Source organism: Prevotella sp. LCP21S3_D2 (genome assembly GCF_052118345.1).
Taxonomy (GTDB): Bacteria; Bacteroidota; Bacteroidia; order Bacteroidales; family Bacteroidaceae; genus Prevotella.
In genome coordinates this window covers 114,159-171,829 of the sequence record NZ_JBQKHJ010000005.1, presented here as the reverse complement: position 1 = coordinate 171,829, position 57,671 = coordinate 114,159, and the positions used below count along the sequence as shown (strand labels likewise).

Below are 57,671 nucleotides of genomic sequence, written 5' to 3'. Positions count from 1 at the left end.
TTTGCATATATCGAATAAAACTACTAATTTTGCACACAGATATTTTTATGTGCAATCATTTTAATTAGGAGGGACTTCAATATGTCAATTTCCAAAACAAGACAAAAGTTAGTAGATGTCGCCCGACAACTGTTTGCAAAGAACGGTATAGCAAATACCACTATGAATGATATTGCTGTAGCTTCTGGTAAGGGTCGCCGTACGCTCTATACGTATTTTAGCAGAAAAGAAGATGTCTATTATGCTGTGATAGAATCAGAGTTGGATCGTTTGTCTGAGAGACTCGATGAAGTTGCCTCTTGCAAAATGCGTCCTCAAGATAAAATCATAGAGCTTATTTATACACATCTCAGTATGATTAAGGAAACTGTAGTTCGTAATGGTAATTTGCGAGCTGAGTTTTTCCGTAATATCTGGATGGTAGAGAAGGCTCGCAAGAATTTTGATGAGGATGAAATTGAGATTCTGAGAAAGATTTATTCAGAAGGAAAGGAAGACGGTGAGTTTGACATTGATAATGTTGATCTCGTTGCAGATATTACTCATTATTGTATCAAGGGCTTGGAAGTACCATTCATCTATGGCCGATTGGGACATGGACTGAATGTAGAATCCAGCAGACCTCTTGTTGCCAAGGTAGTATATGGTGCCTTGGGTAAATCTGGATTGAAATTGTAATTTATTGATAATTAATTAAATATAAAAGAAATGGGATTATTAACAGGTAAGACAGCCCTTGTTACAGGTGCTGCACGCGGCATCGGTAAGGCTGTCGCAATGAAGTTTGCATCTGAGGGTGCTAATATTGCATTCACTGACCTCGTACTCAACGATGATATGGCTGCTGGTTTGGAAGCTACTCGTAAGGAGATTGAGGCTCTTGGCGTGACATGTCGTGCTTACGCAGGTAATGCTGCTGATTTCGAGGAGACAGAGAAGACTGTTAAGCAGATTCATGCAGATTTCGGTTCTATTGACATTCTCGTTAACAACGCTGGTATCACAAAGGACGGTTTGATGCTTCGTATGACAGAGGCTCAGTGGGATGCTGTTTTGAACGTAAACTTGAAGTCTGCTTTCAACTTTATCCACGCTTGCTCTCCAATCATGCTCCGTCAGCGCAGTGGTTCTATCATCAATATGGCTTCTGTAGTGGGTGTTCATGGTAACGCAGGTCAGTGTAACTATGCTGCTTCTAAGGCTGGCATGATTGCTTTGGCTAAGTCTATTGCTCAGGAGTTGGGTCCTAAGGGTGTACGTGCTAATGCTGTTGCTCCTGGTTTCATCGAGACAGCTATGACTGCACAGTTGCCAGAGGAAATCCGTAAGGACTGGATGAAGAAGATTCCTTTGCGCCGTGGTGGTCAGACAGAGGATATCGCTAACGTTTGTCTCTTCCTCGCTTCTGATATGTCTAGCTACGTAAGTGGTCAGGTTATCCAGATCGATGGTGGTATGAACATGTAATCTATTGGCATCCGTTTTTTAGCTAAAACATGCAGGTAGTTTACGAAGACAACCATATAATTATCGTCTCTAAGAGAAGTGGTGAAATCGTGCAGGGCGACAAGACCGGCGATGAACCTCTCTCAGAGACGGTAAAACAATATATCAAGGAGAAATACCAGAAGCCGGGAAATGTATTCCTAGGCGTGGTGCATCGACTTGATCGTCCTGTCTCAGGACTCGTAGTGTTTGCCAAGACCTCAAAAGCATTAAGCCGTCTGAACACGATGTTCCGTGATGGCGATGTTCACAAAACCTATTGGGCAATTGTAAAGAACATGCCAAAAGAGACTGAGGCAACCTTGACTCATTGGATTGTAAGAAATGAAAAGCAGAATAAAAGCTATGCTTACGATCATGAGGTAAAGAATTCGAAGAAAGCGATTTTGAAGTATAGGGTGATAGGACATACTGATCATTACACTCTGTTGGAAGTGAACCTGATGACAGGACGTCATCACCAGATCAGATGTCAGTTGGCTAAGATGGGATGTCCAATCAAGGGCGACTTGAAATATGGTTCCCCCCGCAGCAACGCTGACGGCAGTATCTCGCTTCTTTCGCACAAGGTAGAGTTTGTGCATCCGGTATCTAAGGAAACGATTATAGTGGAAGCTCCTCTGCCTGATGATAATCTATGGAGAGCGATAGCTCCATAACTATTAAATATCCATGCTTATGAAGAAGTATGCGAAATGGGTAAGTGTCCTAATCCTTACTCCTTTCTTGCTTATATTGTTGCTAACCGTTTTGCTTTACTTGCCACCTGTACAGAATTGGGCGGTAAAGCAAGTAGCTTCTTATGCTTCAGAATCGACGGGCATGGATATTTCTGTTGAGCATGTACAACTCGTTTTCCCTCTCAAATTGGGAGTGGAAGGCGTGAAGGTACTGCAACCTGTCGATTCGCTGAAGAACAGCAGAAATCTTACTCTGAGAAATAAAAAGGATACTGTTGCCGACATCCAGAAGATGGTGGTAGATGTGCAGTTGCTTCCACTCTTCAGCAATCAGGTGATGGTGGATGAACTGAATTTCACCAGGATGAAAGTGAATACTACCAATTTCATTCATGAAGCCCGCATCAAGGGAGATGTGGGCAAGTTGCAATTGGTGGCACATGGCATCGATTTGGGAAAAGAGCGTGTGAATGTAAATGATGCGCTTATAAAGGATGCCAGGTTGTCCGTGGAATTGAGTGATACTGTTCCACCTGATACGACTCCAAGTACTAATTTCTGGAAAATCAATATCCAGAAGCTAAAACTAAAGAATACCGATTTTACCCTACACATGCCTGGAGATACACTTCAGGTGAATGCTTATTTGGGTGATGCGTTGGCTCGCACCACCTATCTCGACCTGTATAAAGGTTTGTATCAGATACAGCATCTGGATTGGAAGAACGGAAGGGTGAACTACGATCAGAATTTCGAGCGCCCGGTTCCGGGTATGGATTTCAATCATCTTGCCTTTTCTGACATGGCTGTTAAGGCTGATTCTTTCTATTTCTGCGATTCCAGGATTGATGTGAAGATTCAGGAAGCGAAGTTGAAGGAGAAAAGTGGACTGAAAATCAACCAGCTCTATGGCAGATTCGTAATGGATTCTGTGAAGATGCAGTTGCCGGATCTCTATCTTCGTACCCCTGTTTCTAATTTGCAGGCTTCGGTAGATTTCGATATGAATGCCTTCGCTGAGAAGAATCCGGGCAAGATCATGGCTCGTGTCAACGGAGCCTTGGGACGTTCAGATCTTTTCCTCTTGATCGGTGATGCTTTGCCTAAGCAGATGAAGAACAGATGGCCTTACTATCCGATGAAGTTAGAAGGCTCATTCAAGGGAAATATGCAGCGTGCTTCCTTCTCGGGAGTCAAGTTGACTCTGCCTACGGTTTTCCAGTTGAGTACTGATGGAACCATTGCCAATCTGATGGATATGGACCATCTGAAGGCGAATGTCGATTTGCAGGCCCGTACCTATAACCTCGGTATGGTGACGGCGATGCTTGATCCTTCCTTGACTCAGGAAATCCGTATTCCTAGCGGTATCAGCATCAATGGTAATGTAAAGGTTGATGGTACGAAATATGCAACCAGGCTGGCTCTTACCGAGGGTAAGGGAAGCATGAAGGTGGATGCTACTGTTGATGCCAGGACCCGCAAGGACGGTAGCCTGGACATGAACAGTCTGGCTTATCAGGCTAAGTTGCAGGCTTCAAACATCCAAGCCAGACATTTCTTGCCTCATCAGGATCTCTACACTTTTACCGGAGCTGTAGAGGCAAAGGGTGTGGGCACGGATTTCCTGTCACCACGTACCCGACTGATGGCGAAAGTCAAAGTGAATCAGGTGCATTATGACAAGTATCATCTTCATGATGTCTTGGCTGATGCGCAGGTTGCTAATGGTAAGATACATGCCACGCTGGATAGTAAGAACGATTTGCTGAACGGTGTCATTGCCGTGAGTGCCTTGGCAAGTACCAAGAAGTTGCAGGCTACTTTGGTGGCTGATGTGCGCCATGCAGACATGTATCAGTTACAGGTAACCCAAAAGCCTGTGGGTGTTTCACTTTGTGGACAGATAGATATTCATTCTGATTTAAAGGATAACCATAAGGTATGGGCCTCTATGGACGATATTACCGTAAGAGCAGGAGATAATGTCTATCGTCCGGTAGGAGTGAATCTGGATGTGCTGACCACCAGGGATACTACCCATGCCATTGCTTCCTGTGGTGATTTCCGCCTGAACATGGATGCGCATGGTGGATATCAGATGCTCTTCGATAGAGTGGTGGGATTGCAGAAGGCATTGTGGAAGCAGTTTAAGAACCGTCGCATCGATCAGGTGCAGATACGTAACAGCTTCCCGCTCGGACATATTTATCTTTCTACCGGCAGGGATAATTTCATCTCGCGCTTCATCAAATACATGGGATATGACTTCAAGTCGGTAGAAATGGATTTGAATGCTTCGCCTTTGGCTGGACTTGAAGGTTATATGAATATCGATTCCCTGGTAGCAAGTGGCATACAGCTGGATACCATCCGTGCCTTGGTCCATACGCAGGGAGATACTATCCGTTATTCGGCACGTGTTCAGAACAATAAGCACAATCCGCAGTATGTGTTCCGTGCTTTGGTAGATGGCGAGGTTCAGGAGCATGGTTCCAATGTCAAGGCACGTATCTATGATGCAGCCAATAAGTTGGGCGTAGATGTCGGACTGGCTGCCATGTTGCAGCCTAATGGTGTGAAACTTTCCTTGATTGATACGCATCCGATATTGGGTTATAAGAAATTTGTAGCCAATGATTCCAACTATGTGATGTTGAGTGATGACGGACGTGTATCTGCCGATCTGGTGCTGAAGGCAGCAGCGGGCAATATGGGTATGCGTGTCTATTCCAACGATGAGAACGAGGATGCCCTGCAGGATATCACCGTCAGCATGAGCAGGTTCAATCTGGACAAGGTGCTGAGTGTGATTCCATATATGCCGGATATTACGGGTATCATGGACGGTGACTTCCACGTAATCCAGACTAAGGAGGAACTCTCCGTATCTTCTAATCTGAAGATTGATAATATGACCTACGAGAAATGTCCGATGGGCAATGTGGGTTCAGAGTTTACCTATATGCCAAAGAGTGACGGTTCTCACTATGTAGATGCTATCCTTACCTATGAGGGTGATGAGGTGGCAACTGTTACGGGTACATACAAGTCGGAAGGTGCCGGCGATCTGGATGCAGAGGTAGGACTGGAGAAACTCCCGCTTCACTTCATCAATGGTTTCGTACCCGACCAGCTTCTTGGTTTGAAGGGATATGGCGAAGGTGCCTTGAAGATGAAGGGTGCCTTGAGCAATCTTGATATCGATGGTGAGGTATATCTCGATTCTGCTTATCTGGTAAGTGTGCCATACGGTATTTCCATGCGATTTGCCAACGATCCGGTGCGCATTACAGACAGTAAGCTGCTCTTCGAGAACTTCATGATGTATGCCAATAATGAGAGTCCGCTCAATATCCAGGGTGCTCTCGACTTTACTGATGTTGAGAATATGAAGCTCAATATCCGTATGAGGGCGCAGGACTTCCTGCTGATAGATGCTCAGGAGAATGCACGTTCTGAAGCTTTCGGTAAGGCTTATGTCAATTTCCTCGGAAGTATGCAGGGCTCCTTGTCTAATCTGAAGATGATGGGTAAGCTGGATGTATTGGGTAAGACCGATATGACCTATATTCTGCGTGAGTCGGAGTTGACCACCGATAATCAGCTGGATGAGCTCGTGAAGTTTACCAACTTTAAGAGCGGTAAGGAAGTTGTGGTCCAGAAACCGGCACTGGATGGTTTTGATATGTTGCTGAGCATGTCTATCGACGAGTCAGCACGTATCTTGTGTGCCTTGAATGCAGATAAGACCAACTATGTGGATTTGATGGGAGGAGGCAATTTGCAGATGCGGTACAATACGGCTGACGGTATCAGATTGACGGGTCGATATACCTTGAATGATGGTGAGATGAAGTACTCTCTGCCTATCATTCCATTGAAGACCTTCAATATCCAGGACGGAAGTTATATCCAGTTCACGGGTGATCCGTTTAATCCAACCTTGAGTATCACGGCAACTGAGAATATCAAGACTACCGTCAACGAGGGTGAGGGTAGTGGACGTTCGGTAGATTTCGTGTGCGGAGTAAAACTGAGCCAGACCTTGGAGAAACCGGGCATCCAGTTCATCATCTCTGCTTCGAACGACCAGACCGTTCAGGACGAGTTGAGTTCGATGAGTGTTGAGGAGCGAGGCAAGATAGCCATCACGATGCTGGCTTCGGGAATGTATCTGGCAAATGGTTCTACCAGTTCGTTCTCTATGAATAGTGCCTTGACTTCCTTCCTTAATTCGGAAATCAATAACATTGCCGGTACAGCCATGAGAAGTATCGGACTTGATGTCGGTATGTCTGTTGATAACCAGACCAATGCAGCAGGAGCAACCCATACAGATTATAACTTTAAGTTTGCCAAGCGATTCTTTAACAATCGCTTGAGTTTCTCGGTGGGCGGACAGGTATCAACAGGTGCCGAATTGGAGAATGCCAATAATAATGAGACATTCTTTAATAATGTGGAAGTACAGTATCGACTCAACGAAGGAGCCAGTATGTATGTAAGAGCCTTTTACAATGCCAATACCTACGATTGGCTGGACGGTCAGATTGGTGAATATGGCGGTGGTTTCACCTGGCGCAGAAAGCTTTCCAAGTTTACGGATATCTTCCGCTTGAAGACTGATAAGCAGCAGCCCCAAGGTCCTTCGCCTGCATCGGTAATCAGGAAAGACTCTCTGGCATCTCCTGGAACCGGGAAAGATAAGATAAACAAGGCAAAGACATCGCAGATGTTCGACCCTTTGAAGACCAAGTAAAATAAGTTAGTGATATGAGAAAGAAGAATCGACTTCACCTTATTATATATATAGCAGTATCGGTGATGCTGACCAGCTTTTTGTTTACAGGGTGCTCCTCAACGAGTGCCCTGAAGGAAGGCGAGCAGCTTTTTGCAGGATTGAAGCCTATAGAATACACCAATTATGAGGCGAATCCGTATGCTGATTCGGTGAAGGAGGAGATGGAGTATGCACTGGCTTCAGCGCCTACGGGTGCTTTCATGGGAAGCAGCTATTATCGTACACCATTTCCTCTCCGCTTATGGGTATGGAATGCCTTTTCCCAATCGGATGATGCACTCTCGCGATGGATTACCAAGGTATTTGGCTCGAAGCCTAAATTGATGGCTAATGTGAATCCGCAGTTGAGAGCACAGGTGGCAGAACATCAGCTCGATAAGTTGGGCTATTTTAATGGCAAGGTAGATTATGAGGTGCTTACCCAGAGTAATCCGAAAGAAGCCAAGGTGGCTTATAAGGTGGATATGGGGCATCTGTGGAGATTGGATTCCATCGCTTATCTCAATTTCCCTGAGCATGGCAGGCAACTTATCGACTCCACCATGTCGGAGGCTATCATCAAGAAGGGACGACCTTTCAAGGTTTCGTCCTTGGAACAGGAGCGCCAGCGACTCACCCGACTTTTCCGTAACCATGGCTATTACTTCTATCAGAACGGTTATGCATCTTATCTTGCTGATACGGTAAATACGCCAGGAAAGGTGAATCTCCGTCTGGCGATGGTCGACAGTATCGAGCCTGAGGCAACACGCCAATGGTATATCGGCAATATCAACATCAACTTCAAGAAGCAGTTTATGGAGGAGATGACCGATTCTTTCGTGCGCCGCTACCTGAAGTTCCGCTATGCAGGTAAGAAGATGCCGATTCGTGCCGGCGTGGTGCTCAGAGAATTGAAACTCCGTCCTCGCAAACTCTATATGGTGGATGATGAGACGAGGGCAAAGGCGGGATTGCAGTCAATGGGACTCTTCAGTTATACCAATGTGCAGTATGTTCCCCGTACTACCCAGGTGATAGACAGTTTGGGAAATATTCAGTACCGTGACACCCTGGATGCCAACATCGACCTGGTGTTTGACAAACCGTACGACTTCTATATAGAGGCGAATGCCAAGGGTAAGACGACGGGAAGAGTAGGTCCGGAACTTGTTGTGGGTTTAACCAAGCGCAATGCTTTCCGTGGAGGCGAGAAACTTGATATCAACTTCCATGGTTCGCATGAATGGCAAACCATCAACGGGCAGGGAGGTAGTTCCAGCAAGATTAATTCGTATGAATTCGGTTCGGATGTCTCACTTTCCTTCCCAAGTATCATAACCCCTTGGAATGCTTTCCGTACGATGGCGCAGAACGAGCGCAGATTCAGAAATGGTCATATGCCCCGTCGTTACTATGGTACGCCAACCACCACGGTGAAGGCGTCTATGAACATATTGAACCGTGCCGGTTATTTCCGTCGCCATGTGGCAGGAGGAGAGCTGACTTACGATTGGGCTACCTCTTATCAGCATCGCCATTCGTTCAGTCCGCTGATTCTTTCGTATGAGTATATGAATTATACTTCACCGAAGTTTGACAGTATCATGAATAATAATGTATATGTGGCAACTTCGATGGCTGACCGCTTCATTCCGAAGATGAGTTATACCTATACCTATCGCAGTGCCCAGAAGTATCGCAGTCCTATAGTCTGGTCTACTACCGTGAGCGAAGCAGGTAATGTCCTGTCGCTGGGCTATCTCCTGGCGGGTAAGAAATGGAGCGAGGATGGCAAGACGATGTTCAAGAATGAGTACTCTCAGTTTTTTAAGATGGAGACGGATTTCGTGAAGTATTGGACGTTGAATCCTACTTCTACCCTTGTTGCTCATCTCAATGCAGGTGTCATCTGGAGTTACGGCAACTCAAGTCAGGCTCCATATACCGAGATGTTCTATGTGGGAGGAGCCAACAGCATCAGAGCCTTCAATGTGCGAGGTATCGGTCCGGGAAAGCAGGATTATAGTGACCTGAGTAATAAATATGCCAATATCCTGCGTACGGGTGATATCAAGTTCCAGGCAAATCTGGAGTATCGTCCCCGCATTTGGGGCGACCTTTACGGTGCTCTGTTCCTGGATGCCGGAAATGTATGGATGAAGGATGCTGATCTCTCAGAGAATGAAGCCTTCAAGTTCGGAGAGTTCTATAAGCAGATGGCTGTAGGCACCGGTGTGGGTATCCGTTACGACATGGGCATGTTCGTGGTTCGTGTAGATTGGGGAATCGGCTTGCATCTGCCATACGATACCGGCAAGAGCGGCTTCTATAACATCCCTAGCTTCAAGAAAAATCAGAGCCTGCATTTGGCAGTGGGTTATCCTTTTTAGTGAATTGAGAGAACAAATTGCCCGGAGTTATGGGTAGAAAATGAGAAATGTTGATGTAAATCAAAAAAAGTGATAGAAAAATTCCGCTACGTGCATATTTTTTTGTACTTTTGCATCGGATTCTTTTAGTATCAACTATTTAAAATATATACAATATGAAACCTACATTATTGCTTTTGGCTGCTGGTATGGGTAGCCGTTACGGTGGTTTGAAACAGCTCGATGGTCTGGGTCCTAATGGTGAGACTATTATGGACTACAGTATCTACGATGCTATTCAGGCTGGTTTTGGAAAGATCGTTTTCGTTATCCGTAAGGATTTCGAAGATCAGTTCCGTGAGAAAATCCTCTCTAAGTATGAGGGCCACATTCCTGCAGAGCTCTGCTTCCAGGCATTGGATGACCTCCCAGAGGGATTCAGCGTACCAGAAGGTCGCGAGAAGCCATGGGGTACTAACCATGCTGTATTGATGGCTAAGGATATCATCAAGGAACCTTTCTGTGTAATTAACTGCGATGACTTCTACAATCGCGATTGCTTCATGGTAATGGGCAAGTTCCTCTCTGAACTTCCAGAGGGTAGCCAGAACCGTTATGCTATGGTTGGTTTCCGTGTAGGAAACACCTTGAGCGACAATGGTACTGTAGCTCGTGGTATCTGCTCTAAGGATGATAAGGAAAACCTGACCACTTGCGTTGAGCGCACTGAAATTATGCGCATCGATGGTAAGGTATCTTACAAGGACGAGGAAGGCAAGTGGGTTGCTGTCGAGGACAACACACCTGTTTCCATGAATGTCTGGGGCTTCACACCTGATTACTTCGAGCACAGTGAGGCTTACTTCAAGGAGTTCTTGAGCGATCCTAAGAATATGGAGAACAAGAAGGCTGAATTCTTCATCCCATTGATGGTCAACAAGCTCATCAACGAGGGTACTTCTACAGTAAAGGTTCTCGATACTACAAGTAAGTGGTTTGGTGTAACTTATGCAGCAGACCGTCAGAGTGTTGTAGATAAGATTCAGAGTCTTATCGATGAAGGTGTATATCCAAACAAACTCTTCTAATTCAGTTAGATGGATATTAATTTAAACATATTATCAGATCAGGAAGCCGCTATTCTCCGAGAGACTATAGCGGCTTCTCGTCGTATTGTTATCTGTGCCCATAAGTCACCTGATGGCGATGCGATTGGCTCATCCTTGGGATGGGCTTATTATTTGCGCTCTCTAGGCAAGGAGCCAATGGTTTGTGTACCGGATATGATACCTGATGCCATTTCCTGGTTGCCTGGTTGTATTGACATAGTAAGATATGATAAGCATCCCGAGAAGGTGCAGCAGGCATTTGATGAGGCTGATCTCGTCTTCTGTGTTGACTTTGGCAGCACAGGACGTCTTGATGAAATGGATCATGTACTTGCTGACTGCAAGGCGCAGCGCATTGTGATAGACCATCATCTGGCTCCTAATCTGGAGGCTAAACAGATGATTTCCCAGCCACATGCCAGCAGTGCCAGCGAACTGGTGTTCCGATTGGTATGGCAGTTGGGTGGTTTCCCTGAGCTGGATAAGACCTGGGCAACCTGCGTTTACTGCGGTATGATGACGGATACGGGTGGATTTACATATAATTCCTCTAATCCGGACATCTATTACATCATCTGCCAGCTCCTGACCAAGGGCATCGACAAGGATAAGATCTATCGCAATGTATTCAATAACGCCCGTGTGTCTGCAGTCCGCTTCCGTGGTCATCTGATGAACGAGAAATTGCAGGTCATTGAGTCTCTTCATGCCAGTTATTATACCGTTACCCGTAAGGAATTGAAGGACTATGATTTCATCAAGGGCGATCTGGAAGGATTGGTGAATGTGCCTCTTACCATCAAGGGACATAAACTTTCTATCTCTCTCCGTGAGGATACCGACATCGACAACCGCATTCTGGTAAGTCTCCGTTCGGTAGATGATTTCCCATGCAATAAGATGGCAGAGCAGTTCTTCAATGGTGGCGGTCATCTCAATGCATCGGGAGGAAAACTGCTTTGCAGTATCGAGGAAGCTGAGCTTGTAGCCCAGAAAGCCATTATGGCATATGCCGATTTATTGAAGTAAAACTTCGGGTATAAATCCGGCAAATAGTGAAAAAATAAGAAGAAACAACCCCGAAAGAGGCATTTGGATGATAATAAGTGATAAATTATAATAAAATCCTCCTATTCCTCTCGGTGTTGTCTTTTCTTTTTTGTAACTTTGCGCAATAATTTAGATTTTAATACAAAGTAATTCAGACATTAAGTAATAGTAATGAAGAAATTATTGTTTGCAATAATAGCTTTTGCGGCCGTTTTCTCGTTTGCCGCATGTAGTGATAATGAGACTTACGCAGATTTGCGTAACCGTGAGCTTGATTCTATCGCTGCCTTCCTGAAGAATGAGAATATCACCGTTATTTCAGAGGATGAGTTTACCAAGCGATTTAAAGAGGGTAAGACTCTTACCGAGCATACCAATGGCAAGAACGAGTATGTCTTGTTCAACAGTAATGGTGTGTATATGCAGGTATTGGAGCAGGGCTGTGGCGATTTTATCAAATCTGGTGAAACTGCAGATGTATTGGTGCGTTTCGATGAATATAACGTCAATACCCGTGCCAAGATCTGTAAAGATTCATGGACACTCTCTAATAAGGTAGCTGCTTATTCTTATTATATAGATAAGATGACGGTAACCAATACCACCGGAACCTTCCAGGCCACTTTTGATACCAAGACCAGTTTGATGGCTACAGCTCATGCCAGTCAGTCTTATGGTGTCAGTGGTGTCGTACCTAGTGGATGGCTCGTTCCTTTTACATGGATCAAGGTTGGTCGTCCTCAGACCGATGCAGAGCGTGTTGCCCATGTTCGCTTATTGATTCCTCATTCATACGGTACTACAACCGCTTCGGGTAGTGTGAATGCATATTTCTATGATTTGCTCATCCAGCGCGGAAGATAATCCGGTTTGTTGAAGAATTTTCCTTAATAATTCATTTTAAAGATATAATTATGACATTAATTAAGTCTATTTCTGGTATCCGCGGTACAATTGGCGGTCCAGCGGGCGATACTTTGAATCCGCTCGATATCGTAAAGTTCACTTCTGCATACGCAACATTCATTCGTCGTAGCGGTGCTTCGAAGAGTAATACCATCGTTGTTGGTCGTGATGCTCGAATCTCGGGCGAGATGGTTAAGAATGTAGTTTGTGGTACCTTAATGGGTATGGGCTACGATGTTTTGAACATTGGTCTGGCTACTACTCCTACTACTGAGCTTGCCGTAACCATGAGTGGTGCTGCGGGTGGTATCATCATTACTGCTTCCCACAATCCACGTCAGTGGAATGCCCTCAAGCTCCTGAATGAGAAGGGTGAGTTCCTGACTGCTGCCAATGGTAGCGAGGTATTGAGCATTGCAGAGAAGGAGGACTTCGAGTATGCTGATGTTGATTCTCTCGGTAAATATACAGAAGATAATACATTCAATAAGCGCCATATCGACTCGGTGCTTGCATTGAAGCTCGTTGATGTTGAGGCTATCAAGAATGCTCACTTCAAGGTTTGTGTAGATGCTATCAACTCTGTGGGTGGTGTTATTCTCCCTGAGTTGCTCGATGCCCTCGGCGTAGAATATACATTCCTGAATGCTGAGCCTACCGGTGATTTCGCTCACAACCCAGAGCCATTGGAGAAGAACCTCGGTGGCATCATGGATGAGTTGAAGAAGGGTGGCTATGATATGGGTATCGTTGTTGACCCGGATGTTGACCGTCTGGCTTTCATCTGCGAGGATGGTAAGATGTTTGGCGAGGAATATACCCTGGTAAGTGTAGCTGATTATGTATTGAGCAAGACTCCAGGTAACACCGTCAGCAACCTTTCATCTACTCGTGCGCTCCGTGATGTAACCGAGAAGCATGGCGGTTCATATTGTGCTTCTGCCGTAGGTGAGGTGAATGTAACCACCAAGATGAAGGATGTTCACGCTGTGATTGGTGGCGAAGGCAATGGTGGAGTTATTTATCCTGAGAGCCACTATGGTCGTGATGCCCTCGTAGGTATCGCTCTCTTCCTGAGCAGTCTGGCTCATAAGGGCTGCAAGGTGAGCGAGCTTCGTGCCAGCTTCCCTAACTACTTCATCGCCAAGAACCGCATCGACCTGACCGCTTCTACAGATGTAGATGCTATCCTCGTCAAGGTGAAGGAGCTGTATGGCAAGGAGAAGGATGTAACTGTTACTGATATCGACGGTGTGAAGCTTGACTTCCCTGACAAGTGGGTTCACCTCCGCAAGAGTAACACTGAACCAATCATCCGCGTATATAGTGAGGCTTCAACCATGGAGCAGGCTGATGAACTTGGTAAGAAGCTCATGCAGGTAGTTTATGATATGCAGTAAGATACTGTATTATATATGAGAACGACTTCTCACAATTATAGGCAGCAATGCTTATAAGTGTGAGAAGTCGTTCTCGTTTATAGTAAAAGTTGTCCGGATATTACTTATTTATTTTCGGAACAGTCAGCTTCTAAAGCCGCACAACAGCTGTTGTGCGCTTGCATATCAGCTGTTGTGCGCTTGCATATCACGTGTTGTGCGCTCGTTGCCCAGCTGAAGTGCAGTTATTTTAGTTCCGGTATAATTTGATGGAAAACTTATTCCTCTGCCAGCTCTTTCATCGCATCGTTTAATGTGTTGAAAAGAACGTTGATGTTTTCTTCTTCATTCTTGCATGCCTCCTTGAAGAGGGCAACAGGATCTTCAGGATCGCCCTTCAGCGGAGCCTCGTTCAAGAGGATGTTCACATTGTTCAGCAGCATACCGTGCAGGGTAGGCATGTGGAGCTGATGCTGAGTGCCTTCCTTGCTGCCACACTTCAGTCCGGCTGCGTATGCCTTCACGATGATGCGCACCAGCAGATGGATAGCCATCGGTTCGTCGGCAAGACTGATGAGAATACCATGCGTATAATCGCGTACGTGCTCCTCTATGCTTGTAAACTTACCTTGCAGGAGCCAGGTGAAGTTACGCTTGTATTCTGACTCCATCGCCTTGTAAAGCTGGTTGGATTTGGGGGCTTTAGAGGCCCTGAATGTTACTTACTTTCTTGAGAGGTTGCGAAGACAGGAGAAGTGGGCAGGATGAGCAGATGCCCTTATATGGCTGGTTGCTGGAATGATGTTGCCATGTGTAGAGGATGGCGAGGTCGGCAATCTTCACTGCGATGCCCTGGAGCACCAACTCTCGGATGCACGCTACCATGTCGGTAATCATACCCTTAATCGCTCCTCGCGAAAATGGGGTGTTGTGACTTGCCATGTGATCTACGAGCTGGTCGATGTCGTAGGTCTGAGTGATGACCGGATAGGCGAAGAACTTGCCATAGGCATTCGGCATCTTCTCATTGATGTTCTTTTTTAACACGTACTGAATCATAAAGTGGTTAATTTAGTGATAGTATCCTTCTACCCCGATGGGGCAGGAGCATCATCCTCTTTGAATGACAATGCAAAGATACGAAATCTGAAAACGCCACTTCATACTTTCTCATACTTTCTCACACTTTCTCATACTTTCTCATACTTGGAAGCCTATGGTTCGCCGAGAAAATAGCCAATATAGGAAATTTGCATAGGTGTGAATTCCTTGCTGTTCTTGTCGTATCCGCTTTCATGAAGCTTCTTCAGAAGGTCGGAATTGCGACAAATCCAACGCATCAGATGAGCACTTGCCACCACGGGTGACGAATCGGGGAAATAGAGCAGAGCCAGTTCCTGCTTCGTATAGCTTCTTATATCCATATAGCTTTTGATGTTTAAGTACTATACTTACGGGTTGAAAGTAACATACTTACGGGTTGAAAGTAAGATACTTAGTCCTCGAAAGTATCCGTAGGATCGACGGCAGCGTCGCTGTTCAGCTCGATAGGTTCCTTCTCTATGACCATATCTTCCTTCTTCACATGGTCGAAGTCGAGCTGGAACATGTAGGTAGGTTTGAGGAAATCGGCGAGTGGATGGCTCTCCGAAGATTTGATGCAAGGGAAGTACGATGGCATCGTAGCACCCTCATTCATGCAGTTGTTTGGTTCTTTTTCCATTTTTTAAAATTATCAGTTGTTAATATTCTATTTTGTTGTTTGCAACGTACTCTACGAAAGAGTGTGGGTGAACACTTGGCGATGAAGTCGGTGAAGGGTGAACCCCGATGCCAACCTTTAGCGTTAATAATGTGTTAAAAACACTATATAACCCATTATAATAGAGACTCTTATATTTCTAGCATGCGCTGTATATACAAAGTTCTTTTTACTAGGGTTCACCCCTGAGCCGAAAAGGTGAATGCTTGGGGCAAGTGTTCACCCCGCTGTTCACCATTCGGTAACTGTCAGCAAAGATACGACAAAAGGGCGATATAGGAAATCGAAAATTACCACATTGTGGTAAAAATAAATAATTTAAGTATTAATTTTGTTTAAAAAGGAACGATGGAAAAAAGAAATTCCTACTTTCTGCCGCTGAGAAGTTGAAGCTCGCGGCTGAGATTTCGTCGAAGACTGCCGAGCAGCGTTTCGACAAGTTGTCAAACCAGTTAGTGAAGTCTGCCAAGCACATTTATTCAGAGAAGGCGACTTATCATGAGTTGACCGAAGGCATGCGTGCCTGGGTGTTGAAGAAGAGTGATATCAAGAAAAAGTTTCACCTGACCCGCAGTTTCTTCACCCATTTGAACAAGGGCGAGCATATGTTGCTCTCCGAGTTTGTCCGTTTTACCAATTGGATATTCACCCATTATCCTAGCGAGGAGGTTCGTCTGGAGGCATTGTTGGAAGTTTGCACGGTGTTGTTCTGTCACACGAAGGAGAACGCCGATTACGGTTGGCATCCATTCTCCCGTCCTCTCAACCAGATTATTGAGGACAAGATAGAGAAGGAAGTGAAGAAGCGAGTAGAGAAGGAGTTAAGAATCCGCGCCTTGTATTTAGAGACTCCTAAACTACCATGAACAACAAAAACTAACTAAATATAAACTATTGAAATACAGGCATATTTAGATTTTAACACTTCGAACTTGCTATTTGGTGGTTCCCGATTTTCCGCTTATTTTTGCAACGTATTTCTACCGCGGAGAATTTAGGGAGCTTTTATTTTGCTATCTCGTGGACAGAGTTGACAAAGGTTTACAAACGTTTACTTTGGTTGACTCGAATACTAAAGGGAAAGAAGAAAGGAAATGGTCTCGTTTGAAAAAAGAAATATCGTGGAAAGAGTTGACAAGGGTTGTCATCGGTTTACATGAGTTTACTGCGCGGTGGTTTATACGAAAAGAATGTAAAACCACATAATTTGGAATCGAATGAGAAAGACAAGAAAATGTGCTTTCTGCGGCAAGGAGTTCACTTGCAACAGCGGTTCGCAGAAGTATTGCTCAGAACATTGTGCCGAGTCGGCAAAGGCTCAGCTCAAGAAGAAACAGCAGGACTTTATCAAAGCAGTAGAGCCTGTCATAGACATCGCAAGCCAGGAGTATCTCATTTTTTCAAAGGCTGCCATCCTCATGGGATGTACGCGCCAGTACGTTTACAAATTGGTTAACGAAGGAAAACTCGCAGCATCTCGCATCAGCAGTAGAATGGTATTCATCCGCAAGGCAGACATCGAACAGATGCTGGCTGGCAATCCCTACCATAGAGTGTTACCTGGGTCTTCTCAAAACAAAGTAGGCAAAAGGTCATCCACTCCATCATCTTCCCTTTCATCAAAGAAAGACAACAAGCACATACCCAAAATAGGTATGAGGTTTTCCGAACCGCTCGAATACATCTCTGGTGAGGATGTCATGGCTACCTACAAGGTAAGGGAGTCATGGCTATACACATCAGCCAAGAGAAACGACATACCCATGTGCAAGAGCGCGGGGAAGAACTATTATAGCCGTAAACACATGGATGAACTTTTCGGAGTTACTGCCGAGATAGAAGCCCTAACAGAGTGGATCACGACCGAGGAGGCGGAAACTCTCTACTCCACAACCAAGGAATCATTGCGCACCCAAGCATACCGTCGCCATATTCCCACCAAACGAGAATATGGCAAGACCTATTATTCAAAGAAACATCTTGATGACATCTTCCGTCCTGACTTGAAAGCAAGCGATGCCTATTGCACCACAGCAGATGCAGCCGAGAAATACGGTATGACCAAGAGCAATATCTGCGTTATCATCAAGAAAGAGAAAATAACCAAGATAAAAGTCGGTGTCCAAAACCTCATCGTCAAAGAGGAACTTGAAAAGGTAATGGCCGAGAGGCTGGCTCAATTTGGTTCCTATCGGGTTCAATGACGATGGAAAACAGAAGTTACATCCACGATTTTGAGCAAAATCCAGTTATTCCTCAATTATTCACAAGTTACGATAAGTTTTCATCATCACGGGTGCACCATTCGGTTACTTTGTACCCGAATTGCCGGCAACAGCCATCAGCATTCAGTAAAAAGTAAAAATCCTAAAAGTATTATTATGAGTAACATCTGCAAGACCGTGACACTCCGCACACGCAAAATCAAAGGCGGTGAACAGCTATCCTTCTATCTCGACTACTATCCCGGCTATAGGGATGAGAGTACGATGAAGGTCATGCGTCATGAATCGCTCGGCATCTACATCTATGCCAAGCCGAAGAACCAACGAGAAAAGGACTACAACGAACGTATGCGTGAGAAAGCGGAAGCCCTTCGCTGTCGTCGCTATGAATCTATAGTAAATGAAAGATATGATTTCTTTGACAAGGAGAAGATGAAGGGTGATTTTCTTGCCTACTTCAAGCAGAAAGCAGACAAGAAGAACTGCAAGTGGCAGCACGTCTATAAGCACTTTGCCCGATTCTGCAACAACAAGTGCCGTTTCGATGAAATCACCGTTGACTTGTGCAACAAGTTCCGCGAGTATCTTTTGAATGCCCCACAAACTATCCACAAAGAGCACAAACTGCACATAAATAGTGTGGCCGGTTATTGGTCAACCTTCCGCGCTGTACTCCATACCGCCTATAGGGAACACAAGATTATGGAGAATCCCAATGGCTTTCTGGAACGCATTGATACTATTCCAACAGAGAAAGAACATTTATCCAAGGATGAACTTATAAGGCTGGCAAACACACCTTGCGAATATCGTGTGTTGAAGACTGCCTTCCTCTTTGCCTGTCTGACGGGACTGAGAAAGAGTGACATCAAGCAGCTAATATGGGAGAACATACAACCATACGGTGACGGAGGCATGTACGTGACACTCCGTATGCAGAAGACAAAGGAACTGGTGAACAACCCCATCAGTGACGAGGCGCTGGAACTGATTGGTGAGCGTGGAACTGGCATTGTCTTCACAGGTTTCACTGACAAACTTACCCAGACACCCTTGAAGAACTGGCTGAAAGCCGCTGGCATCACCAAGAAGATTTCGTTCCATTGTAGCCGCCATACATTCGGTTCTCTACAAGTGGATGCTGGTACGAGCGTCTATACTGTCCAGCACATGTTGGGTCATAAGAACGTCTCAACCACGCAAATCTATGCGAATATGGCGGACGAGAGCAAACGCGAGTCGGTAAACCGTATCACTCTTAGACTAGCGAAGACAGCGCAACTAAAGGTCGTTGGGCAATAACTACCTATATCTGTTCAATATATGTATCATCATTGGGGAGAGGCTTTGCTTCTCCTTTTTTTTGTTTCGTACCTTTTCGTTTATTCTTGACTTACAATCCTTATAGTATGAAAAACGCCGTAAAATCATACTCGATAGCCAACTAAAATTAAAAAGAAGCAGATTATTTTGACAATCATCAGCTGTCAGAAACAACCAAAGTAACTTTGCACACCGAAAGAGCCAATCGCAGGCTACAAACAAGAGTAATTACGATAGTAAAAGGTAAAAACAATGAAAGAGACATCAGTTATAAATGGTGAACCGGTATTCCCTACAATAAACTTCAAGGCCATGCTATATTTGCTGGTAAGCATAGCGGTGTTGTTCATCGCTATCATACCGGCACGAATAATCAGCGGTATATTCTCACAAGATGTGAGCATCTTCTACATTTCCTTCGCAGGCTTTACTGTGTTATTGGAGTTTATGGTATGGTGCTTCCTATGTGTGCCAATGAAAATCTATGAATCCATATTAGCCAACAAAGCGATGGATGAGAAATTAATTGTCGCAGAAGAACAACCCGGATCAAAGTTACCAAATGAGGAAGTCGTTTCTGGGGAGCCAGAAATGCTATTGGCAATGAAAGAAGAAACGAAAGACATCATTACTCCTTCCTCTATGATTGACCTTTACAGACAGGGTTGTGATGATTTTTACAGGAATCAAGCCTCTCATAGGAAAGAGCAGCTTGACAAGATCATGGAATATCTTCATTATACCATGGCTCCGTTTATCAAACAGGATGACATGGAGACATTCTGTGCTGAAATCATGTCGTTTGCCATCATTCCAGCATACGAACCGAAGCCACTTGTCGGGTTAAAAGGTACACTGACCAGTTTTGACGTGCGTCATCTGATATGGAACATCACTTCAAGGTTAGGACTCGGCAAGAGCAAACCATACAGCGTGGAACTATGCATCAATTTCATCCGCACCATGTTCCCAGACCTTTGTAAGGACCTTGATAATTCCACCTTGAAGAACCTAAGAGTCACATCAACATCGGACAAAATCCATATAGACTTGCCTGGCAAAGACGGAGTATCGTTTCATATACCTCAATCCATAAAGTAGAATCACCTCCTTCTCATCGTTAACAACTAGCCGCATCCGATTTATATTGTCAGATGCGGCTGGTCCTATATTCAGGTACCTTTAACAAAACTGGCTATCTTTCCCTGCCAGTATATAGAACTTCGTCTGCCTTCTTAGTCCCACTGCAAAAACAGTCGAATCATACGACAGTTTTTGCAGTGGGTTATTTGTGCTTACTTGCTAATATCATGAAGATACCTGGCGAAAGTCTCTGTTGTCATTCAATAATCATCTGATAATCACACCTTTTCAAGTTATTATAAAGTGATTTGCGAATTACCATAAGTTTCCATCAGCACGGATGCTTCATTCAGTTCCTTTGCACCCGGTCTCTAACCAAAGTCCGTGAAAATTATGGAACAAAATGAATTGACATTCAACGACCTCCCACAGGTCATCGCCCAGCTTCGGAATGAGGTGATGGGTATGAAAACACTGCTTATCAAACAGCAGGAAGAGAATCGGAAACATCATGTTCGCGAGAGCCGTCACAAGCCCATGACTGTGGAGGAAGCGGCTGAGTACACACGCATTCCTTTAGGGACGCTGTACATGAAACTCGGTGACGGGACGATACCAGCCACCAAGCCAGGCAAACGTTACGTCCTCTATCAGGACGAACTTGACAAGTGGCTGGAGGTGAACCGCAAGAATGCCGTGCCGCTGACAGCAGACGAAGAGAACAATGCCATTCTCTCTTCGCACAAGCGCAAGCCGAACAAGTCCTGCTGGTATGATTAACAGATAGAGATATGAATTACATTGGTTTGATGAATCAAATGTGGCGTTCTGCCATGAAGTCGCCAATGCCAGCAAGTGAGATTGCCTTGTTTGCCTATCTTGTGAACGAATGCAACAAGCGTTTCTGGCAGATGCCCTTTGCCTGTTCCACTACAAGGATAAGTGATGACCTCCGTGTTTCAAGACAGACGGTCATCACGGCAAGGGAGCATCTTGTCAAGCGCAGATTTATCTCGTTCACCGAAGGCAAATCACGTCATCTACCGTCAACCTATACGCTCACAAATTGGACGGATGACTTGACAGTAGAGTTGACAGATGGCTTGACACATATAAAAGATAAAGACAAAGACAATTTAATAAAAAGCGATTCAAAAAATCTTTCAATCAAAGAAAGGGAAAGGAATAATGAAAACAACACTCAAAATCGACGTAGAGGAATTAAAGAAATCCATGCTACAGCGTCGTCCTATGAAGGCTCGTTTTAGAATACCCATGTCAGAGGATAAGGCTTATGCCTATCTGTTGGCTGCAATTATGGCTGAGGTGGAATATCGACACCGTGTCTTCTGTTCTAACGAAGATATGGAGAAGCAACTTCAGGAGATGGCTCATTGGCTTACCACACCATCATCCCATTTCGGCATCCTGCTGTGCGGTGGATGTGGAAATGGCAAGAGTACAATGCTTAAAGCATTCCAACAATTGCTGAACACACTGCATATTCCCAAACCATACAACGAAGGAACGTATGGAATCCGAATTGTGGATGCAAAGTACATTGCGTACCTCTGCAAGAACAACTATGAGGCATACCGTAAACTCATAAATGTTGATATGCTTGGCATAGATGACCTTGGCACGGAACCATCAGAGGTATTGGACTATGGTAACATCTATACACCTGTCATTGACCAGCTGACAAAGCGTTACGAAGAGCAGCTTTTCACCATTATCACGACCAACCTCACTCCGCAGCAAATCCGAGGGCATTATGGTGACCGTATTGCCGACAGGCTCAATGAGATGGTCAAGAAAATCGTGTTCAACAATTGTACTTATCGTATAGACAAATTTGCGACACGTGGTTAGTTGCATTCCAAATCTTCGGGCATTGGGCTTGCCCATGTGCCAGATTATTCTGGCATCGGGAAGCCTAATACCCCAACCATCTATCGATGCCTGGGAGACTGACCAGATAAAAAAGCAAGCAATTATGGTTACTGAGCTTTGATAGTTCTACGAAACTATGCATTGTAAATGCCACATTCAGTGTGAGTCGGTTAGCCAGCAGTATCAGCGATCCGAAGAGAAACTGGGTAATGCCGTAGATACCATCAGTGGTAAGTTTGATACAATGAGCGAGCACATTGGCCGAGTCATGGAAGATGCACCCACAAAGTTGAAAGTATCGGTGAATGTCTCAGACGCTGACTGGCAGAAGATGCACGAAATCCATGCCCAATAGCTGGAGCTAGAGGAACAGAAACTTGCCGACCACGACAAGCAGCAGGAAACGATTTGGCAGAAATATATCCAACGACTTACTGACATTATAAAGAATAACGAGGGCGTATGGATTTCTGCTAAACTGTTCTACGTCGTTGACTCCCTTTCCCTTCTGTCAATCATAACGATTGCAATGGAGGTAGCTTTCTATGTGTATTTTCACTATATACAATAGTCCAAAGAATAAACTATTCAAAAAGAGCCTTGCTAATATCATCTTATTGAAATGAGTTTGACAACTATGACAACTATAATCTGAATATGCTTCTTATCAAGAGAATTATCCTCAGAAGGCTAAACAGGACTCCCTACTTGCTCCCTTGCTGAATTCGAACCCTTCCCAGAGGATTGAAAATTCACAAGACTGCACATGTTTTCAAAAACGATGCCACGTTCAAGAAAGTGTATTACCCTGAAAAACATTGAATGAAAAAAAACTGGTGCCAAACAGTAAAAGAGCTGGCAAGCCTATTATCTGCACAAGGACTGCCCACATATCCCAACATGGTCAATGATTGAGTCTGCACCATAAGGCAATATTCAATCTTTTATAGGGTTTAAGAGAATAGATTCAACCATGATTAAGGTTAATAGAAATTATTCAACCCTTAACAGGGTTTAAGTTAAAATCCATTCAACTTTTTTAGGGTACTACATCATGATTATGCAAGGTGGTTCTCTTGATCTTGCTGAAAAGGCTGATGCAGGTTATCACACAACTTTCATCATAGGATTTGAACTCGGATAGGGACCTAATCGCAGCTGAGGCGAGCGATCTTGCGCTCGCCTCAGTGGCTTATATGAACAGATTGACGTTTGAGTTTTCGGCTCGTTCCATATAGCTTGCTACGCCGCCTACGTTGACGTTGTCGAGGAGTTCGTCGCGGCTTATCCCCATCACGTCCATAGACATCTGGCAGGCTATGAATTCCACGCCGTTGTCGATGGCTTGCTGACGCAGGGATTCGAGCGAGTCGACTCCTTTCTTGGCCATGAGGAAACGCATCATCTTGGTGCCTATGCCCATCATGTTCATCTTGGAGAGTGAGAGGCTGGTAGAGTCTGAGGGGAGCATCCATGAGAACATTCGCCCCCAGAGGTCTTTGGCGACGTGTGGCTTGTGGGTCTTCTTGATGGCGTTAAGCCCCCAGAATGTAAAGAAGATGCTGACTTTCTTGCCCGTGGCGGCTGCTCCGTTGGCGAGGACGAAGGTGGCGAGGGCTTTGTCGAGGTCGTCGCTGAAGAGGATAAAGGTCTTGCCTTGGGCATTCGTCGTGGGGAGTGGGGTCCCTACGGGGCATGGTGTCGCCTTTTCTATTTCTACAGTGTGTATGCCGCCCTCTGAGTGTCTGCTGACGAACTTGTTGCCTGTGGTGCGGCACCATGCCTCAGCATCGCGTGGGAAGCCTGCGTCTGTGGCCTTTACCACCAGAGTCTGACCTGCACTAAGTCTGTCCATGGCCTGTTTCATCTTGAGAATGGGTCCTGGGCATTGTATGCCGCAGGCGTCGACCGTGATTGTCACCTTGCCTTGTGGGCTGGGGCGGCATTCGCTTGCGACGTGCGTCTTGTTTTTGTCGTCAAAGCCTTGGGGGGTCTCTATGCTTGCGGTGGCGGCCTTGTATGTGCGCAGTCCTCCGATGAGGTTGCTCACTTGGCTATATCCGTTTGCCTTGAGTATGTTGGAGGCGAGGTAGCCGCGCAGGCCTACTCCGCAGAAGAGCCATACGGGGCGTGTTGTGGGTATCTCGCCAAGGCGTTGCCTCATGTCGTCCAGAGGAATGTTGATCGCACCGGGTATGCTGCCCAATGCGTATTCGTCGGGGGTACGCACATCGACGAGGGTGACTGCGGACGTGTCGGCGTCGCGCATCTCACGCCAGTACAGAGGCTGCATCTTTCCGCTGAGTATATTGCAGGCGACGTAGCCCGAAATGGCAACGGGGTCTTTGGCTGACGAAAACGGGGGTGCATAGGCGTGTTCGAGTCGGGTGAGTTGCTCTGCAGTAGCTCCCTGCTTGATGGCGAGTGCGTACTGGTCGATGCGTGTGTCCACTCCGTCGCAGCCTACGATCTGCGCTCCGTAGAGGCGTCCGTCTGTGGGGGAGAAGGTTATCTTGATAGCCATCTGGGTGCTGCCGGGATAGTAGCCTGCATGGGAGCCGTTGTGTATGGTGGCTGAGAGGTATGGTATGTTCATCTGCTTGAGCCGCTTGGCTGGCAGACCTGTGGAGGCTACCGTGATGTCGAAAACTTTTGCTATGGCTGTGCCTATCGAGCCTTCGTATCTGACGCTGTTGCCCAGCACCATATTGTCTGCCACGATGCGTGCCTGACGATTGGCTGGGCCTGCGAGGAAGTTGAGCCACGGTTTGCCTGTGATGGGGTGTGGGAATTCGATGGCATCACCTACGGCATAAATGTTTTCGTCTGATGTCTGCAGATATTCGTTTACCCAAATGCCACGCATCTCGCCCAACTTCAAATGTGCGTCTTGGGCAAGGCGTGTCTCGGCTCTCACTCCGATGCTCAGCAGGACCATATCGGCGTCAAGCTTTATGCCTGACTTGAAGTGTACGGAGAGTGCTTCGCCTTGACGCGAAAAGCTCTCTACGGCTTGTTCGAGGTATAGCCTGACTCCCTGCTCCTGCAGATGCTCGTGTACGAGGGCCGCCATGGAGTAGTCTATGGGACCCATCACCTGTGGGGCCATCTCGACGACGGCGACTTCCGCGCCTGCGTGTCTGAGGTTTTCGGCCATCTCAAGACCGATGAAGCCTCCACCCACGATGACTGCACGGCGTACTTTGTGGCAACTCAGGTATGACTTGATACGGTCGGTGTCGTTCACGTTTCTCAGCGTAAAGATGCCTTCGTTCTGTATGCCAGGGAGTGGGGGCACAACCGGTGAGGCTCCGGGTGAGAGCAGGAGCTTGTCGTAGCGTTCTGTATAGGTCTTTCCGTCGGTGGTCTTGACCGTCACCTGTCGCTGCTCTGTATCGATGGCTGTGACCTCGCTGTTGGTGCGGACATCGATGTTGAAGCGTTTGCCGAATGCCTCGGGTGTCTGGACGAAGAGCTTGTCGCGCTCTTCTATCACGCCGCCTATGTAATAGGGTAGGCCGCAGTTGGCATACGATATGTATTCCCCTTTCTCAAAAAGGACAATCTCTGCTTCTTCGGAGAGCCTCCTCATTCGGGCTGCCGCGGTGGCTCCTCCGGCGACGCCTCCCACTATGACGAATTTTGTTTTGGCCATTTTCTCTTTGTTTTAATGTGTAAGTTTATCGTAATTGTACGGTTCTTCCCCGTATAAGTAAGTCAGTTTCCACGCTCATACCTAAGCGCCAACAGCAGGTAGGGGCCTCCCATTACGTAGCTATCGCCACCTTTTACCCATTGCCTAACCTGTTTGTCTCGAGTACAAAGGTAGGTATTTTTTTCCATATTGCCAAATATTTTGAAGAAAAAATGCTTCATCATGCAACATAATTGCCCAAAATGGTGTCTGTATTGCCCTGAAAATATTGAATGAAAAAAAATCTGGTGCCAAACAGTAAAAGAGCTGGCAAGCCTATTATCTGCACACGAACTGCCCACATATCCCAACATGGTCAATGATTGAGTCTGCACCATAAGGCATTATTCAATCTTTTATAGGGTTTAAGAGAATAGATTCAACCTTGATTAGGGTTAATAGAAATTATTCAACCCATAATAGGGTTTAAGTTAAAATCCATTCAACTTTTTTTAGGGACAACACTACACGGCAAGGGTCTGTTGTCATTATGTCATTATGTCATTAAGGATTCGGGATTGTCATTTAGCCCCTAATATAATTATATTTTAAATCACTAGTGTCCCGTTAAAACGAGACGATTATCAAATAAGTTATTAATACTCAAAAGTTTACGGACTTTTTGTAGTGTATTCGATTTGATTTTGTATCTTTGCACGCATATTTAAAATACGTGTGCGATGAACAAAGGCAAAACTATATTCTCTCAGATTATGTCACTTATACCAGAACGTGATTTCAAAACTTGTGTAGACCGTTATAAGGGAAACTACAGAGCAAGAAACTTCTCTTGTAAAGACCAAATTCTAGTAATGAGCTATGCTCAATTAACAGGTCGTGAATGCATTCTTTGTTACTAGGGCAAAAGATAACATGCTTTTTGAAGTTGTATCAGAAGCCGAAGTTGACAAGAGTACTGGTATCATTTCTGATGAACGTATCAAATTAACAGGACTACATACTGCCAAATGGTATCCTGAAGAACTTAGAATGGTAACCTATGAGGACTATGCAACAAGTAAGGTGTATAGGTTTCTCACAAACAACATAGAATATGAAGCGCTTACCATATCTGAATTATATAGGGAAAGATGGAACGTGGAACTTTACTTTAAATGGATTAAGCAACACCTTCACATCAAATCCTTTTATGGAACTTCCGAGAATGCCATATATCTGCAAATCTGGATTGCCATATGCACATACTTGCTTTTAGCTTATGCAAAGAAAGTGATGCACATAGAACAATCGCTACACACTATTTCAAAGAACGTGGGTCTATTCCTTACGGACAAGATTCCTTTAAATGAATTGTTTAACAAAGCTGTTCCAACAGAAGAGACGGAGGATTGGCTATATCCTAGCCTTTTCAGGCCCGATGATTTCTAAACGGGACAGCAGTGATTTTAAATATAATTATATTAGAGCTTTTTGACAGAGTTTTATTTTCTTAATGATATAATGACATAATGACCTAATGACAAATGGAATTTGCTAAAAACGTGATATTCAATCAGTTGCAAGGCTCTCCAATGTATTCAAAGAGCAATTCAACCTCTTTTTTAGTGAAAAAATGGTCGCGCTGATGGTCGAAAAATCCCACTTTCCGGATTTCTTCGCATAGTTTTTGGTCTCCAATTGTAAGCGTCTCCGCATTTATACCTTGCCCTTTATCGTAAAAGTTCTTACCTTTGCACCATAATTTTAAAAGCAACGAAATTATGAGAGCAACAGAACGTTATGAGAGGGCATGGAATGCCTTCCAGATTCATTTGAATCATCCATCTGCGGAGTCGTCGATTTGCCGATTCTTGGCTCAAATTTGGTGAAAGTAGGTGTGCAAGGTGATTGGATGTAATAGATATTTGGGCGTAAGAAGCTAAAGTGCTCATTGACAGCGCATGAGCCACAGCGAATGACCTTGGATATCTACTTCTTCACGAATGAAGCGACTTCACATCTACACTCCTCCACAACTGCTTGCTACAATGCAAATATAATGATTTTTCAGCAAATTTGCAACGATTTTCCATATTTTCTGGTGCCTGAAAGCATTAAAATCAAGAAAAATAATTTTTTTTTCAAAATCTTGGACAAAAACGGACAAATACGGACGAGGCCAATTTTTTATGTCGTATCTTTACACCGTCGAAAGTGAAAGATGCGGCCGAGTCTTTCCCTTAGCGACACCCACAAAATGTCTTCGCGCCCCTTATCTCGCGCAAGGGAAAGGAAGGGAATTTGTGGGGAAAACAGACTGATCTGATTGTAATTAGTAACTTGCACCAGCTGATCAGTAATAAGCCTGCTGGGATAAACCCTATCCTCTTGTCCCCGGCCCAGCAGGAAAGATGTGAAGATGTGAAGGTGTGAAGGTGTTAAGATGTGAAGATGTTCATTGACGCTACATAAGACTCTGCACAAGACTAACACTACTGAAGACCTTGAACACCTTAACATCTTAACAAGCGAAGCGACTTAACACCTTCACACCTTACACCTCCGTGGGATGAGAGGAATTGATATGGGAAAGGTATATGGTAACTGGATCACTGGCGTTCACTCAGGTCGTGCCTGCCGTCAGGACGACATCTACACCAAGGTCAACAAGAAGACCGGCGCATGCTACTCGGTGAAGCTCTGCAACCCGAACACCAACTGGTCGGAAATGGTCACTGCACAGCGCAGCTCGTTCGGTGCCATCAGCTCTGCGCTCAGCGCGTGGATCAAGGCTGAGAAGGAGAAGAACTCGGAAGACTATCAGAAGGTCAAGAAGATGTACGACCGTCAGATTCGCTTCTCCACTCTTCGCGGCATGATGTATGCCAAGGGCATGTACAGCATCGATGAGTCTGGTCTCGTGACCGTTGACATCAATGCCAGCTACAATGCGTCAGCTCCTTCTGGCGGTGGCGGCAGCTCGCAGACTCCTGGTGGTTCTGGTGGCGCTGAAGACCCAGGAAGCGGTGGCAGCTCAACTGGTGGCGGCGACTCAGCTGGCGGCTCACAGTACGAATAAGCTGAGGTGTTAAGGTGTTAAGATGTTCATTGACGCTACATAAGACTCTGCACAAGTCTAACACTACTGAAGACCTTGAACACCTTCACACCTTAACAAGCGAAGCGCCTTAACACCTTCACATCTAAATGAAGCATCAGATTCTTCTTGCCCTTCTGCTCGTCTGCTTCGGTGTCTTCCTCATCACAGCCGCCTTTTTCGTTCCACCGATGGGAGTCATCGACCCGACAGTCCTCACCGCCTTTGGCGAGATCCTGACCTTTGCAGGAGCAGTAATCGGCATCGACTACAAACACCGCATCAAAAATGACAAGACATAGATTTATCAGCAGCATCCAAAAGCTCGCCCTTGGCACATTGGCATCCATCGCGCTCTTATGTTCATGCCGTTCATCAGACATCGCCACACGCGAGTCTGATATCCTGAACCGCATGCAAGAGACAATCTATCAGGACTCCATCCATGTGTCACAGCTCCGATTCGACTCTGTCATTGTCGAGCAATACTTCACCGTCGAAACAATCCGCGACACGGTCTATATCAGGCAGGAATCCAACAAGCAGCATTTCTCCATCCTCCGTGACACGGTCTATGTTGCAAGGTCAGACACGATTGTAAGAGAGGTGGAGGTGATAAAAGAGAAAGAAGCAGTGAAGACCGCGCCACAGCGCAAGCTCTTCACTCTCTACCTCATCTGCATCTTCGCCTCCATCCTTATTCTCCTCGCGCTATATTTTCTAATAAGAAGCAGATTCAGGTTATAGTTGTCAAAGCTGTCAAACTCATTTTGATTCAGCACCTCAGCTTCTTCGATCGTATGAAGGAAATGAAAGTGTCGCACGTATAGTGCGGCACTTATTTTCAAACTCCACGTAAATAAAGCTCTAATCATTTGTCATTAGGTCATTATGTCATTATGTCAATAAGGTTTTAATATTGAAAGGAATTAGATGTGTCATAAATAAAAAACGCCTCGCACGATTTGAGCATTGTTAAGAGGCTTGGCGAGGACTGACGGTGCAAAGATAAGACATTTATTTGGATTGTGCAAGGGTTTGAGGGAAAAGTGTGGAAATGGAGGTGGTTTTTAACGGATGTTGGGTGTTTCGAGATGCAAAATGCAGCATCTTATGTCGTTCACGAGGATCATAGGTCGAGTAGAGCGAGGGAGTTTCACCCTCACCCTCTCACAGAACCGTGCGTGAAAGTCTCCCCTCACACGGCTCTTCACACTCTATGCTTTGTGCATATGCTTCTTTCATCATATCCTCCTCTTTGTTTAAGAGTTGTATAATTCCAGTTGCTTGAGTGTGTCACCCCCTTCGCTCCATGTCCATTACAGACACTTCAACGCTACTACGGGGCAATCAGCCACAGAAGCGGACTTCGGTACGTTTCTGCCTTGTTCGTCACTTTCGGCATTTCCCTTGGCATTCCGACTTCTGCTTCCCACGTTCCACCAACGAGCCTGTATTACTGTCCTGCCACCTCTATGCCGCATGCCACAATGCCATAGACAGGTTATTGCATTGCTTGTCGCCAGAACTGTCCGACTCTGACTTTTGACATGACTTGAAAACAGGATTAACGACACCTCATCGAATGGTTCACTTCATGCACCTTTTCTCGCCATGGCAATGACTGAGCAAGCTCATCATTGCTCATCTGGCTTAACGAAAACGTTCACTTGCGTTCAGCTCAGTAATACGTACCTCTCTGCAACGCTCACCACCGCAGCGTTTCCGACTGCAGCAGCTTGCAGAGGGTTTGATGCCAGTGCCTGCACACCGACACCGAGAGACCTTCTCTCATCTCATTGGCAGATACGGCTACATTTTATATGGAAGGGTAGCCAACCCTTTATATATAGATGTGCGCCTCGTGGCACACGGACGGGTACATTGGTTCACTCTTTAGGGGCGATGGACCTGTCCCTATGATTCTAAAGTCTTTCTTCACAAAATACTTCGGTTTTGCCAATGATAAGTTTAACGACTGAAATGTTGAGGGTCAATGTACCTGTCCCTCTGACCCTCTAAACGAATCTCACAATACGGGGTTTACTGATGGCTTACGATTTATTACTTTTGGTGAGTTAGAAGGACCGTCAAATATCCAATTGTCTTGCAATCAAACGGGCAGAAGAACACACTAACCCAAAGGTATGTATGTGGGTTTTTGAACCACCGCCAAATAAAACCTTGAAATAATGTTAATTTCACCATTATTTTCTCTTTTAAATTCATTTTTTTTTGGTTGCGACATCTTTTGACGCAAAGAATCATTATCTTTGCAACCAAAATTGATAAAGATATGAGCAAACAGGTAGAACAGATGCGTAGGATGCTGCTTATCCTAAATAACATAAAGCAACGGCAACGGATATCCAAACAGGAGCTTCTGAGCCGTGTTAACGACCGCCTATATTGGATATATGGATATAAGGAGATTGGTGTAAGGACATTGGAACGCGACCTTGAAGATATCGAGTCAATGTTCTGTGTGAATATTTCATACGACCGAAGCAACAATTATTATATAATTGACAGACAAAGTCGTGATTATGATACGAAAATGGCAGAGTTGTTGATGAATTTTGACCTTCTAAACTCATTGGGGAGCGAAAACAACCTGTCGTCTTTTGTTGTGGCAGAGCACCATCGTCCACAACATTCTGAGTGGCTTCCTTCTCTGATTTCCGCCATTAAGAATACACATCCTGTGACGTTCACATACATAGATTACAGACGAGACAATAGCACATTTCCGCATAGAGTAGAGCCGCATTATCTCAAAGAATCTAATCAGAGATGGTATCTGTTGGGCTATGAGGATGGAATATTGAAGAACTTTGGCGTTGACCGTATTCGCAATTTGGAAATACTGAGCGACGAGACCTTCAAAAGAAGTATGAACATTGATGTCGAAGAACTGTTTAAGGATTGCTATGGTATATGGAATGACCCGAGTATGCCGATTGAGGATATTGTGCTTCGCTTTTCACCTCTTGACGGACGTTTCATCAAATCGTTGCCTATTCATCATTCGCAAAACATCATCGTAGATGACGAAAAGGAATTCCGCATTTCCTTGCGTCTTCGCATAACCAATGATTTCGTGATGGAACTCCTGTCGCGCAGCAAATCTTTGGAAGTGCTGGAACCGCAACACCTTAGAGATGAAATCCGAGAAATATATGAGAATGCAATTAAAAGAAATTCATAACAAAACAAAGGTTGTAATTATGGACAGATTTAAAAAACAAAATGTCATAGTAATATTATTGGCATTATTAGCTTGTGTTGGAATGGTGTCTTGTGGGGATGACGAAACATTTATCGTTGGAAAACCATCAAACGTCTTTTCTAATGTAAGTCCTAAAACAGTAGGAAAGTATAGTATTTATTACGATGAACATGGTCGTGTTAGCATGGTGACAGAATGTGATGAATATGGTTGTAGAAAGGCTTTTTTCGATTATTCACCTGCTGATAAAGATTGTGATGTGAGGATTGATATTGCTGAAGAAAACTATGATGAAATGCTTTCTTTGCATGTTTCCCTTAATAAAAATGGATATGCAGAATATGTTAATGAGATAGAAGACGATGATATAGAAGAATGGAAATTTGAATATAATTCAAATGGCCAACTAATAAAAATGGTTCGGTCTGAAGGAGGTATCGAAACAACAACGATCACATATCAAGAAGGTGATATTGCAAAAGTTGTACAAGAATCAAAATTTGATGATAGTAGCACAAGCAGTACAATAGAGTACGGAACAGAAAAGATAGAAAACAAAGGTGGTGTTATGCTGTTTGATGAAATGCTCTGTATTGATATGGATGAAATGGGATTTGCCTATTTTGCTGGTTTACTTGGTAGACCGACATCTCATCTTCCTCAATCAAACAAGTCTATTGATTATTCTTCTGGTGGTTACAAAATAACCACATACAAATCTTTTTCATGGTCATTGGATGCAAATCGTCTGCCGGTCTCTGTATTAATAGAAGAAAAGTATGACAATACCACACCTTATACAAAAACATATTCTTTTGATTGGAGTGAATAAGTAATAATTAAGAATTATAAAATAAATATCAATTAATAAAGTATATCTATATGGGAAAGGACGTTAATAATCTGTACTATTCCTATCCTGGGAATGCGGTTTCTTTTATAGAAGTCACTTCCTTTATCATAGAATGCATGGATGGAATGAAACGAATAGCAACTGGTAAAGAACAGATAAAGCGTGTTATGTACTCATGTAATTAAAAACTGCGAATATGAAAGGGAAGAATGAATTTACACAAAATGAGATTAATGAAATAGTGGCTTTAATCCGCAAAAGATGTTCCGCACCTCAAAGTGAACAAACGAAGATTAGAAATAAAATGAGACGTATTGGGTTTTATGGTAGAGCTGATTTTGGTATTTCTGATATGACTGAAGAAAAATTTTACAGGCTTATTGAATCCAAGAAAATTATCATCAAGGATAGTAGTAAAGCAAAGGTTCCATCCGTTTCGTCCAATAGGGATACAAATACCCTTACAAATAATAACCTTAAAAATGGATTAGAAGCTTGGTGTGGTGATACTCCCTACGTTTTGATACTTGGAACATTCCCAGGCGAGAAATCCCTTGCTGCTCAAGCGTATTATCAAAACAAGTCATATAATTCTTTCTATAAAATAATGGAAAGTTTATTTGAAAGACAAAGCGGAATGTCAGATAAAGATTTCATTATCAACAATCATATTGCTCTCTGGGATTGTATGAAAGAGGCTGATCGAGAAGGAAGTCTTGATGCCAACATTAAGGGTTATGTAGCCAATGACGTTGAGAAGTTTTTGTCGTTGCATCCTACAATAACGACAATTGTATTGAATGGAATAGGGGATACAACAAAAACGTTTGAGAAAAATTTCTCTGTGGAGGAATTGAAGCATAAGTATAGTATTCTTTCTTTGCCTTCAACTTCAAACTCCAACTCTATTAGTTTTGATGAGAAATTAAATAGCTGGCGTATAATTAAAGAGATTGTAGAAGCAAAATCATAGGCAGTCATTGCTTTTATAGTATACGGGAACCCGTGCTCAAATCCTCGGGCTCGGTTCCCGCTATTTGTTTCTCAACATTATATTAGGCCGTCCGTCGTGGCGATCTTTTGCAACCGCTCCCGCAAAGCTTTGCAACCGTCCACGCAAAGCTTTGAGAGAATAGGCGCCATCATTAGAATATATCTTGTGCCATTCTTATAGATGTAAGACCGTGTTTTGGCACCATTATAAACCTTCAAGAAGATTGGCAATGAAAAAACTTGATTACGACTACTGCCATGCTGCCCCAGTCCTGGAATGGATGAGCCAGAAATGGGCGTTGGTGGCTATGATGATGATAAAACCTTGAAATAATGTCAATTTCACCAATTGTTTTCTCTTTTAGATTTATTTTTTTGTGGTAGCGACATCTTTTGACGCAAAGAATCATTATCTTTGCAACCAAAATTGATAAAGATATGAGCAAGCAGGTAGAACAGATGCGTAGGATGCTGCTTATCCTAAATAACATTAAGCAACGGCAACGGATATCCAAACAGGAGCTTCTGAGCCGTGTTAACGACCGCCTATATTGGATATATGGATATAAGGAGATTGGTGTAAGGACATTGGAACGCGACCTTGAAGATATCGAGTCAATGTTCTGTATGAATATTTCATACGACCGAAGCAACAATTATTATATAATTGACAGACAAAGTCGTGATTATGATACGAAAATGGCAGAGTTGTTGATGAATTTTGACCTTCTAAACTCATTGGGGAGCGAAAACAACCTGTCGTCTTTTGTTGTGGCAGAGCACCATCGTCCACAACATTCAGAGTGGCTTCCGTCCCTGATTTCCGCCATTAAGAATACACATCCTGTGACGTTCACATACATAGATTACAGACGAGACAATAGCACATTTCCGCATAGAGTAGAACCTCATTATCTCAAAGAATCTAATCAGCGATGGTATTTGTTGGGCTATGAGGGTGGAATATTGAAGAACTTTGGCGTTGACCGTATTCGCAATTTGGAAATACTGAGCGACGAGACCTTCAAAAGAAGTATGAACATTGATGTCGAAGAACTGTTTAAGGATTGCTATGGTATATGGAATGACCCGAGGATGCCGATTGAGGATATTGTGCTTCGCTTTTCACCTCTTGACGGTCGTTTCATCAAATCGTTGCCTATCCATCATTCGCAAAACATCATTGTGGATGACGAAAAGGAATTCCGCATTTCCTTGCGTCTTCGCATAACAAATGATTTCGTGATGGAACTCCTTTCGCGCAGCAAATCTTTGGAAGTGCTGGAACCGCAACACCTTAGAGATGAAATCAGGGAGATATATGAGAATGCAATTAAAAGAAATTCATAACAAAATAAATTAAATTATGGAAATTGTTGAAAAGTTAAAGGACGAAGGCTTCAAGGGCTTCGTAACAGTGGAGGAATTAATGCGCAATCCTAAATTACCAGAAGATGAAAAAGGGGTGTATGTTTTATTGTACACAACTGGTACTTACCCTATTTTTTTGCAAGTGGGAACTGGTGGATTCTTCAAAGAACAAGATCCCAATGTGTCGATTGAAGAACTCGAAACAAACTGGATTGACGGCGAGCAGGTAATATACATAGGTAAAGCTACAAGCCTTAGGAAAAGACTTTCTCAATACATGAAATTTGGCAGTGGGAAAAAGGTAGGACATAAGGGTGGACGATTTATTTGGCAATTAAAAGACTCTGCAAATCTCGTTGTTTGTTGGAAAAGAACAGAGGAGGAACCAAGGCATGTTGAGAAAAAAATGATAGCAGAGTTTAAGTTGTCGCATCAAGGTAGAAGACCTTTTGCAAATTTAAAAGACTAATTATCGTTTGGTAAAGGAGAAAACTATATGGAATTATTTGACGTACAGATAACGACAGACCTTGGAGAGACTATTGTCCTCCAAGTGTCTGCATCTTCGCCACAATCTGCCGAGATGACAGCTATTAGCATGGTGGAATGTGGAGATGCCGGAACAATAAGCCAAAATGTAGTTGACTGTTTCGCATTGTAATAATGTTTACTTGAGTTTTGCAGGCTTCAACTTGTTTGATTTTGAACACTCGTACATACTAACTGCGCTCCGCACCGTGATGAAGATACATGAAATATAGGGCGAGGTGCTTGAAGACAAGTGAGGGAGGGCCATGCTACAATACAGTCGAGAAATGGATCTACTGTCCCTCTGACCCTATTTGGCTTAACGAAAACGTTCACTTGCGTTCAGCTCAGTAATACGTACCTCTCTGCAACGCTCACCACCGCAGTGTTTCCGACTACAGCAGCTTGCAGAGGGTTTGATGCCAGTGCCTGCACACCGACACCGAGAGACCTTCTCTCATCTCATTGGCAGTTACGGCTACATCTTATATGGAAGGTAGCCAACCCTTTATATATAGCTGTGCGCCTCGTGGCACACGGACAGGTCAGTGTCCTGCGGAAAAGCCTCGTTTCGCTCGTAGCCTGAGAAAAATGGGTAGGACACTGACCCTATGACCTATGACCCGATCAAAACCAAAGCGTACAAAAACGCCTTTTACCATATGTATATCTGCCCAACCTCTGCCCATCGGGGCTTCCGGTATGAGTATAGACGTTATAAAGATAATACTTTTACCTTGAAAACCACTTTGTTTGGCTGGCAAAGTATGATTTCAAGGTTTGATTTAACATTATCAAACATAAATATGTCAAAGAATTCCACTTTTGTGTGATTTTTCTTTCTAAAAAGTTTGTATTATCAATGATTATTCGTATCTTTGCAGCACGAGAACCCGCCAAGCCTCTCAACGATGCTCAAATGTGCGGGTCGTTTTTGTTTTTATAGGTATATGGCAACAAAAATTCCGTTCATAAAAACATACTCCACACCCCAAGAGTTAGTACAACTACTCAAAACAAGAGGTATGGAGATAACCGATGAAGAAAAGGCTCAGCATTATCTTTCCCACATCGGTTACTATCGTTTGTCTGCCTATATGTACCCATTGCTTTCCATTCCCAAGGAGCAACATCTATTCAAGCGAGGAGTATCTTTCGGTAAGGTTATGATGTTGTATCGCTTTGACAAGAAGCTACGCCTACTTTTATTCAATGAAATTGAAAAGATAGAGGTCGCAGTGCGTTGTGCAATCGTGAACTTTGGAACGGAAATGACAGGCAACCCTTTTTGGATGACTGATGCCAACAATTTCTCAAATCCGTCCAAGTTCAATCGCTCTATACGTCTTATAGAAGATGAACTGAACCATACAAAAGAGGATTTCATCAACCATTTCAAAGAGACATATACCAATCAGTACCCACCTTCATGGATGCTGACAGAGATATTGCCATTTGGTGTAATCACCAATGTTTATTCTAACATCAAGAATAAGAAGATAAAGAAGCGTATTGCACAGTCATTTGGCTTGCAAGTTGCACCTTTTGAATCTTGGCTTACCATTATCACTGTAACAAGAAACTCATGTTGTCATCATGCACGTGTATGGAATAGGGTATTCTCTATTCGTGCTACCATGCCAATTAGAATGTCACGTCCTTGGATTACCTTGCCGACAGATCCATTGAAAGTGTACTTTGATATGTGCATCATCAAGTACTTTCTTGACATCATATCTCCAAATAACGATATGCTTGATAAGATGAACAGACTTTTTGCTACGTTTCCAGAAGTAGATAAGGCTGCCCTTGGTTTTCCTTCTGGTTGGGATAACGAACCACTGTGGCAATAAAAGGCATATGGAGTGACTACTAACCACCTTACATCACCCAAATTTTTTGTAATTTCGGTGTGACAGAAGGTTAAAAACGTTAAATCTTCTATTTTTCGTATCTAAACAGAATCCACATCGCCACTTTTCTACCGTTTAGAGTGTATAATACTGATAATCAGCCAATAATAGATACTTTATCTGAAGAAGGCACAGGACGAGATTGGAAAAAAATGATATCATTTTTTTAGATTGATTTAGAACCATTAAGGCGCCGCCTTCCTGCTGGCGAAAGCTGGTTGGATGGGAGTGCTGCATATCCAATTCGAAAGTAGAGTCTAGAAGTTGTTTGAATCCGTGATATCCTGATTAGAATTGCTTCCATATTATTATGTTACTGAAGTTTCGCAAATGAATAAATATCAACTTGCGAAACTTTAGTTACTACTTATCATGGTGGTATATTACCACCTTTACCGGTGGTAAAGTATCAGATAAAATTCGTCTTAGATTTGCCTTTATCCTTTCAGCTGCTGTAACTGGCTCTCCGACAATCCTGTTATTTCCATCACCGTGGCAGCATCCATACCATTTGCCAGCATCTTTCTGGCAATCTCAAGGCTTCGCTTGTTCATGCCCTTCTCCATGCCTTTTTTCATGCCTTCAGCCAGACCCTTCTCCATTCCTTCAGCCAGGCCCTCTTCTTTACCTTCTCGCTTGGCGGTATCAATCGAATTCTTGATATCACGATATGCCATCTTGCTGGCTTCATACTCCCGCTGCTCCTGCGGAGTGAATTTTGCAATCTCGGCTTCTTCGAATAGGCGGTCGAAGACCTTGTCGCATAACGCTTTAGGGCGCTGAGTAAGCTTATAGAGATTCTTTAGGGCATAGAGCCATTTGTCGTAGAGCGTTTCCAACTCGTCCAGCGATTTGTTGAACTTGGCGATTTCCACGTAGATAAATTCCAGCTTATCGTAGAATATCTTGTGCGTGGCAGTATCGCACAACTGCACACGATGGCGGATTTCTTCCTTGTTGAAGGCTTCCTCGTTCATATTGAAGTTGAGCAGGGCAATGGTGTAGATATGGTTGAGTTTGAAATCCCATTCATTACCCTTGGGAGCCTGCTCACGGATAGGGAAGGTGGAATAGAACAGGGCACGGTCCTTGAAGTATGTCTGGTATGCATTCTGCATTTCCACGATAAACTTCTCGCCGTTTTCTCCTTCGCAATATACATCGAAGATGGCCTTGCGGTCGGTATATACATCTCCCACGTGCTCCGGATTCAGATACTTCACGTCCTTAACAACCTGGCTTCCGTTGAACAAGCTGTTAAGAAAACAGATCAGCAAATCTTTGTTGGGAGCTGATGCGAAAATTCGCTTGAAACCGAAATCGGTCAACAAACTGATATATCTTTCTTCTACCTGCTTCATAATCCCAATGTTATTAATATTTCTATTGCATCAGCAAAGTTACGATTTTATTTTCATACCTGCAAGAGTTTTCTGATAAAAATTGAGAAAATGTTTATAAGTGCGCGAAAAATATAAGAAAGATGAAATGGTATCCGATTATTCGGATTCTTTTGTATCTTCGCGAAATAGAATCAAAAGAAAAAATTATGAAGAAAGTATCAAATGACATGAGATGGTTCGTTGACCAACTAAGGATGGCAGAAGGAATTTTGGCAAATGCGTTAGAAAGAGCCGAGAATTTTTCAGAACATGACAAGCGCATCATCAGTAAAATCAGAAATGAGGTTAATATGGCAGACCTCACTTTGTTACAATTCCTTATTGTCTGCTTGGCACCACGGTTTGATATGAGAAGCCATAAGCATCCAGGTCAGAGGACATTGACTGATGGCACAACCATGCCAATATTCAATCAATTTATGTCTGAATATTCCTTGTCCTATTCGTGACTTCACAATAGAATCTTTTTCTGTGACCTCTATGTTTATATCATCTTCTACAGCCTTGATTTCAGAAATGATAGAGTCAGAAAGGCGTTTTCTCTGTAATATTCCATTTCTTGCCTGTAGAGGGTTTGCTTATCAATCCATCTTTGGCCATAATGCCAAGAAGTCGTCCTATTTTTCTCAGTTTCTCGTCCAGAGTTAAACTTGATGGAAAAACATGTTGTAGGCCCTCATAAACGTCTTAACGTTTGAATCCCGTACTTCCTGCATTATGAGCCAATTGTAACAATAACTTTTGGATACTATTTTCTGCAAGACCATTTTCTTTTGTATAGTGTCCTGTCTGCTTAGTCATTTTGGCAACTTTTAGCGATATAGTATAGTGTGGTGCACGGCCTTCTATCAAACCCTTTTCATGAGCCTTGGATTCTGTAATCAAGCCACTTGACAGGGCACGATAGATAAGGTTCTCGAATCTGGTGCTGTGCTCGTCATTAATGATGCTTTTCTCTTATTCCTCTGCCAGCTCTTTCATGGCATCATTCAATGTATTGAACAGTACATTGATGTTTTCTTCTTCATTCTTGCATGCCTCCTTGAAGAGTGCGACAGGATCTTCAGGATCGCCCTTCAGCGGAGCCTCGTTCAAGAGGATGTTCACATTGTTCAGCAGCATACCGTGCAGGGTAGGCATGTGGAGCTGATGCTGGCTGCCCTCCTTGCTGCCACATTTCAGTCCGGCTGCGTATGCCTTCACGATGATACGCACCAGCAGATGGATAGCCATCGGTTCGTCGGCAAGACTGATGAGAATGCCATGCGTATAATCGCGTACGTGCTCCTCTATGCTTGTAAACTTACCTTGCAGGAGCCAGGTGAAGTTGCGCTTGTATTCAGCTTCCATCGCCTTGTAAAGCTGGTTGGATTTGCAGGCGATGCGCAGATAGTCGAGCATGGTTGGCTCGAAGGTAGGATCCGCTTGCTTCATGCTCTCAAAGTTCTTCTTCATGCGCTCATTAGCCTCTTCTGCGCTCTTGTAGTTGAGTCGTACGAGGGTAGAGAACATGATGTCGAAGAAATACTGGTTCACTTCTCCATAGTGTTCCAGCATCATCTGCTTCACCTCTTTCGGGTCGTTCTTCTTCTGGAAGTCATCTCCTCCGATGGCTGCATCCATGATGCCTCGGGCATAAGCCTCGAAGAAACCTCTTACAAATGAAGCTACAGCTTGATAACTATTGATTCTTTTCATGTCTGTTTATTCAAAAATCTTAAATTCATAACCCTGTTCCATGAGCCATTCAATGGATTGTGGAAGAGCTGTCTTCAGTTTGTCGATGCTCTTCAATGAGTCGTGGAAGGTGATGATGCTGCCGTTGCGGGCATACTTCTTCACGTTGTTTACCACGTCTTCTGCCGTCATCCATTTAGAATAGTCGCGGGTAACCAGGTCCCACATAATTACTTTATAGGTACGATGCAGCCACCAGTATTCACTGGCTCTCATCCATCCATGAGGTGGACGGAAAAGATGGGCATGTATCAACTCATTTGCTTTGTTGGTATTGAGAACGTATGAGATGACACGATGCTTGAAAGCACCGATGTGGTTGAATGTATGGTTGCCCACCTGATGTCCCTCTGCCACAATCTGGTTGTAGAGGTCGTGGTTGCGCAATACATTCTCGCCCACCATAAAGAAGGTAGCCTTGATGTTGTATTTTCTCAGGGTTTCCAGAATGAATGGAGTGGATTCTGGAATGGGACCGTCATCGAATGTGAGATATACCGAGTGGTCATTCTTATCCATTCTCCAGATTGCCTTTGGATATAACCATCTAAGCCATTTGGCTGGTTGCTCTATGAACATGGGAAAAATTGATTGTTATGAATAATGAAAAGTTTGATGTAGCCATCGCTACATCAAACTTTCTGTTATTTACTGATTGCCTTCTGGCATTTTGCCGCCTCTGCCGTGGTACAGGGTATAGAGGTTGTTGAGCTGCTTCTGATACTTCTGTTCCAACTGAGGACTTACCATTCCTGCTACATCGCAGATGCTCTGCATAATCATAAGCTGACGGATGCAGTCGTTCTGACTCATGAGGAATCGGTCGTTAGATAATGAGAGGTAATAGTTGAGATACTGTGAAGCGTTCTTCCAAACTGCTTCTACATATTCCTTACCCTTGGCTTTCTGACCGGTCATCAACCAGCCGCGAGCCATATCCAGACCACCACTCATGTAATCGAGTGTTACGTTGTATGCCGGAATCTCTACATCAGCCTTCTTCAAGATGTTGATAGCCTTCTGCTTCTTGCCTTCAGCAATGAGCTGGAGAGCTGTCTGAGCAAGCAGGCGACGGTGAGTATAACACATGCGCATGGTAGTCTCGTCGATATAGAGACCCTTCTGCTTGAGGTTACCGAACTTGAATCGGGTCATGATGTTATGATAGGTCTTCTCTGTATCGAAGCGTTTTGCACCAGGAGCATTTGTTGTGAATGGAGTGATGCGGTTTACAAGACCCTCCTGTACGAAGTTGTCGCCAAGGTTCATGTAATTTTCTTCACCCACGGTGAGTGCTACGTAGAGCGGACGTGTCCAGTTGCACTGTGCCAACATCTCGAGCATCATCAGATCACCCTTATAGAGTGCAGTCTTACCTGTCAGAGAAATAACCATCTTGTCAGGGATAGAATCTGTAGCCATCATCATGCCGCTCTTCTTTACTGCCTCCTTGTCGATAGTGACATAGAGGGTATCGGTTGGGATGAAGTGCATATCAGGGTTCTTGCTGCGTACCCAGTTCTTCAGAATGTTCTTCAGCTCGAAAGGCTCATCGCCAAACTGCTTCTTGGCATTCTCTGGATCTTGCTTGTAGAATTCAAGAATCTGCTTCTTTGTTTCCGGCTCTACCGATACATATTCGTTGGTACCTGAACAGAAGTCGAGACGTGGCCAGGTGATTGGCACAGAAGGTGAGTTGTATGCAGGACGCATCATCTGGTCGATATACCAGTCAGTCTGCAGGTAACTCAGGTTACAAACGCGGGCATCTGTTCCTACACCTTCTACTTCCTGATTGTACCAGAGTGGGAAGGTATCGTTATCACCATTGGTGAAGATGATAGGGTTGCTCTTCTCCTGGAGTGACATCAGATAGTTCTGACCAAAGTCACGGCAGGTGTAACGGCCTGAACGGTCGTGGTCATCCCAAGTCTGTGAAGCCATCTGGATTGGGACGAGAAGTGTGATGACTGCTACGATAGCAGAAACGGCTGTTCCGCTGAGTTTCATCTTCTGTTTCAGAAGGTCGATGATGGCGAGGACGCCAAGACCACACCAGATAGCGTATGCATAGAATGAACCGGCATAAGCATAGTCACGCTCACGTGGCTGCATAGGAGTCTGGTTCAAGTAGATGACGATGGCAAGACCTGTCATGAAGAACAGGAAGAATACCACCCAGAACTGCTGGATACCGATAGGAAGAGTCTCCTCAGTCTCCACGCCGTTCTTCATTACCTTGCGTTTGCGGGTATACCAAGCTTGCCAGAAGAGACCGATGAGACCGAGAATCAGCGGCATGCAGTAGAACACGTTGTGTCCCTTGTTCGCCTTCAGGTCGTCTGGCAATTTGCTCTGGTCGCCATAGAGTGCATCATCAATGAATGAGAAACCGGAAATCCAGTTACCATGTTCTGGTTCGCCATTGCCCTGAATGTCGTTCTGACGTCCGGCAAAGTTCCACATGAAGTAGCGCCAGTACATGAAGTTGCACTGATAGGAGAGGAAGAAGCGGATGTTGTCAATCTGTGAAGGAACCTTCACCATGATGCTTTCACCGCAACGGTCGTAAGGCACCTGGGAACCTTCTACGCCACCCATCCAGTCTTCGTATGCTGAGGCATGAGCCGAACTGTACATACGAGGGAAGAGCATATTCTGTGCATAGACGTACTTGTTCTTATGACTTACTACAAAGTAGGAGTCCTTCTCATCTGCTGAAGCCTTCTCCTTGCGCTGGTAAACCGGTGCACCTTCCTTCATGACAGGCTTGCACATGTTGCCATCTACCTCAAGAGCTACCTGAGAGGTATAAGCCTGACCATAGAACAAAGGACGGTCGCCATACTGGTCACGGCTCAAGTAACTACCCAAGGTAAAGATATCCTCAGGAGAGTTCTGGTCCATAGGAGGGTTGGCAGATGAACGGATTACGATGAGCGCATAGCTTGAGTAACCAATCATCAGCATCAGCATGCAGAGCAATGCTGTATTCTTGATGCGGGCAGAGATGAGAGGCAATACCTGCATCTTCTTCTTTGTGATGCCTGTTACCTCGTCAACACCTGTTGTGATTTCCTTCTTGCGCTTGTAGTTCAAGGCGAACCAGAGGGCAGCCAATACTAGGATGCCACAGATAACGGCGGTCCAGCCATATCCATAGAAAGGAATGCCGAGCATACCGAAGCCGAGAACGAAGGCGATGTTCTGCTTCTTCTCGTTCTTTTCTGAGGCATTGTATGTCTCGTAGATACCCCAGATAACAGAGGCTACGAGGCAGATGATATAGACGATTTCACCGGTATTGAATGGACAACCGAGCACGTTGACGAAGAACAGCTCAAACCATCCACCTACGGTGATGATACCTGGAACCACACCATACAATACGGCAACTACTACCAGGAATGAGAGGAACAACGCCAGGAGCGAACCCTTCAAGTTTGCCTGAGGTACCTTCTTGTAGTAATAAACCAATACGATGGCTGGGATGCAGAGCAGGTTAAGCAAGTGCACACCGATACTCAGACCTGTCATATAAGCGATGAGTACGAGCCAGCGGTCGCTATGAGGTTCATCGGCATGGTCTTCCCACTTCAGAATCAACCAGAATACCACAGCGGTAAAGGCAGAAGAGAAGGCATATACCTCACCCTCAACAGCTGAGAACCAGAAGGTATCGCTGAAGGTATAGATGAGTGCGCCCACCATACCGGATGCTTCAATGGCAATCAGTTTGCCGGTGGTCATCTCCTTCCAGTCACCGATGATAAGCTTGCGAGCCAAATGGGTGATGGTCCAGAAGAGGAACATGATGCAGACGGCACTGAGGAGTGCGCTCATCATGTTCACCATCTTAGCCACCTGAGTGGTATCGCTGGCGAAATGTGTGAAGAAATTGCCCAAGAGCATGAAGAACGGTGCCCCTGGTGGGTGACCGATTTCCTGCTTGTAGGCAGTTGTAATAAACTCAGGACAGTCCCAGAAACTGGCTGTCGGCTCAATCGTGGAACAATAAACAAAAGCCGCAATGATGAATGCGACCCATCCAAAGATATTGTCCACCAATTTGTACTGTTTCATTATTGTTTAAACTTTAATGTATTATATTTCTTTGTTAAAGTGTATAAATCGTTGCAAAGATACTAAAAAGATGAGATAATCTTGAAGTTTATTCTTGTTTTTTAGGCATTATTATATTATCTACCTAAACATTTAGAAAATGTTCTTCCAGTTTTTCTCTAGGCATATCTGCTGTATCGTGGTAATGCAGATGATGGTTCACACAGGCGATGTGCTTCACATTATTAAGCACTTCGGCAATGTCGTGGCTCACGATGATGATGGCGCATTCCTTGTTAATTTGCTCCAGCATCTCGTACATCTGCTTTTGAAATCTGCGGTCGATATAGGTGTTTGGCTCATCGAGGATTACTACATCCGGCTTTGAGACAATAGCCCGGGCGAGGAGGACTCGCTGCAGCTGTCCACCGCTGAGGGCTGCGATGTGGCGGTCCTTGAATTCCATCAATTGCATACGCTCGAGGCAATCGAGTACCTGCTGATGCTGCGCCTGGGTGTATCTCGAAAAGAGACTCTTGGTCTTGCTGAGGCCAGAGAGCACCACTTCGTAGACGGAGATAGGGAACTGTTTGTCGAGGGAGTTGTATTGTGGGAGATAGCCCATTCGGATTTCCTTGACTTCCTGCCCATCTTTATAATATCTGATTCTTCCTTCTGTTGGCTTCATCAGTCCCAGAATGAGGCGCATGAGGGTAGTCTTGCCACCACCGTTTGGTCCGATGATGCCAAGATAATCGTCTTGATAGACGGTGAGATTGATGTCGTGGAGCACCTGTTTGCCGTCGTATCCGGCGGATAGATGCTTAATCTCTATTAACTTTGAACTTTGAACTTTGAACATTGAACTTTATGATTAGTTATTGTTCTTTAAATTTAACCGCCAGGCTGGGTAGCACCAGCAGAAGTATAGTTTATTTGCCTACCACAATTTCCTTGCCTTGTACAGCCAATGAAGCTTCCTGCATCGCCCAGTTCCATTCGCCTTGCAATGGGTTGATATTCATTGGCTTGGTGTGGCTCTCGTTGATGAATGTATTGGTGTTGCGGTTGGCAAACTCTGCTTGTATGAGGCAATATTTGATCTTCTCTTTTCTTGCTCTCTTGATGAGACTCTTCAGCTGGGCGGCACTTGGCTCCCTTCCTTCTTCCTCTATAGCTAGCTGCTCAAGCTGGTAGTCACGGGCAAAGTAGGTAAGGATAGGGTGATAAATCACAAACTTGCGTACCAAATCTGGGTTCTCTTTGAAACTTTCCTTGATGGTGCTGTCTCTCTTGTCGATGATGCTGAGCAGCGATTTGTAGTTCTTCTCGAAGAAAGTCTTGTGTTTTGGCTCCAGTTCGCAGAGTGCCTTGAGCATGTTGCTGGCGATGATGCGGGCGTTTTTGCAACTCATCCATACATGTGGGTCGATATTGCCGCCAGGTGTTTGGGCTGGCTTGATGCCTACAGAGGTATCAATCACCTTCATGTCGGGAGCGTTGTCCTGCAGTTTCTTCATCCAAGTCTGCTCGAAGCCGATGCTGCCCACTTTCAGATAGAGTGCACTATTGGAGAGTTCCATCATCTGCTGGGCGTTTGGCTCGTATGTTTCAGGGTTGTTACCATTCGATACCATTACGTTGACATCTACCTTGTCTCCGGCAATCTTATCTACGAAGTATTGGTAGGGAGGGATGGTAACGGTTACAGTTGGCTTGGCATTACTTTCAGCCATGCCAGCCTTTTGCTGGTTGCTTTTGCAGCCAACCATTAGGGTGCATATTATAATAAGGTATAAAAATCTCTTCATAATTAAACGATAAAACTCAGTCCATAGACCAATAAAACATATCTTAGTACTTTTCCGATGGTGATACTGAGTATCGAAATCGGAATATTGGCTCTTGTCAAGCCTAAAACGATGGTGATGGCACTTCCCAATAGTGGGAGAAAGGCGAAGAATCCCATCCAGGCGCCTCTGCCTGCCATGAAACGTTCAGCCTTATCCAGACTTTTTTTCTTCACATGCAGGTATTTCTCTATCCATTCCATCTTACCCATTCTGCCCACACCGTAGTTGAACATGGAACCAAGCACATTGCCGATGCTACCGTAGATAACGAGGGGGAGAGGCTCTAGTCCGGCTGCCTGCAAGCCTGCCATTACTGCCTCGCTGCTGAATGGGAAGAAAGAACCTGCCAGAAAAGCTGCAGCAAGCATGCCCCAATAGCCCCAGTCGATTAAGAAACTGATAATCCAACTCATTGTCAATTCGTCATTTAATAGGTCTGATGCAGCGTTTCAACACATCAAACTTTATCCATGGATACTTAATCCTTGAACTGCCTGTAATAATACAGTTTCAGGAATGAATATATTGTATAATAATATCAAGACAGTCATCACGAGCATCGTGATAAACATGATATTGGTTATTTTTCCCTTGGTATAGGTGATGAAGTGAGCGATGAGTGGTGCCGTGTTTACTATCATGATGCTGCCTAACTCCTTGATGTGCTGAGGCTGCAGGATGATGAAGGCGAGGCTCACGAAGTTCACCATGGTGAACGACTCGTATATCATTCTCGTACGAATCTTGTCAGCATATGCTGTGTGCAGAAAGTGGATGGAACCGATAATGCTCAGAATGGTGATGAATATCAGGTTGACGACTTCATGGTCGGTTACCCTTGAATAATCAAACAACTCATGATAGTTGATGAATTCTGATAAATGGCTGACAAGTCCATCGATGTTGTTGGTATAGGCATAGTATCCTGCCGAGAACCAGTAAGGTATGATGATTCCGATGAGTGAGGCAAATAAGTTTCTGATACTGAAGGAATTGGTGAATACCATCATCATCAGCCATAATATCGGTAAGAAATAACCTATCTGTATGAATACCATCGAAGCGAGTCCGATACAGGTAAAGGCATAGAAAGTCCATCCTGCCGACCGTTTATCCTGATAGCTATTCCATATAATGAGATAGAAGGCGATGAAACACATCGACACGATATTGGCTTTATAAGATGGGGTTGGTAGACAAGTCATGGTGACTAGTACCAGAAAACTGCACGAAACCATTCGGCTGTAGGTACGCATCAGAGAGTTGTGGTTGTTGAGTTCTACCATCAGTAATGTAGATATGATGGTAAAAGCAAAATTAAGCCAAATGTTACCCTCTATAAAACCTACTGCAACCCAAACCAAGGTGGCAAGGGTTGCAGTGATTGGTAGTGCGTAGCGACTAGGTGCTACTTTATTTTGAAAAGTTTTTTTTCTTAACATCAATGTCTATTAATAATTTATAATGTATAATTAATAATGTACGTTGTAGCAGGAGGATTGTGTCCTGCAGATTTATACATTATTAATTATTAATTATTCATTATCTTAAAGGTCCTGTCCGATGTCTGAACGGAAGTACTTGTCGGTGAACTGAATCTTCTGGGCCTCGGCAAAGCTCTTCTTCAAGGCTTCTTCCTTGTCCTTGCCGTAGCTGCTTACGCAGATGACACGACCACCGTTGGTTACTACCTGTCCATCCTTCATCGTTGTACCGGAGTGGAATACTACAGAACCTTCAACCTTGTCGATACCTTCGATAGGATAACCCTTCTTGTAAGCCTCTGGATAACCGCCGCTCACGAGCATGACGCAGACTGCTGCACGCTCATCAAACTCGATGTTGCGCTTGTCAAGGTCGCCAGCAGCAACACCTTCGAAGAGGTCTACGATGTCGCTCTTCAATCGGAGCATGACACTTTCTGTCTCTGGGTCGCCCATACGGCAGTTGTACTCGATGACCATTGGCTCGCCCTCAACGTTGATCAGTCCGAAGAAGATGAAGCCCTTGTAGTCGATGTTCTCTTCTGCAAGTCCCTCTACTGTAGGACGGATGATGCGCTCGTCTACCTTCTGCATCCATTCCTTGGTAGCGAATGGCACAGGGGTAACACTACCCATACCGCCTGTATTCAAACCGGTATCGTGCTCACCGATACGCTTGTAGTCCTTAGCCTCAGGCAAAATCTTATAGTTCTTGCCATCTGTGAGAACAAAGACAGAGCATTCGATGCCGCTCAGGAATTCCTCGATAACCACACGTGCAGAAGCATTGCCGAACATACCACCCAGCATCTCCTTGAACTCCTTCTTTGCCTCTTCCAAAGTAGGGAGGATGAGAACACCCTTACCTGCGCACAAACCGTCAGCCTTCAATACGTATGGAGCCTTCAAGGTCTCCAGAAATTTAAGACCTTCCTCTACATGCTCGCCATCGAAAGTTTCGTATTGAGCTGTAGGAATGTTGTGGCGCTTCATAAACTTCTTGGCGAAATCCTTGCTGCCTTCCAATACAGCACCAGCCTTTGAAGGACCGATTACAGGAATGTTCTTGGTGCGAGGATCGGTTTTGAAGTCGTCATAAACACCCTTTACCAATGGGTCTTCAGGACCAACAACAACCATATCAGCACCGTTCTCGACAGCGAAGTTCTTCAGAGCCTCGAAGTCGTCAGCCTTGATATTCACGTTCTCGCCGACATTCTGAGTACCGGCATTACCTGGAGCGATAAAAAGTTTCTCACACTTTTCGCTCTGAGCGATTTTCCAAGCTAAGGCGTGCTCGCGTCCACCGCCTCCTAACAATAATATTTTCATCGTTGTACGTTTAATTGTTCCTCTGATATTTTACCTTAGGATACTTAATTTCTCCATTTTGCTGCAAAGTTACTAAAATCCTATGAATTAGGCAAAATATTTACATAAAATATATTTTTTTGCAAGTTTTACTTCAAATAGTCGAAGAAGTAATTGCTGATGCGCTCATGCAAGTGAGTGCTTTGGTGACCTCTCATGTTATGAGGTTCGCCTGGGTATACGAAGAAATCTGGTTGTGTACCTGCTGCGATACATGCCTTCAGGAAGGTGAGGCAATGCTGTGGTACTACAGTTACATCGTTCAAGCCCTGGATAATCTGCAGCTTACCCTTCAGGTTCTTAGCCTGATAGAGCAGGGATGTCTTCTTGTAACCCTCTGGGTTGGTCTGTGGGGTATCCATATAGCGCTCGCCATACATCACCTCGTACCAGTGCCAGTCGATTACCGGACCGCCTGCTACGCCTACCTTGAATACGTCAGGATAGTTGGTCATCAATGAGATGGTCATGAATCCTCCGAAGCTCCAACCGTGAACACCAATCTTGTCGGCATCTACGTATGGCAGGGTCTTCAGATACTCTACACCCTTCATCTGGTCCTTCATCTCCACCTGACCCAGCTGGCGGAAGGTTGCCTGCTCGAAAGCCTTGCCACGGTTCTCGCTGCCACGGTTGTCGAGGATGAAGAGAAGATAGCCCTTTTCTGCCATGTAGGTTTCCCAGCCACGGCTAGAGTAGTTCCAGCGGGCATCCACGTTGTGGGCGTGAGGACCGCCATATACATATATAATAGTAGGATACTTCTTGTTGGGGTCGAAGTTCACTGGTTTTACCATTCTCCAGTAGAGGTCGGTTACGCCGTCATCAGCCTTGATGGAACCGCAGCTGTACTCCGGCACGTTGTAGCCCTTCCAAGGGTTCTCGGCTGTGAAATAGGCGGTGCGCTTGCCGTTCTCGGTGTTTACGATGGCAATCTTGCGAGGCACGGTTGGGGTAGAGTAGTTATCATAGATAAACTGACCGTTCTCGCTCAGGGTAGCGTTGTGCCATCCCTTGCCGCAGTCGTCCATCATGGTGCGCTTGCCGGTCTTGGTATCCACCACGAAGATGTTACGCTGGATAGGAGAGCACTCGTTGGATGCGATGATGATGCTCTTGTGCTTGGCGTTGAAGCCGAGCACTTCCATCACCTCCCATTTACCGGAAGTCAACTGTTTGATTTCGAGTGATTCTGTGTTGCTTGCCATGCGGCTGCCGTGTTTGCCCAGGGTGCAGAGATAGAGGTGGTTGTAGCCATCCTTGCGGCTCTGCATGATGAAGCTGCTATTGTCCCAAGACAGGAACTGGATTGGGTGGCAAGGCTCTACATACTTCTCATCGGTCTCGCGATAGAGTTCACCTGTCTTCTCACCAGTCTCTGCGCTGTAGGCTGTCAGGCGACAGTCGTTCTGGTCGCGGTTCAGTTCGAACATATAGATGGTCTTGCTGTCCGGGCTCCATGCGATGTTGGTGAAGTAGCGGTCTGTAGGATCGCCAGCCTTCAGATAGATGGTCTTGCCGGTCATGCAGTCGAACACGCCCATAGTTACCTTGTGCGATGTCTCGCCTGTCATCGGATACTTGTCTGGTGCAGGCTTGGCGCAGCAGGTTTCTGTCTCAGGATGATTGAAGTAATCAATCTCCGGGATATCCACCTGCGGATAATCTGTTACCATGCTCTGGTCCATGCGGTAGAAGGCGAGCAGTTCGCCGTTAGGGCTCCAGAAGGTACCCTTGCTGATGCCGAATTCATCGCGGTGAACACTCTGACCATACACGATAGAGCGGCTGCCGTCTGTAGAGATTTGGAAATCGTGAGACTTCTTCTCTCTTGTCATGGCATTGTTGGCTACGTTGAAGGTGCGCACATAGAGGTTGCTGCCCTTCAGATAGGCGAATGCATTCTGCTGTGCGTTAGCTTCGAGGAGGTTCTCGCCATCTTCAAACTCCATCTCGCTCAGCAGCTTATGCTTCTTGAAGTCGATGGTGTAGGTCTTGCTGCCATTGCTTACCATTACGATGCTCTTGCCTGCAAAAGGGAACTGAGCGTTGTAGAGAGCTCTTACCTTGATGTCCTTGGTAGGAGCAATCCACTGGTTGATATCGTTGATGCCGAAGAGTTTGGTCTCCTTGCCCGTAGCCTTGTTCACGAGATAGCAAGCCTCCACGTCCTGGCGAATGAGTTCATTTCCCCACCAGGTACACCAGCGGTTCTTTGCCACCATGTTGCGATAGTTATGACCACCGAAGTTCAAATCCTCCAGGGTGAAGGTTTTCTCGCCCTTCTGCGCAGGAACCACGCCCTGAGCCTGTATCTCGGTTGCATTCATTGCCATCATGGAAATCATTGCTGCAAAAGATAATTTATAAATTGAATTCTTTAGATTCATTGTTATTTTGTTTGTTGATTGAATGAATAAAAACCTTGATGTGGCAGAATGCCACGTCAAGGTCTTGTATGGTTTGATGCGTAGTTTTTAATCCTCATCATCGAAGTCGGTGTTGAAGCTAGGCTTGCCACCACGCTTTCCTCCGAAATCACGACCACCGCGACGGTCTCCCTTGAATCCACCACGCTTGTCGTTACGGTCGTTGCCACGCTTTCCGCCGAAGCTGCGTCCGCCCTTGCGGTCATCATCATCGTGGCTTCGTCCGCCACGTCCGCCACGGCGAATCTCATTGCGGCGCTTTTCAAAGTCTTCCAGGCGATGGCTATGGAACTGGAAGCTGCGGATGTCTGCATCCTCGTTTTCTGTCTCCTCGCTTATGCGTTTCTTAAACTCGCGCTCTTTCTTGAAACGATGCTTCTGAGCCATTTCTCGCTTCTCGGCTTCAGTCTTGACAATACCGCCTTCAGAGCGGAATTCCTTCATCTTACCGTCGAACATCACGTACTTGCGGAATTCGCATTCCAAACTTCCGTTGTATACAGGAATCTTGATAGATGGCTTCAGACCAATCTGCTCAAAGCATTCCTCGCGGTAACTTAATACCCAAGCCTCGTTGCCTGCGAAAGCCTTCTTGAAGCGCTCGCCAATCATCTTGTAGGTATTCAAGAGGTTAGGGGTAGAGATACGCTCACCGTATGGAGGGTTCATCACTATGATGCTCTTCTCTGCTGGCTGAGTGAAGTTCTTGAAGTCCTGCTGTGCGATGGTGATATCCTTGCTCAGTCCGGCTGCACGCACGTTGAGGTTGGCAGTGTTCACAGCCTTCATATCTACATCATAACCGTAGATATGGTGCTCGAACTCGCGCTCCTGAGAGTCATCATTGTAAATCATATCGAAAAGCTCCTGATCGAAATCGTTCCACTTCTCGAAGGCAAACTCCTTGCGGAATACACCTGGAGAGATGTTGCGGGCAATAAGTGCTGCTTCGATAGCGATGGTGCCAGAACCACACATAGGATCGATGAAGTCGCATTCGCCCTTCCAGCCGGTCATCAGAATCATACCTGCAGCCAGAACCTCGTTCAATGGAGCCTCAACCTGTTCCTGACGGTAGCCACGGCGGTGTAAGCTTTCACCACTTGAGTCAAGACTCAAGGTTGCGTTATCTTCTGCGATATGGATATTAAGACGGATATCTGGGTTGGATACGCTGATGTTAGGACGTGTGCCCTGCTTCTCGCGGAACCAGTCTACGATAGCATCTTTTACCTTGTAAGTAACAAAGCGTGAGTTGCGGAATTCCTCGGAGTAAACTACTGAATCTACTGAGAATGTCTTCTTCACGTCTAAGATGTCATCCCACTTAATCTTCTGAATCTGATCGTACACTTCTTCGGCAGAACGAGCCTTGAAGTGCTTGATAGGCTTTAAGATACGGATGGCTGTGTGCAACTGGAAGTTGGCACGATACATCATTTCCTTGTCGCCTGTGAAAGATACCATACGGCGACCTATCTGTACATTGTTGGCACCCAACTGGGTGAGCTCCTCAGCCAAGACGGGCTCCAGACCCATAAAGGTCTTGGCAATGAGTTCAAATTCCTGTTCCATTATTGAATTCTATATCTAATAAACTTTGTTTTTCTTTTCTATATTTCTTTGTTTTGGGTTGCATATCCTTGGTTACCCATACGTTTGCTCCTACTACGCAGCCCTTTCCGATGGTGATGCGACCGAGGATTGTAGCATTGGCATAGACGATGACATCGTCTTCCAGGATAGGGTGACGAGGGATTCCCTTGATAGGGTTGCCGTCCTTATCGAGTGGAAAACTCTTGGCTCCGAGGGTTACACCCTGGTAGAGTTTCACGTTGTTGCCGATGATGCAGGTGGCTCCGATTACCACACCCGTTCCATGGTCGATGGTGAAGTGGTGACCGATGGTAGCCTCTGGATTGATATCGATACCGGTCTCTGAATGTGCCAGCTCGGTCATCATACGGGGGATGAGTGGCACACCGAGCAGGTGAAGAACATGAGCGATACGATAGTTGGTTATCGCCTTGATGACAGGATAGCAGGAGATGATTTCTCCGTGGCTCATTGCCGCAGGGTCTCCATTATAGGCAGCCTCCACGTCAGTGGCGAGAATTTTACGAAGTTTTGGAAACTCCATGATGGCTTTTGCTGCGATAACGCCAGCCTTGGCACGTTGATGCTGTAGATCAGCCTGTGTCTCAGTTTCGCAATCATTGGCGAAGCAGAGTCCGGCGAGAATCTGTTCTGCAAGCATCTCGTAGAGTTTCTCTACTCTTACTCCAATATGATATTTGATAGTGGAGATATTAACGGAAGAATTGCCGAAATATCCCGGAAAGAGGATGGAGCGAGACAGATTGATGATATCTTCGAGCGCCTTGCCCGAAGGAAGTGGATTTCCGTCTCTGTGCTGATGGAATAGACCTTTTAATGAATCGGCGCAAGAAAGCTCGTCGATGGTCTCTGTCAGCTGATGAGTTAATGTATCTTTACTCATTTTCTTCATGTATCAATAAAATTCGTGTGCAAAGATACGATTTATTTCTTGAATTGCAAAAAAATGACGGCTGTTTTTTTTTGCTTTTTTGTAGAATAATCGAAACAGAAAAAGCAGATTCACTAAAATACGGAATCTGCTTTTTCGGCTTCTATTCTGTGATACTGTCTAAAAAGAGCAGCAATCGGTTGGTGACATTTACTTCTGAAACTCCTGAATCGAAATCGAGGGATACCAGGTTCAGTTGAGGGAAACGCTCATGTAGCCGTTTTTCGATTCCCTTGGAAATCACGTGGTTAGCGATGCAGCCGAATGGTTGGAGCGAGATGATATTATTCACTCCGTCTCGGATATAACCCACGATGTCGGCAGGCAGGAGCCAGCCTTCTCCAAACTGTGCTGCCAGCGAAACCAATCCCTGCACATCCTTCGCATCATCATAAATATTGGTGAATGGACGGAAGTAGCGGAACTTGCTGGCTGCCTTGTTCACCTGGCGCAATCTTCTGCCTATCAATGCCTGATAAGCACCCTTGATGATGAAGTCTGGTACCTTGGTACAATTCAGTCGCATGTGCTTCTGTATCTCTACATTCACGAATTCCTGTAGGAAGAATGGAGCGAGTAGTGGTGGTACAACCTCGATGCCCTTAGAGATGATGTATCGCTCCAGGTACTGATGGGCAAAAGGATTGAACTTCAGGAAGATTTCTCCTACGATGCCCACTTTAGGTACATCCTTGTCTAGGGTCATCTGGTTGAATTCCTCTGCAGCCTGTTCCAGGAGCTTGATTAGACCTTTTGCTGAGTTTCGGGCGATAGGCTCATCGATGAGGCGTATGTACTTATCCCGTAATTCCTTGGCTATTCCCTGTTTCCGTTCTCTTGCGATGCAGGCGTTGTACATCTCGTTAATCGCATCGCCATAGAAAATAGCGGTAACGATAATCTGGCTGTATTTTAGCCAAGGCACGTTGAAGCCATCCTGCTCATTATAGTCTTGCTTATCATCCGTAGAACCGGAAGCTTCGCCTGTCGAGGCTGTCACGCCTAGTGTGAGTAATGGTACATCCTGGAAACCGTTGGAAATCATCGCCCGTTTGATGAGGCCTGCATAGTTGGTTGCACGACATTGTCCACCCGTCTGACTCATTACTACTGCTGTGTTCTTGAGGTCGTATTTGCCAGATTTCAAGGCTTTGATGATGTCGCCCACGATGAGTGTTGCAGGATAGCAAACCTCATTGTTGGCGAATCTCAAGCCAATTTCAGCACTAGCTTCATCACTCATAGGCAAAACTTCTACATCATAACCTATCAGCTTCAGGATAGGAGGAATGATAGGAGTGAGATACTCAGTCATGAACGGAGCGAGAATCTTGCGATGCACATCCTGCTTGGTGAAAACCTTGGTCTGTTTGAGACTTTGAACTTTGAACTTTGAGCTTTGAAACTTATGATTACTTTTAACTTTAAGACTTTCTATCAGCGAGCGGACACGAAGCTTCAGCGAACCAATATTGCTGACATCATCTATCTTCAAGAGCGTGAAAGGCTTGTTGTGGCGCTTCATGATGTCACGAATCTCGTCCTGGATAAAGCTGTCCGGTCCGCAACCGAAGCTGGTCATCTGTACGAAATGTACATTGTCACCCTGTTCGGCTGCCCATTGCGCAGCCTTCATGATGCGGTTCATGTAAGCCCATTGCTTGACAAGATAAGTCTCTGGCTGGCTGTTGTATGCATCGTTGTTGTCTGATGAGCCTCTGGCGATGTCTTCGCTGATTACGTTGACTCCCAGGTTTGCAATCATCTCGCTCAACTTGTGCTGAACCAACGGGTCTGTATGATAAGGACGGCCAGCCAGGAGGATGGTAAGACGAGGCTTTTCCTCGTTCTGATTGAGAATCTCCCAAGCTTTCGTCTTGATTTCTGCTGAATAGGCAGTTTGCGCATAGAGCGCTTCTCTCAAGGCCTTTCGGGCAGTCTTTCTGTCTACTCCCAACTTCTTGAGATAATCCACGATTTGCTTTTCCAAAGCCTTGGATTGTGCAAAGTTGATGACTGGAGAATCTATCGGTTTCTTCAGATCTATTACCGATTTGATGACATCGCTATAGCCCGAAACCACAGGACAGTTGAAGCTGTTCAGCGTATTCCTCGGGTCGTCATTGTGTTCATATACTACGTATGGCATCAGGATGCGGTCTACCTCCGGGTTCTCATTAAGCTCTTTGAGATGACTGTGAGCCAACTTGGCAGGGAAGCAGATGTTGTCGCTCATAACTGTATTCAAGGCTCCTTCATACTGGCTGAAGGTTGAATCAGAAGAGAGAATGACATCGAAACCTGCTGCATGAAGCAGGGCATTCCAGAACGGGAAATCCTCATACATGTTGAGAATGCGGGGGATACCAACCTTGATGTGGCGTTTTGTGATATCAAAGTGCTTAATTTCCTTACCATCAAAGAGCAAGTGATATTTATATTCGTAAATATTCTTACCTTTTATCTCATTTGCACCCTTGTTGTTGAAAACCCGTTCACACTTGTTTCCCGAGTAAAACTTATTGCCACCAGCGAAGGTGTAGCGAGAAACATAGCAATGGTTCTCACAGCCTTTACATTGCAACTGCCTGGTTTCGTAATGAGCTAGATTCAGAAGGTCGTCAATGCTCCGGGCATTCGTTTCTGTTGGGTAATCAGCTGCCGCATGGAGTGCACAGCCGTAGGCACCCATCAATTCCGGCATGTTGCTACGGGCCACTTCGGTATGAGTCAGCAATTCGAAAGCTCTTACCACAGCATCGTTTCTCATGGTACCACCCTGTACGACGATTTTTCCTCCAAGGTTCTCGTTACCATGGAGTTTCAGTACTTTATAAAGACAGTTCTTGATAACCGAATAAGAGATTCCGGCAGAAATATCAGCCACCGAAGCCCCCTCTCTGAGAACCTGCTTTACCTTGGAGTTCATGAAGACCGTACAGCGGGTACCCAGGTCGCAAGGAGCTTTAGACTGGCAGGCAAGTTTGGCGAAATCACCTACAGAATATCCCATGTTATTGGCAAAAGTCTGTATGAAGGTTCCGCAACCGGAAGAGCATGCCTCGTTGAGTTCCATTCTCACAACAGCTCCTTTC

Annotated in this window: 48 protein-coding genes (1 of these 48 only partly in view); 29 read left to right on the top strand and 19 right to left on the bottom strand. The window is 44.9% G+C overall.

Translation table 11 applies throughout. The annotated features are described in order from the left end of the window. The first annotated feature begins 81 nt into the window (after window positions 1-81). The 9 genes from ACTQ16_RS05815 to glmM all read left to right on the top strand — a co-directional run bounded on the left by ACTQ16_RS05815 (window position 82) and on the right by glmM (window position 13,806). On the top strand, window positions 82-678 hold the full coding sequence (locus ACTQ16_RS05815; protein ID WP_153122383.1) for a TetR/AcrR family transcriptional regulator: 597 nt from the start codon (window positions 82-84) through the stop codon (window positions 676-678). A 30-nt stretch (window positions 679-708) separates the two neighbouring features. Next, window positions 709-1,467: a 3-oxoacyl-[acyl-carrier-protein] reductase gene (fabG, locus tag ACTQ16_RS05810; protein WP_119249530.1), complete on the top strand. Its 759-nt coding sequence runs from the start codon at window positions 709-711 to the stop codon at window positions 1,465-1,467. Window positions 1,468-1,496: 29 nt separating this feature from the next. After that, on the top strand, window positions 1,497-2,165 hold the full coding sequence (locus ACTQ16_RS05805) for an RluA family pseudouridine synthase (protein WP_294972547.1): 669 nt from the start codon (window positions 1,497-1,499) through the stop codon (window positions 2,163-2,165). 19 nt (window positions 2,166-2,184) lie between these two features. Next, on the top strand, window positions 2,185-6,948 hold the full coding sequence (locus ACTQ16_RS05800) for a translocation/assembly module TamB domain-containing protein (RefSeq protein WP_441936586.1): 4,764 nt from the start codon (window positions 2,185-2,187) through the stop codon (window positions 6,946-6,948). A gap of 14 nt (window positions 6,949-6,962) precedes the next feature. Next, window positions 6,963-9,362 carry a translocation and assembly module lipoprotein TamL gene (gene tamL, locus ACTQ16_RS05795; protein ID WP_294972120.1) on the top strand — a complete coding sequence of 800 codons (2,400 nt, stop codon included), beginning with the start codon at window positions 6,963-6,965 and terminating at the stop codon, window positions 9,360-9,362. 155 nt (window positions 9,363-9,517) lie between these two features. Next, window positions 9,518-10,429, top strand: coding sequence for a nucleotidyltransferase (locus ACTQ16_RS05790; RefSeq protein ID WP_153122387.1), 912 nt, complete (start codon window positions 9,518-9,520; stop codon window positions 10,427-10,429). Window positions 10,430-10,444: 15 nt separating this feature from the next. Next, window positions 10,445-11,479 carry a DHH family phosphoesterase gene (locus ACTQ16_RS05785; protein ID WP_441936591.1) on the top strand — a complete coding sequence of 345 codons (1,035 nt, stop codon included), beginning with the start codon at window positions 10,445-10,447 and terminating at the stop codon, window positions 11,477-11,479. Between the two features lie 192 nt (window positions 11,480-11,671). After that, entirely contained in the window at window positions 11,672-12,364 is a 693-nt protein-coding gene (locus ACTQ16_RS05780; RefSeq protein WP_294972126.1) for a DUF4827 domain-containing protein, read from the top strand. A gap of 50 nt (window positions 12,365-12,414) precedes the next feature. Then, on the top strand, window positions 12,415-13,806 hold the full coding sequence (gene glmM, locus ACTQ16_RS05775) for a phosphoglucosamine mutase (RefSeq protein WP_233905763.1): 1,392 nt from the start codon (window positions 12,415-12,417) through the stop codon (window positions 13,804-13,806). A gap of 257 nt (window positions 13,807-14,063) precedes the next feature. Here glmM and ACTQ16_RS05770 read toward each other — a convergent pair whose 3' ends face one another. The 4 genes from ACTQ16_RS05770 to ACTQ16_RS05755 all read right to left on the bottom strand — a co-directional run bounded on the left by ACTQ16_RS05770 (window position 14,064) and on the right by ACTQ16_RS05755 (window position 15,508). Beyond that, complete coding sequence (locus tag ACTQ16_RS05770) at window positions 14,064-14,456, bottom strand: hypothetical protein (RefSeq protein WP_441936584.1); 393 nt, start codon at window positions 14,454-14,456, stop codon at window positions 14,064-14,066. 31 nt (window positions 14,457-14,487) lie between these two features. After that, window positions 14,488-14,844, bottom strand: coding sequence for a hypothetical protein (locus tag ACTQ16_RS05765; protein WP_441936583.1), 357 nt, complete (start codon window positions 14,842-14,844; stop codon window positions 14,488-14,490). Between the two features lie 155 nt (window positions 14,845-14,999). Beyond that, complete coding sequence (locus tag ACTQ16_RS05760) at window positions 15,000-15,209, bottom strand: DUF4248 domain-containing protein (RefSeq protein ID WP_441936582.1); 210 nt, start codon at window positions 15,207-15,209, stop codon at window positions 15,000-15,002. Window positions 15,210-15,280: 71 nt separating this feature from the next. Beyond that, window positions 15,281-15,508, bottom strand: a complete 228-nt coding sequence (locus tag ACTQ16_RS05755) for a hypothetical protein (RefSeq protein WP_441936581.1) — start codon at window positions 15,506-15,508, stop codon at window positions 15,281-15,283. A 425-nt stretch (window positions 15,509-15,933) separates the two neighbouring features. Between ACTQ16_RS05755 and ACTQ16_RS05750 the strand changes: the two genes are divergently transcribed. The 8 genes from ACTQ16_RS05750 to ACTQ16_RS05715 all read left to right on the top strand — a co-directional run bounded on the left by ACTQ16_RS05750 (window position 15,934) and on the right by ACTQ16_RS05715 (window position 22,426). Continuing rightward, complete coding sequence (locus tag ACTQ16_RS05750; protein ID WP_441936580.1) at window positions 15,934-16,413, top strand: hypothetical protein; 480 nt, start codon at window positions 15,934-15,936, stop codon at window positions 16,411-16,413. Window positions 16,414-16,764: 351 nt separating this feature from the next. Next, entirely contained in the window at window positions 16,765-17,751 is a 987-nt protein-coding gene (locus ACTQ16_RS05745; RefSeq protein ID WP_441936578.1) for a helix-turn-helix domain-containing protein, read from the top strand. A gap of 177 nt (window positions 17,752-17,928) precedes the next feature. After that, a complete protein-coding gene (locus tag ACTQ16_RS05740) occupies window positions 17,929-19,074 on the top strand; it encodes a site-specific integrase (RefSeq protein WP_441936576.1) in 1,146 nt (381 codons plus the stop codon). Window positions 19,075-19,407: 333 nt separating this feature from the next. Further along, on the top strand, window positions 19,408-20,196 hold the full coding sequence (locus tag ACTQ16_RS05735; protein ID WP_441936575.1) for a hypothetical protein: 789 nt from the start codon (window positions 19,408-19,410) through the stop codon (window positions 20,194-20,196). A gap of 375 nt (window positions 20,197-20,571) precedes the next feature. Continuing rightward, window positions 20,572-20,958, top strand: a complete 387-nt coding sequence (locus ACTQ16_RS05730) for a helix-turn-helix domain-containing protein (RefSeq protein WP_441936573.1) — start codon at window positions 20,572-20,574, stop codon at window positions 20,956-20,958. Between the two features lie 11 nt (window positions 20,959-20,969). After that, window positions 20,970-21,446 (top strand): hypothetical protein, encoded by a 477-nt coding sequence (locus ACTQ16_RS05725; protein ID WP_441936572.1) that lies wholly within the window; start codon window positions 20,970-20,972, stop codon window positions 21,444-21,446. Next, on the top strand, window positions 21,367-22,050 hold the full coding sequence (locus ACTQ16_RS05720; protein WP_441936570.1) for a hypothetical protein: 684 nt from the start codon (window positions 21,367-21,369) through the stop codon (window positions 22,048-22,050). Before ACTQ16_RS05725 ends, ACTQ16_RS05720 begins: the two co-directional genes overlap by 80 nt. A gap of 157 nt (window positions 22,051-22,207) precedes the next feature. Continuing rightward, complete coding sequence (locus tag ACTQ16_RS05715) at window positions 22,208-22,426, top strand: hypothetical protein (RefSeq protein WP_441936568.1); 219 nt, start codon at window positions 22,208-22,210, stop codon at window positions 22,424-22,426. Between the two features lie 837 nt (window positions 22,427-23,263). Here the strand turns inward: ACTQ16_RS05715 and ACTQ16_RS05710 are convergent. After that, a complete protein-coding gene (locus ACTQ16_RS05710) occupies window positions 23,264-25,726 on the bottom strand; it encodes an FAD-dependent oxidoreductase (protein WP_441936566.1) in 2,463 nt (820 codons plus the stop codon). Window positions 25,727-26,445: 719 nt separating this feature from the next. Here ACTQ16_RS05710 and ACTQ16_RS05705 point away from each other — a divergent pair. The 11 genes from ACTQ16_RS05705 to ACTQ16_RS05655 all read left to right on the top strand — a co-directional run bounded on the left by ACTQ16_RS05705 (window position 26,446) and on the right by ACTQ16_RS05655 (window position 37,629). Further along, a complete protein-coding gene (locus ACTQ16_RS05705) occupies window positions 26,446-26,625 on the top strand; it encodes a DUF4372 domain-containing protein (protein ID WP_218483822.1) in 180 nt (59 codons plus the stop codon). Further along, window positions 26,603-27,154: an IS4 family transposase gene (locus ACTQ16_RS05700; RefSeq protein ID WP_441936564.1), complete on the top strand. Its 552-nt coding sequence runs from the start codon at window positions 26,603-26,605 to the stop codon at window positions 27,152-27,154. Before ACTQ16_RS05705 ends, ACTQ16_RS05700 begins: the two co-directional genes overlap by 23 nt. 1,135 nt (window positions 27,155-28,289) lie before the next feature. Then, a complete protein-coding gene (locus ACTQ16_RS05695; RefSeq protein ID WP_441936562.1) occupies window positions 28,290-28,784 on the top strand; it encodes a hypothetical protein in 495 nt (164 codons plus the stop codon). A 128-nt stretch (window positions 28,785-28,912) separates the two neighbouring features. Beyond that, on the top strand, window positions 28,913-29,104 hold the full coding sequence (locus ACTQ16_RS05690) for a hypothetical protein (protein WP_235305744.1): 192 nt from the start codon (window positions 28,913-28,915) through the stop codon (window positions 29,102-29,104). Beyond that, window positions 29,091-29,549 (top strand): hypothetical protein, encoded by a 459-nt coding sequence (locus ACTQ16_RS05685; RefSeq protein ID WP_441936561.1) that lies wholly within the window; start codon window positions 29,091-29,093, stop codon window positions 29,547-29,549. The genes ACTQ16_RS05690 and ACTQ16_RS05685 overlap by 14 nt, the downstream gene beginning before the upstream one ends. Window positions 29,550-31,098: 1,549 nt before the next feature. Further along, window positions 31,099-32,010, top strand: a complete 912-nt coding sequence (locus ACTQ16_RS05680; RefSeq protein ID WP_441936559.1) for a helix-turn-helix transcriptional regulator — start codon at window positions 31,099-31,101, stop codon at window positions 32,008-32,010. After that, window positions 31,988-32,863 (top strand): DUF4595 domain-containing protein, encoded by an 876-nt coding sequence (locus tag ACTQ16_RS05675; protein ID WP_441936557.1) that lies wholly within the window; start codon window positions 31,988-31,990, stop codon window positions 32,861-32,863. Before ACTQ16_RS05680 ends, ACTQ16_RS05675 begins: the two co-directional genes overlap by 23 nt. 217 nt (window positions 32,864-33,080) lie before the next feature. Beyond that, window positions 33,081-33,857 carry a DNA-deoxyinosine glycosylase gene (locus ACTQ16_RS05670; RefSeq protein ID WP_441936555.1) on the top strand — a complete coding sequence of 259 codons (777 nt, stop codon included), beginning with the start codon at window positions 33,081-33,083 and terminating at the stop codon, window positions 33,855-33,857. A gap of 458 nt (window positions 33,858-34,315) precedes the next feature. After that, entirely contained in the window at window positions 34,316-35,227 is a 912-nt protein-coding gene (locus tag ACTQ16_RS05665) for a helix-turn-helix transcriptional regulator (protein ID WP_441936554.1), read from the top strand. Between the two features lie 16 nt (window positions 35,228-35,243). Continuing rightward, window positions 35,244-35,717, top strand: a complete 474-nt coding sequence (locus tag ACTQ16_RS05660; RefSeq protein ID WP_441936553.1) for a hypothetical protein — start codon at window positions 35,244-35,246, stop codon at window positions 35,715-35,717. A gap of 1,009 nt (window positions 35,718-36,726) precedes the next feature. After that, window positions 36,727-37,629: an Abi family protein gene (locus ACTQ16_RS05655; RefSeq protein ID WP_006849536.1), complete on the top strand. Its 903-nt coding sequence runs from the start codon at window positions 36,727-36,729 to the stop codon at window positions 37,627-37,629. Window positions 37,630-38,126: 497 nt separating this feature from the next. On the opposite strand, the gene ACTQ16_RS05650 is transcribed toward ACTQ16_RS05655, so the two are convergent. Continuing rightward, window positions 38,127-39,050, bottom strand: a complete 924-nt coding sequence (locus ACTQ16_RS05650; RefSeq protein WP_441936551.1) for an Rpn family recombination-promoting nuclease/putative transposase — start codon at window positions 39,048-39,050, stop codon at window positions 38,127-38,129. A gap of 188 nt (window positions 39,051-39,238) precedes the next feature. Here ACTQ16_RS05650 and ACTQ16_RS05645 point away from each other — a divergent pair, with 188 nt between their 5' ends. After that, window positions 39,239-39,541: a hypothetical protein gene (locus tag ACTQ16_RS05645; protein ID WP_441936549.1), complete on the top strand. Its 303-nt coding sequence runs from the start codon at window positions 39,239-39,241 to the stop codon at window positions 39,539-39,541. Between the two features lie 238 nt (window positions 39,542-39,779). Here ACTQ16_RS05645 and ACTQ16_RS05640 read toward each other — a convergent pair whose 3' ends face one another. From ACTQ16_RS05640 to ACTQ16_RS05580, 13 genes are all read right to left on the bottom strand, one after another. Then, complete coding sequence (locus ACTQ16_RS05640; RefSeq protein WP_441936548.1) at window positions 39,780-39,944, bottom strand: hypothetical protein; 165 nt, start codon at window positions 39,942-39,944, stop codon at window positions 39,780-39,782. A gap of 105 nt (window positions 39,945-40,049) precedes the next feature. Further along, a complete protein-coding gene (locus ACTQ16_RS05635; RefSeq protein ID WP_295403726.1) occupies window positions 40,050-40,790 on the bottom strand; it encodes a hypothetical protein in 741 nt (246 codons plus the stop codon). A 6-nt stretch (window positions 40,791-40,796) separates the two neighbouring features. Then, complete coding sequence (locus ACTQ16_RS05630) at window positions 40,797-41,408, bottom strand: polysaccharide deacetylase family protein (RefSeq protein ID WP_153122407.1); 612 nt, start codon at window positions 41,406-41,408, stop codon at window positions 40,797-40,799. 69 nt (window positions 41,409-41,477) lie between these two features. After that, a complete protein-coding gene (locus ACTQ16_RS05625; protein ID WP_441936546.1) occupies window positions 41,478-44,912 on the bottom strand; it encodes a glycosyltransferase family 117 protein in 3,435 nt (1,144 codons plus the stop codon). 124 nt (window positions 44,913-45,036) lie between these two features. Further along, window positions 45,037-45,753: a metal ABC transporter ATP-binding protein gene (locus ACTQ16_RS05620; protein WP_441936544.1), complete on the bottom strand. Its 717-nt coding sequence runs from the start codon at window positions 45,751-45,753 to the stop codon at window positions 45,037-45,039. Window positions 45,754-45,823: 70 nt separating this feature from the next. Continuing rightward, window positions 45,824-46,627, bottom strand: a complete 804-nt coding sequence (locus tag ACTQ16_RS05615; protein WP_294969550.1) for a metal ABC transporter solute-binding protein, Zn/Mn family — start codon at window positions 46,625-46,627, stop codon at window positions 45,824-45,826. 77 nt (window positions 46,628-46,704) lie between these two features. Beyond that, a complete protein-coding gene (locus ACTQ16_RS05610) occupies window positions 46,705-47,157 on the bottom strand; it encodes a YqaA family protein (protein ID WP_118063560.1) in 453 nt (150 codons plus the stop codon). Window positions 47,158-47,208: 51 nt separating this feature from the next. Continuing rightward, entirely contained in the window at window positions 47,209-48,186 is a 978-nt protein-coding gene (locus tag ACTQ16_RS05605; protein WP_441936542.1) for a hypothetical protein, read from the bottom strand. A gap of 105 nt (window positions 48,187-48,291) precedes the next feature. Continuing rightward, a complete protein-coding gene (purD, locus tag ACTQ16_RS05600; RefSeq protein ID WP_441936541.1) occupies window positions 48,292-49,560 on the bottom strand; it encodes a phosphoribosylamine--glycine ligase in 1,269 nt (422 codons plus the stop codon). Window positions 49,561-49,688: 128 nt separating this feature from the next. Then, window positions 49,689-51,935, bottom strand: a complete 2,247-nt coding sequence (locus tag ACTQ16_RS05595) for a DPP IV N-terminal domain-containing protein (RefSeq protein WP_441936590.1) — start codon at window positions 51,933-51,935, stop codon at window positions 49,689-49,691. Between the two features lie 141 nt (window positions 51,936-52,076). Then, complete coding sequence (locus ACTQ16_RS05590; protein ID WP_294969540.1) at window positions 52,077-53,603, bottom strand: THUMP domain-containing protein; 1,527 nt, start codon at window positions 53,601-53,603, stop codon at window positions 52,077-52,079. Beyond that, entirely contained in the window at window positions 53,587-54,528 is a 942-nt protein-coding gene (locus tag ACTQ16_RS05585) for a serine acetyltransferase (protein ID WP_294969538.1), read from the bottom strand. The genes ACTQ16_RS05590 and ACTQ16_RS05585 overlap by 17 nt, the downstream gene beginning before the upstream one ends. Window positions 54,529-54,679: 151 nt before the next feature. Beyond that, on the bottom strand, window positions 54,680-57,671 hold the 3' portion of the coding sequence (locus tag ACTQ16_RS05580) for an acyl-CoA dehydratase activase-related protein (protein WP_441936538.1). 1,382 nt of this gene lie beyond the right edge of the window; the window shows 2,992 of its 4,374 coding nt (coding positions 1,383-4,374); its start codon lies off the right edge, out of view; the stop codon is at window positions 54,680-54,682.

Excerpts from the sequence above, each read along its gene's own strand:
- ACTQ16_RS05715 (WP_441936568.1), top strand. The coding sequence starts at position 22,208 with ATGCATTGTAAATGCCACATTCAGTGTGAGTCGGTTAGCCAGCAGTAT.
- ACTQ16_RS05790 (WP_153122387.1), top strand. The coding sequence starts at position 9,518 with ATGAAACCTACATTATTGCTTTTGGCTGCTGGTATGGGTAGCCGTTAC.
- glmM (WP_233905763.1), top strand. The coding sequence starts at position 12,415 with ATGACATTAATTAAGTCTATTTCTGGTATCCGCGGTACAATTGGCGGT.
- ACTQ16_RS05800 (WP_441936586.1), top strand. The coding sequence starts at position 2,185 with ATGAAGAAGTATGCGAAATGGGTAAGTGTCCTAATCCTTACTCCTTTC.
- tamL (WP_294972120.1), top strand. The coding sequence starts at position 6,963 with ATGAGAAAGAAGAATCGACTTCACCTTATTATATATATAGCAGTATCG.
- ACTQ16_RS05595 (WP_441936590.1), bottom strand. The coding sequence starts at position 51,935 with ATGGCAATGAATGCAACCGAGATACAGGCTCAGGGCGTGGTTCCTGCG.
- ACTQ16_RS05705 (WP_218483822.1), top strand. The coding sequence starts at position 26,446 with ATGAACAAAGGCAAAACTATATTCTCTCAGATTATGTCACTTATACCA.
- ACTQ16_RS05660 (WP_441936553.1), top strand. The coding sequence starts at position 35,244 with ATGGAAATTGTTGAAAAGTTAAAGGACGAAGGCTTCAAGGGCTTCGTA.
- ACTQ16_RS05805 (WP_294972547.1), top strand. The coding sequence starts at position 1,497 with ATGCAGGTAGTTTACGAAGACAACCATATAATTATCGTCTCTAAGAGA.
- ACTQ16_RS05665 (WP_441936554.1), top strand. The coding sequence starts at position 34,316 with ATGAGCAAGCAGGTAGAACAGATGCGTAGGATGCTGCTTATCCTAAAT.
- ACTQ16_RS05585 (WP_294969538.1), bottom strand. The coding sequence starts at position 54,528 with ATGAGTAAAGATACATTAACTCATCAGCTGACAGAGACCATCGACGAG.
- ACTQ16_RS05670 (WP_441936555.1), top strand. The coding sequence starts at position 33,081 with ATGAAAGGGAAGAATGAATTTACACAAAATGAGATTAATGAAATAGTG.
- ACTQ16_RS05815 (WP_153122383.1), top strand. The coding sequence starts at position 82 with ATGTCAATTTCCAAAACAAGACAAAAGTTAGTAGATGTCGCCCGACAA.
- ACTQ16_RS05735 (WP_441936575.1), top strand. The coding sequence starts at position 19,408 with ATGCTATATTTGCTGGTAAGCATAGCGGTGTTGTTCATCGCTATCATA.
- purD (WP_441936541.1), bottom strand. The coding sequence starts at position 49,560 with ATGAAAATATTATTGTTAGGAGGCGGTGGACGCGAGCACGCCTTAGCT.
- ACTQ16_RS05780 (WP_294972126.1), top strand. The coding sequence starts at position 11,672 with ATGAAGAAATTATTGTTTGCAATAATAGCTTTTGCGGCCGTTTTCTCG.
- ACTQ16_RS05740 (WP_441936576.1), top strand. The coding sequence starts at position 17,929 with ATGAGTAACATCTGCAAGACCGTGACACTCCGCACACGCAAAATCAAA.
- ACTQ16_RS05755 (WP_441936581.1), bottom strand. The coding sequence starts at position 15,508 with ATGGAAAAAGAACCAAACAACTGCATGAATGAGGGTGCTACGATGCCA.
- ACTQ16_RS05590 (WP_294969540.1), bottom strand. The coding sequence starts at position 53,603 with ATGGAACAGGAATTTGAACTCATTGCCAAGACCTTTATGGGTCTGGAG.
- ACTQ16_RS05710 (WP_441936566.1), bottom strand. The coding sequence starts at position 25,726 with ATGGCCAAAACAAAATTCGTCATAGTGGGAGGCGTCGCCGGAGGAGCC.
- ACTQ16_RS05680 (WP_441936559.1), top strand. The coding sequence starts at position 31,099 with ATGAGCAAACAGGTAGAACAGATGCGTAGGATGCTGCTTATCCTAAAT.
- ACTQ16_RS05615 (WP_294969550.1), bottom strand. The coding sequence starts at position 46,627 with ATGGCTGAAAGTAATGCCAAGCCAACTGTAACCGTTACCATCCCTCCC.
- ACTQ16_RS05625 (WP_441936546.1), bottom strand. The coding sequence starts at position 44,912 with ATGAAACAGTACAAATTGGTGGACAATATCTTTGGATGGGTCGCATTC.
- ACTQ16_RS05725 (WP_441936572.1), top strand. The coding sequence starts at position 20,970 with ATGAATTACATTGGTTTGATGAATCAAATGTGGCGTTCTGCCATGAAG.
- ACTQ16_RS05685 (WP_441936561.1), top strand. The coding sequence starts at position 29,091 with ATGACAAGACATAGATTTATCAGCAGCATCCAAAAGCTCGCCCTTGGC.
- fabG (WP_119249530.1), top strand. The coding sequence starts at position 709 with ATGGGATTATTAACAGGTAAGACAGCCCTTGTTACAGGTGCTGCACGC.
- ACTQ16_RS05770 (WP_441936584.1), bottom strand. The coding sequence starts at position 14,456 with ATGGAGTCAGAATACAAGCGTAACTTCACCTGGCTCCTGCAAGGTAAG.
- ACTQ16_RS05650 (WP_441936551.1), bottom strand. The coding sequence starts at position 39,050 with ATGAAGCAGGTAGAAGAAAGATATATCAGTTTGTTGACCGATTTCGGT.
- ACTQ16_RS05630 (WP_153122407.1), bottom strand. The coding sequence starts at position 41,408 with ATGTTCATAGAGCAACCAGCCAAATGGCTTAGATGGTTATATCCAAAG.
- ACTQ16_RS05620 (WP_441936544.1), bottom strand. The coding sequence starts at position 45,753 with ATGTTCAAAGTTCAAAGTTCAAAGTTAATAGAGATTAAGCATCTATCC.
- ACTQ16_RS05745 (WP_441936578.1), top strand. The coding sequence starts at position 16,765 with ATGAGAAAGACAAGAAAATGTGCTTTCTGCGGCAAGGAGTTCACTTGC.
- ACTQ16_RS05720 (WP_441936570.1), top strand. The coding sequence starts at position 21,367 with ATGAAAACAACACTCAAAATCGACGTAGAGGAATTAAAGAAATCCATG.
- ACTQ16_RS05675 (WP_441936557.1), top strand. The coding sequence starts at position 31,988 with ATGCAATTAAAAGAAATTCATAACAAAACAAAGGTTGTAATTATGGAC.
- ACTQ16_RS05760 (WP_441936582.1), bottom strand. The coding sequence starts at position 15,209 with ATGGATATAAGAAGCTATACGAAGCAGGAACTGGCTCTGCTCTATTTC.
- ACTQ16_RS05610 (WP_118063560.1), bottom strand. The coding sequence starts at position 47,157 with ATGAGTTGGATTATCAGTTTCTTAATCGACTGGGGCTATTGGGGCATG.
- ACTQ16_RS05695 (WP_441936562.1), top strand. The coding sequence starts at position 28,290 with ATGGGAAAGGTATATGGTAACTGGATCACTGGCGTTCACTCAGGTCGT.
- ACTQ16_RS05655 (WP_006849536.1), top strand. The coding sequence starts at position 36,727 with ATGGCAACAAAAATTCCGTTCATAAAAACATACTCCACACCCCAAGAG.
- ACTQ16_RS05690 (WP_235305744.1), top strand. The coding sequence starts at position 28,913 with ATGAAGCATCAGATTCTTCTTGCCCTTCTGCTCGTCTGCTTCGGTGTC.
- ACTQ16_RS05730 (WP_441936573.1), top strand. The coding sequence starts at position 20,572 with ATGGAACAAAATGAATTGACATTCAACGACCTCCCACAGGTCATCGCC.
- ACTQ16_RS05645 (WP_441936549.1), top strand. The coding sequence starts at position 39,239 with ATGAAGAAAGTATCAAATGACATGAGATGGTTCGTTGACCAACTAAGG.
- ACTQ16_RS05635 (WP_295403726.1), bottom strand. The coding sequence starts at position 40,790 with ATGAAAAGAATCAATAGTTATCAAGCTGTAGCTTCATTTGTAAGAGGT.
- ACTQ16_RS05605 (WP_441936542.1), bottom strand. The coding sequence starts at position 48,186 with ATGTTAAGAAAAAAAACTTTTCAAAATAAAGTAGCACCTAGTCGCTAC.
- ACTQ16_RS05765 (WP_441936583.1), bottom strand. The coding sequence starts at position 14,844 with ATGATTCAGTACGTGTTAAAAAAGAACATCAATGAGAAGATGCCGAAT.